We start from the raw sequence: 57,671 nt of genomic DNA, 5'->3' as shown, positions 1-57,671 counted from the left end.
GTTTTTGTTCCCGTCATTCATCACACAAACGTGAACCTCGCGCTCGTCTCCTGGCTGGCCTATCTCGTCACCGGCGGCCTCCTGTTTGCCCAGTCGCTCGTGGACGTTCTCGCTCGTCGTCGGTTCCGATACAGCGTGGCGATGCTCATCGGCAGTACCGGCCTGCTGATCAGTCTGAGTGTGCGCGCGCTGAATGCTGGTGGCATTCCGAGTGGTGAACCGCCGATGGCGGCCGCCGTGCTCGCCGTCGCCGGGTTCGTGGCGGTGGCGATCGGAACGACGTGGCGGTTCGTCGGTCAGACTCGTTCGTAGTTCCCGAGTCGGGTCCCGTCGAGCAGGTACGCCTCGCCTTCCGCGAGCCCGTCCGGCAGAAACGGCGCGAGAAACTCCTGGCCACGCACGTTCACCCACGTCCCGCCCGAGAGGTCGTTGAACGCCGGACACACCACCAACTCTCCGTCGATCGCGAGCCCCTCACCGTGGTGGTCGACGAACGGCTCCGGTGCGAGCCGGCCGCGGAGCCACGCGCGCTCGGCCCGGCTCCCGCCCACGTCGTCCTCCAGGCGCACGGTCGGATGTTCGTGGCCGACACAGACCACCTCACACTCCAGTACCTCCCGGCTCGGCCACGTGTGGCCGTGTGCGAGTCCCACGTTACCGAACGTGGTGCCGTCGGTCGGTGTCACGTTGATCTCGATTCCCACCTCGTCGGCCAGCGAGTCGATTGCGCCGTCGTGATTGCCTTTCACGACCGTCACCGACGCCCGGCCGTCGAGTGCGGCGAACAGCGTTTCGAGCTCGTCGCGCTCGGCTCCCCGTGCGCCGCCGATGGCGTGGGCGAGATCGCCGAGGAAGACGACCCGCTCCGCGCTCGTCTCGTCGCACAGCGAAAGCAGGTGTTCGCGGCGTTCGCGTGACTGGCTCGGGAGTTCGACACCCTGGCGACCCAGCCCGGCTTCGAGTCCGGCGTGGTAGTCGGCCACACAGAGAGCGCGCTCGTCCTCGCTCTCGATCACGGCGGCGGGTTCGCCGGGCACGGGCTCGACGCGTGCCGATTCGGCCCGCGCCATCAGATGGATTTGAGTGTGTCGTCGTCGGGTTCGTAACACTCACCGCTCATCAGCGCGTCCTGGATGCCGTCGTCGGCTTCCTCGGGGGTAAGGCCGTGCTCGTCGACCACACGCTCGACGACCGCCTCGCGATCCGCGCCGTCGCCGCCGTCGAGGTCCTGCATCGCCGCGACGACCGCCTCCTCGGGATCGGTGTCGCCGTCGGCGTCGGCGTCGGCGTCGTCGCTTCCCTCGGTCTCGTCGGTATCGGTCGCTCCGGACGCCTCGGCTTCGGCGCTATCGGCGGGATCGACGGTTTCTGTCGATTTGGCGTCGTCGGCCGCAGCCGCGTCAGCGGTTGCAGTCTCGTCGGAGCTGTCGGTCTCTTCGTCGTTCTCCTCCGGAGCGTCGGGCGTCTCGATACCGGCTTCGCCCGGGCCGTCGACCTCCGCGGCGCTCTCGAAAGCGGTCCCGTACTCGTCCTCGACCTGCTCTCGCACCTCGTCGTCGAGTTCGAACGACTCGGGATCGTCGAGGTCGACGTCGGCTGCGGCCTCCTCGTCCGCCTCGCTGTCGGCGTCTTCGGCGCTCGCTTCTGTTTCGTCCGTTTCGCCGGTCGGTTCGCGGTCCTCGATGGATGGTTCGATTGGCGACCCTTCGGCGTCGGCCTCGTCCTCTCCCGTTGCTCGATCCGTGTCGGCCGCGCGGTCGGGCTCCGACGCCTGGCCTGGCTCGGCCGTCGCTTCCACGGTGGCCGGCTCGTCGGTTTCGGCGGTGGACTCGCCTTCGTCATCCGATACGCTTCTCGTGTCGGTCTCCGAATCGGCCGCGGATTCGGCGGAATCGTCCGCCGTCGGCGTCGACTCTGCCCCGACAGCAGCGTCGTCCGACGTCTCGGCGGCCGGTTCGCCACGATCGGTCTCCTCGGGTTCGGGCGCGTCGCCCTCGTCGGGAGCGACATCGAGCGGTTCGACTTCCTCGCGCTCGCCCGCGACAACCCGTGCCGCGTCGAGCGCCGTCCCCCGCACCGCGTCGAGGTACGTCGGCGTCGTCCCGTAGTGTTCGATCGCGCGTGGGATACCGGCCGCGAGGCCAGCCTCGACGTCATCCGCTTCGAGCGCCTCACTGAGCGCGTCATCCCGCTCGTCGCGGTCGAACGCGCCGCGCATCGTCGCCACCCGCTCGACGGTCCGTTCGGCGGTGGCGACCGTCCAGCGATCACGCGTCGCGGCGTCGACCGCGGCGAGCGACTCGGGACGGATCGAGGTGAACACCCGATCGGAGTCCTCGGGCTGGAAGGTCCGGGCCTTCCCGGTGACCGCGACGAACGCGGGGGGATCGATACGTTCGAGGAACGAAAGCGCCTCGGGCTGGTACTGGCCGGCGTAGACCACGAACGCGCCGGTGGGATCGACCACTCGCGCGCGGAGCTGCTCCTCGTTCACCGACTCGATCTCGGTCAGGACGCCCACCGCAAAGAGGCGGTTGACCCGCGCGCCGGTCGGCGTCACGACGTAGTTCGGCGCGCGCTCCTCGTCGCTCTCGGCGTACGAGTGGGTGGTGTCGTCGAACTCCGCGGCGAACACCCGGTAGGCGGTCTCGCGCTGCGGACGGGTACTCATTCGTCCACCCGCCCACGTTCGCCTGCTCCGTCGGCCGCCACCGCGTCAGCCGAATCGAGCAGCTCGTGGGCCCGGTCGGCAGGATCGTCGTCGCACGCTTCGAACTCGGTCGCTTCGAGGTTCGCGCCGTAGTCGTCGACCGACAGCGTGCCCCGAACGCGAAACTCCCGACCCACGACCGTCTCGCGGATGTCGTCGGCAACCACCTCCTGATCCATCGCGTCACGGGCGGCCTCGCGCGCCGCCTCGATCCCGCCGCCGTACACCGCGGCGGTGAGGTCGGTTCCAAGTACTGCGGTCAGCGAGTCAGTGCCGTCGTCGACGATCGCCTTCACCCGGAGGTCGTCCTCGCCGTCGACGTCGCCGTGCGACCGACATTGACCTTTCTGGACGACACGGCCACATTCGGGACACCGCTGGATCAGCCCCGATCCGTCACGGACCGCGAGCACGTTGCCCGTGACTTCGACGTCGAACAGCCCCTCGGTGACGACCGCCTCGCGGACGGACATCCGTGGTGCGCCGTCGCCAGTCTCGACGGCGCGATCGAGCGCATTTACTGTGGAGAACTCCGAGACGTTCACCGACGGCACCCCACGAAACTCCCGGACGTAAGCGTTCTCGATCCCGACCGACGCCCCGTCCTCGATCTCGTCGTGTGGATCCCAGTCGGTGAACGGCAATCGCCCCGTCTCGTCGGCGAACACACCGCTCAAGATCTCAGTCTCCCCGTCACGGCCGTCGATGGTCTTCCGTTCGACCTCCGCGACCGCGACTTCGAGGGCGACACCACGATCGCCGGGCGCGAGTTTGGAGAGGTGGGTGTCGCCACCGATGTCGTACGACACGTCGAGAGGCTCGTCGTCGATTTTAACTGTGGTCTCGGAGCCGAGGTTGAGCTCCGGACTCCCCTCCCACTCGCGGACGCCAGCGCCGACGATCTCGATCGTGTCGCCGGACGAGAGGTCGAACTCCTCCCACGCGGTGTAGGAGATTTTTCCGGACTCGTCGGCGATCTCGCCCTCCCGGATCACGAGGTCGTCGCCCTGATACCGGATCGAGCGCTTGCCGACGGTGAGCACCACCCCGCGAACGGCGACCGCGGAATCGGCGGTCGAGACGTCCGCGATCGAGAGCGCCGACGGCTCGCCGCCCCCGCCGCCGTCGCCGTACTTCCGCCGGAGGCTGTCTTTGGCCTCGTCGATCGGGACGCTGTAGTTCACCAGCTTTTCGAGATCCGCTCTGACCTCCGCTTTGTCAACGCCGAGGGTGGAGGCGAGCTCCTCGGCATGATCGTCGAGCTCCATCATATCCGTTTCGAGCGGGGTCGACTAAAAGCGTTCGCGCCCGTTCACGACACGATCGAGGCCCCGGACGGGCTGTGCGGTGGGCTTGCCACTGGCTGTACGCTGCGCGCACGCGACGGCGGGTCGGCGCAGAAATCTACGGCCGGCCCGTCCCCGGAGGATCTTTCGGGTCGTGCGGATCGCCCGTCACGACCGCCTCGTGCAGTCGGGGCAGTACGTCAGTCACGTCTGCCCGGAAGTCGTACTCGGCACGATCCGATAGCGGCGTGCGTTCCAGGTTGACGAGCACCATCGTCGCACCGCGATCGGCCGCCGTTCGGGGGAGCGACGCCGCGGGTTCGACCGTGAGCGACGAGCCGGCGACGAGGAAGACATCCGCGCGCTCGGCGAGCGCGTGGGCTTCGGACAGCGCGTGCTCGGGGAGGGGCTCACCGAATAGCACGACGCCAGGCTTCAGAACTCCACCACACTCCTCACACCGTGGCGGGAGTTCGCCATCGCGGGCGCGCTCGCGGACGGGCTCGGCCGGAACGCGCCGACCGCAGTCCCGACAGACCGCGCGCTCGCCCGAACCGTGGATCGTGACGACACCCTCAGAGCCCGCCGCGGCGTGGAGTCCGTCGATGTTCTGGGTCACGACCCGATCGAGGTGGTTCGTGGATTCGAGAGCAGCGAGTGCCTCGTGGGCTGCGTTCGGTTCGATGTCGTCGCCGTAGACTGCGTCGTGGAGTGTGAGTCGGTCGCGCCAGAACCCCCCAGGATCGCGGTCGAGTCGCGAGACGTGGAAATCGTCGGGATCGTGTCGCTCCCAGAGGCCGTCCTCGCCACGGAAGTCGGGGATTCCCGAGGCGGTGCTCACGCCCGCGCCGGTCATCGCCACCGTGGTGTCGGCCTCGTGGATGGCCTGGGCCGCGAACTGGAGGTCCTCGACGTCGACGGTCATGAGAACTGATGGCGGTGAGCGAGCAAAAGTTCGCTGTCTGTCTCCAACGCGAGCGCGAACGACTGTGGTATCCGTTGCAGGGAAGACGTGTTCGAGGTGATTACTGGACCGGTACTCTCAGGTCACGTCGGGGACATCCTCCGACGAAACGCCGAGGGAAGCCGCGAGAAACGTCCATCGATCGAGTTCTTCGTCGACTTTCATATCGATCGATTTACCGAGGCCATGACCGGTGTCGGTCTCCGTGCGAAGACAGAACGGACCGCCGGCCGCCTCGTTCTGTAGCCGTGCAGTCATTTTCCGGGCGTGACTCGAATGCACGCGTGAATCCCCCATCGCGGTCGTGCAGAGCACCGGTGGATACGCGCGATCCCCGATCCGTTGATAGGGTGAGTATTCGCGGATCCATTCGTACTCCGCTTCGGTGTCCGGATGGCCGTACTCGGGCGTCCACGATTCGCCGAGGAGGAAGCGATGGAAGCGAAGCATATCGAGCAGCGGGACCGCACAGACCGCCGCGCCCCACCGGTCCGGGTCGCGTGTAAGCACCGCGCCCGCCGTGAGTCCGCCGTTGCTTCCGCCGATCGTACCGATGCGGTCGTGTGTCGTCACACCCGATTCGGCGAGGTGATCGGCGGCAGCCTCGACGTCCTCGAACGTCCGTTGTTTCTCGGCGCGCATCCCGGCTTCGTGCCACGGCTCGCCGAACTCACTGCCCCCACGAGCACAGACCTGTGCGTAGACGCCACCCGCGGCGAGAAACGGCAGACGAAACCGCGAGAACATCGGCGTGAGATTGATTCGAAAGCCGCCGTAGGCGTACAGCACCGTCGGCGCGTCGCTCGGATCGCGGTCAGCACGATGGGCGACGAACATCGGGACATCGGTTCCGTCCGTCGACGTGATGGTTCGACGCTCGACCTCGAGGTCCACCGCAACGTCGAGGGCGGGCTCGCGGACGGTTCGGGTCGTCTCGGTTTCGAGGTCGGCGTGGACGACCGACGCGGGTCGCTCGATCGACTGCACGACGTAGAAGCAGTCATCGGCGTCCGGATCGCCGGCGACGCTGTGGACGGTCGAGAGGGCGGGGAGTTCGACGTCGAAGGCGTGCGTGCCGTCGTGATCGTACGCAGCGAGATGACTCGCGGCCTCGCGGTGGGCGTGAACGACGAGGTAGTTCGGCGTCGTTGTGATCTCCCTGATGACGCCTTCTCCTTCAGCGATGACCGTCTCGGGGGCCTCCTCACCGGCGAGAAAGGTCGCTGCGTCCGCTGTGAGCACTCGCCCACGCGCTGCGTCGGCGTCGGTTCGGAGGAAGACCGTCTCGTCAGTGAGTTCGACCTCGACGCTCGCCTCACCGCCATCGAAGAGCGGTTCGAAGGTCTCCTCGTCCTCCCGCCACGCCGTGACGCGTGTCCCGCCGGACATCTCGCCGAACGAGGCGAGCAGCGTCCCCGTGGGCTCGTGATACGCGAGCCGCGGCCAGACGTGCTGGTCGTCGTGGGTGGCGAGCACGATCTCTTCGCCGTCGGCGTAGTGCCGGAACTCCTTGTCCATCTGTGCGCCCGCACTCGGATCACCCGTTGCGACGTAGTAGAAGCCTTCACCTGCCCACGCGAACATGAGCGAGCTCGTGCGGCCGACCGTCCCGCGGTCGACGAGCACCTCGCCGGTCTTCGTGTCGGCGATGTGGAGATCGTACTGCTCGTCGCCGCCCCGTGCGACACCGTAGGCGACCCGCTCGCCGCTCGGATCGACGTCGAACCAGTCGATGGACGCTTCGCCCTCGAAGTCGTCGGGCGTGGCGAGGACGCGCGCCTCCCCTCCGGGGGTATCTCGGATATGGAGCGAGGGACGATCAGCGTCAGTATCGCGGTCGAGAGCAACGTATCGGTTGCCACGGGGCGTCACGGCACCGTAATCGGGAATCTCGGTGAGTGCCTCGAACGCCGGGGTGAACGCCGCCCGAAGGTCCTCGTCGAGAACAGTGTTGGTGTACTCGCTCTGTCTCTCTGTCCAATCGGCGACCGCGGGATCGTCGGCGTCGGCTTCCAGCCAGCGATACGGATCGACGTGCTCATGGCCATGTAGTACCTCCGTTACCGGTTCCGTGCGGGTGTCGGGCGGCGTCGACATACGCACACTGCGGGCCGACCGATCAAAAGATTTCTCCACGGAATCGTACACTGATAGATAGCCGAATCGTGTCTGCACCCCGGTACTGGTCTGGAGAGCACAGAAAACCCACGACGACGATCGTCACTCACAGACTGCCGAAGTCGATGTCTATCGCGTACCAGTCGAGAACGAGCACCAGCACTCCCCCCACGAGCGCCACTGCGCCGAACTCGCTGACCGTCGTCACCGTCCAAACGACCCCCTCTATGTTGGAGAGCTCCGCAACCGGTGCTCGAAGGGCTCCGAAGACAAGGGCAACGAGAAACGCCAGCGTTGCGTCCCGGTTCCTGTCGAGCAGGTGGCTGATGAGGCGTGCAACGGTGAACAGACCGACCAGACCGCCGAAAAGAAACGTGAAAACCTCACGCCCAGGACCCACGACCGCTTCGAACCCACCACCAGTAACCATCCCGCCGATCCCGTCGACGAACCCATTGAGCGAGTCGTACATCGGGAGATACTGCCCGAGGATGATCAACAGAAGCGAACCCGAGATTCCCGGAAGGATCATCGCACTCACCGCGATCGCACCGGCAACGAAGACGACCGCAAGACCGCCACTATCGAGCACCTTCACACCACCAGAGAGTGCGAACGCGAGCGAGAATCCCAGGACTACTGCCAGCCACTGGCCGATCGAATCGACCGTGAGCGCTCGCCAGAGGATCACTGCGGAGGCGGCGATGAGACCGAAAAACAACCCGAACAGGAGAACGGGAGCGCTGGCCGCGGCATACTCAACGATTCGCCCCACGATCAGAACGGCCGTCACGACTCCGGTGAGCAAGGTGGCCACGAACACCGCATCGAACTCCTCGAGGATCGCACCGGCGCGGTGTCTCGAACTCCCGGAACCCCACCGGTAGTATCGCTCGAAGGAGATCGAGGACACGTGGCGGGGTGATCGCTGTGATAGCCGCGATCAGGCGTCCGTAGATGCCTGCGATAAGCGCGACTGTTCCGCCGGAGATGCCGGGAACGGCGTCGGCACTCCCCATCAGGATTCCGACGACGAAGACCTTCGCAGACGCCCGAAACGTGGATAAGGACTCCGTAGCGATCCTCAATCCCGAAGACGTGTCTCCGTTTGGTGTCGGCACTGCGTTCTCGTCGACCGGATCGTGTAAACTATTTCTGTTTTCATGCTAGTGAGATGAGTCCGTTGCACCGCCGGGAAAGCCATCCTTCACGCAACCGTACGGCGAGACACGAATCCGGACCATCGACTGCGATCGTGTGTGTTTCAGTCCTCCGACGAACCGTTCCCGATGGTCGATCATTCCTCGTTCGGGTCAGGTTGAGACGGCGCGTCGTCAGCCGCCTCTTCGTCGGGGCCGAACCAGTGGAACGGACAGAAGTACTCGTTGTGTACCAGTTCCTCTTCGACGATTTCGAGACCGAGCGAGGCGAGGTCCCGTCCGATGCGGCTGAGGTCGTCACCGTCGCGCCCGACAGCGACGACGTGGATGTTTTCCTCACCGGTCATCAGCTCCCGGGCCGAGACCACACCGGGGATCTCCAGCGTGTCGCGAGCGAGCTGTTCGCGCTTCGGGATCGGAGCGGTGCAGAAGATGATGGTGAACAGCTGATAGCCGACGCGTTCGTAGTCGACGTCGATATGACTCCCCTGAATGACGTCGTCATCTCTGAGACGAATGATGCGGTTGCGGACCGTACTCGGCGAGACACCGTAATCCGCGGCGATCTCGGCGGCCGAGGTCTCCCAGGCGTTCTCCTGAAGCCGGTAGATCACGTACCGATCCAGCTCGTCCAAATCGCGCTGTGGCATGGACTGAGTACGCGGTCCCTCCCGGGAAAGCGTTTACCGTTCGCTACAACAGCCAGCGCTCGAGCACCCGACCGAGCCATCCGGGGTTCGTCGCCTCGCGCGGGCGGACGACGAGCGCCGGACAGTCGGCATCGGCCGCGAGTCGCTGTTCGTCGGTGCTGACGACGAGGACATCGGCCGCCCGACTTTCGAGCGGCGTGGTCCCACCGTCGGCGACGACGCCGGTCCTGACGGGTGCCGAGCAGAGCTGTGCGACCTCCTCGTGGTAGTCGGTGATCGTCCGCTGCTGTTCCTCGGATACGAACTCCTCGACCGCGTACTCGAGTGTCACCTCGGCATCGTGAGCCGTCGCGATCGCGTCCGCGATGGCGATCTTCGCCGGATCGTACGGCCCCTCGTCGGTGATGACGGCAACGGTATCGACCGTGCCGAACCCCTCGCCGTCGTCGTCCACCAGCACCACGTCGCAGTCGGTGTGTTCGAGCACCCAGTCGGCGTCGGAGCCGAACAGTCGGTCGCGGAGGCCGCCTGCTTCCCGCTCCATCACCAGCGTGTCGACACCGGTCTCGGTCACGTGATTGGCTAGCGCGTGGCGGGTATCGTGGCTCACGACCTCGCTCACGTGAACGGGGACGTTCACATCGGTCGCGAGCGTGTCCGTCCGTTCCTCGAACTCGATGTCGGCGGGCGATTGCTCGGCAGCCGCTTCCAGGGGTACCTGGTCGGCCACCTCGTCGAATCTGACGACCGAGACTCGTCCGTGCTGCGGGGCTGCGAGATCCACAGCGACGTCCACGAGCGCCGCCTCGTGTGAGGGGTCCACGTCCTCGGGGACCGCCACGAGCGCTTCGTAGCTCTCGCCGGTCGGGCTGACGGCTGCACGGGTGCGCTCGACAGCCTGCTTGCCGAGTTCACGCCGGACGGCGTCGACGGCGGCACCCTCGCGCTCGACGCGGTCGCGGGCGTACCAGAAGTACCACGCGACGCTTCCGGCCGTGATGAGAACGGCTCCGAGGAGCGGGATGGTCCCCATCTGCGTGAGCAAGAGCAGTCCACCGACGACGCCGAAGCCCTGCATCCAGGGGTACAGCGGAGCCTCGAACGTGGGCTCGTACTCCATCGACCCGCGGCGAAACGCAACGACGGCGAAGTTGACGAGGACGAACACGAGGATCTGGAACGCGCTCGCCAGCTTGGCGATGCTTTCGAGCGGGACGAACGCGATGAGCAGTAGCAGGACGACGCCGGTGAGGGTGATCGACGCGCTCGGTGTGTTGAAGCGGTCGCTGATCTGCCCGAGCGACGGGGGAACGAGGTTGTCCCGACTCATCGCAAACGGGTATCGAGAGGACGACAGGATACCGGCGTTGGCGGTGCTCACCAGCGCGAGCAGCGCCGCGACCACGACGGCGGCGACGCCTGCGGGGCCGAGTGCAGCCTCCGCGGCGACCGCCATCGGTGCGTCCGAGGCGGCGATAGCCGACGTGTCGGTAACGCCGAGCATGACGACCACGATCAGCGCGTACAGCGCCGTCGTGAACGCGAGCGAGCCGAGGATCCCGAGCGGGATGTTCCGTTCGGGGTTTTCGATCTCCTCGGCGACGCTCGCCACCTTCGTCACGCCCGCGTACGAGACGAACACGAGTCCGGTGGCCGTGAGGATCCCCCCGACACCGCTGTCGAAAAAGCCCGCGTAGTTCGTCGGCTGTACCGACGGCGTCCCACCGACCGCGAACCAGCCGAGCGCGACGAGCATCACGGCGACGATGACGACCTGTATGCGACCTGTCTCTTATACACATCTCTGAGCGGGCTGGCAAGNCCATCAGAGATGTGTATAAGAGACAGAACAGATAGAGGAGATACGGAACCCCACCGACCAACGCCAGTCCGCCCTTGAACGACAGCGAAAACCACGTCCCGATACCGGCAACCGTCCCCAGGAGCGGCCCCATGCCGCGCTCGATGAAGATGTACGTACCGCCCGATTCGGGCATCGCCGTCGCCATCTCGGATTTCGAGAGCGCTGCCGGAAGCACGACGATGCCGGCGAGAACGTACGCGAGCACGACCGCCGGGCCCGCGTATCCGACCGCGACTGCTGGCAGGATGAAGATGCCGCTCCCGATCATCGCCCCGATGCTGATGGCGAGCACCGAAATCAGTCCGAGGTCGCGTTCGAGACTCTTCGGCACTACGCGTCGCCTCCTGCTCCACCCGATCGTAGTCGTTCACGTTCCGGTTCGTCCGTCGATTCCCCGTGTTCCGTGTGTCGATCCGGATTCGTCCGATTCGACGAGCGCTCGGTCTCGACTGTCTCGACGCCGCGGCGCTGCCGATCGAGCGCGGTCGAAAGCGCCGTCGAGGCACAGACGGTCTCGATACCGGCCTCGGTGAACGCTTCGAGGTTCGCGGGATCGTTCACGAGTGCGATAACGCGCCCGGACCCCTGGAGACGGAGAAACTGTGCGAGCAACAGGTTCTGGCTGTCCAGACGTGAGGTCACGATGGCGATGTCCGCCTCGTCGATGTCCTCACGATCGAGCGTGGCCGTCGAGCTCGGATCGGTCACACGGGCGTCAGCACCCGCTCCAGCGGCGCGTTCGGCCGCATGGGCGTCGCCAGCGAGAAGCGTCACTGCTGACGAACCGTTGGCGAGCTGCACCGCGAGTGTCTCCCCAACCGCTCCCTCACCGCCAAGTATCACTGCACGGGCTTCGTTCATAACGAAACGTTTCCTGTACCCATATTATATCCCGAAACGTGATAAGGTAGTCGATGGGCTAACGATTCGTGAACAAACGTTCGTTACTTTCAACGACCGACCGCCTTCGCAGCCCCGGAGTCGAGCGCGTAGCTCCGGAGTGTTTTCGGCGGGCGACACTCTCGATTCTCGGTGGGCACGACTCCTGGGCTCTGATTGGTCCCCCACCACCGAGCCACGGTCCCGATCGGGAACGAGGGCCGAGGGCCGAGGGCCGGGGCAGACAGGAGAAAAGTCAGTCGGCCGGGTCCCCGAACTGCGGGATCGCCGTGATCTCCGCCGGGTCGACGTCCTCGAAGGCCGCGCGTGCGATAGTGCGCTTGTGGACTTCGTCCGCACCGTCGATGATCCGGAACGCCCGCACCGCCTCGTAGAAGTCCGCGAGCGGCAGATCCCGACCGATTCCCGCTCCGCCACAGCACTGGACCGCGAGATCGATCGTCTCCTGGGCGACGCGCGCGGCGAACACCTTGCTCATCGAGACCTCGACGCGGGCCTCCTCGCCCGCGGCGATCTTCCCCGCCGCGTCGCGGACCATCGTCCGGGCGGCGTGGAGTTCGGTTTCGGCCTCCGCGATCGAAAAACGCTGGGCCTGTTTGTCCGCGAGCGACGACCCGAACGCCTCGCGCTCGTCCATGTAGGCTTTCGCCACGTCGAGCGCGCGCTCGGCCATCCCCGAAAACCGCATACAGTGGGTCAGTCGGGCGGGCCCCAGTCGCTGCTGGGCGATGTCGAACCCGGCGTTCTCAGTACCAAGGAGGTTCTCCTCGGGCACCCGCACGCCGTCGAACGTGATCTCGGCGTGGCTCTCCGGCACGAGGCTCTGGCCGAGGTGGGGGATGTCGCGGACGATCTCCACACCCTCGACATCGGTCGGCACGAGGATGATCGAACAGCCGGCGTAGGGATGGGCGTCGGGATCGGTGCGCGCCATCACGAGGAGGACGTCGGCCGCGCCGCCCTGCGTGGTCCACCACTTGTGGCCGTCGATGACCCACTCGTCGCCGTCCTTTTCGGCGGTCGTCCGGAGCATCTTCGGATCCGATCCACCACCGGGGGCGGGCTCGGTCATCGCGAAGCCCGATCGGATCTCGCCCGCGACCAGCGGCCGGAGCCAGTTCTCCTTCTGGTCGTCGGTCCCAACGAGTTCGAGGGTGTGCATGTTGCCCTCATCGGGCGCATCGACACGCATCGCGGGCGCGCCGAGCAGGCTCCGGCCCGCCTGCTCGAACACCGGCAGCACGTCCCGGAACGCCATCCCCATCCCACCGTGCTCCTCGGGAATCTGGGGCGCGTAGATGTCGTACTCGCGGGCCTGCTCGCGCAGGTCGGCGATGGTCTCGCGCGAGACCGACTCGCCGCCGGCGTGGGAGCGCTCCGCGGGCAGGACGACCTCCTCCATGAACGCGCGGGCGCGGTCGGTCGCCTCGCGTGCGGCCGCCGAGTCGTCGTACTCCATGCAGATACATCATCACACACCATTGTAAAACGATCGGGCCGCACAGTCGAGAACGACCCCCGCGAACCCCCATTTATTCATACGATGTCCACAAACGGACCTACCAATGGTAACCGAACGACTGCGGCGGCCGTGGTGGGACGCATGAACGGCGGTGACGGGACCGAGGAAGCCGAGGGGGCGTACTTCGCCCGGATCGTCGACGAGGAGTCGTTGGCGAGCTACTTCGAGCGGGAGCTGGGCTCCGTCGAGGAGTATCACATCGAACACCATCAAGAAGGTCACTCGAACGAGACGCTGTTCGTGGAGTGGGGCGAGCGTGACCTCGTGGTTCGCCGGCCGCCGCCCGGCGAGACCGCCGACACCGCCCACGATGTCCTCCGAGAGCACCGGGTGATGGACCACCTCCAGGACACACCGGTACGAGTCCCGCCGACGGTGCTCGCGTGCGAGGACGAGTCGATTCTCGACTGTGAGTTCTACGTGATGGAGCGCGTCGGGGGGAGCGTGCTCCGCGAGGCCGAACCCGAGCGCTTCGCCACACCGGCCCACCGCCAGCGGATCGGCGAAGAGCTGATCGACGGCCTCTGTGAGATCCACGCCGTCGACCCTGGAACTGTGGGACTGGGCGAGTTCGGCCATCCGGAGGGGTTCACCGAACGCCAGGTGAAGCGGTGGTCCGAGCAGTTGACATGGGCGTTCGATGTCACGAGCGACGAGCGCGAGGTGCCCGCACTCTACGACGTGATGGAGTGGCTGACCGCGAACGTGCCCGACGCGCCGACCCATACTCTAGTTCAGGGCGACTACAAGCTCGATAACGTGATGTTCGCGCCTGGCACACCGCCGGAGCTCGTCGCGGTGTTCGACTGGGAACTGAGCACGCTCGGAAACCCGCTCGTGGACCTTGGGTGGCTCCTCTCGTACTGGTGGGATGCGGGCGACCCGGACCCGCCCGCGGCGACCGACTCGCTCAACGCGACGTTCATGACCCGCGAGGGCTACCCCACCCGGAAGGAACTCGTCGAGCGCTACGAGACCAAGACAGGAATCGAGTACGAACACGACCGGTTCTACCGCGCGCTCGCGGTCTACAAACTCGCGGGCCTCGGCGAGATGTTCTTCCGACGGTACTTGGAGGGCAACGCCGACGACCCGCTGTACCCGAAGATGGAGACCGGCGTTCCCGAACTCGCCGACCGCGCGCTCCGGATCATCGCAGGCGAGGAGCCGCTGTGAGCTACTTCGAATCGGTCGCGGTCGGCGACACCGCTCGGACTGCGGGACGGACGGTGACGAGCGCGGACGTGACGAACTTCGCGGGCGTGAGCGGCGATTTCAACCACCACCACACCGACGCCGAGCGGATGGCCGACACCGAGTACGGCGGCCGGATCGCCCACGGCGCGTTCGTCTTTTCGGCGATGACCGGCCTGCTCTGGCAGTCGCGCACGCCCGAACAGCGCGAGGACGTGATCGCGTTCTACGGGGTGGACGGACTCCGCTTCACCGCGCCGACGTACGTCGGCGACACCATCCACGTCGAGATCGAGGTCGTAGCGAAAGAAGAGCGCGAGCATCCGCGTGCCAGCGGGACCGTGCGGTACGACGCTGCGGTGAAAAACCAGGACGACGAGACCGTGCTCCGGTGTGAACTCCTCTCGCTGGTGCGCTGAACAACGCCTTGGGACCAGGGCAGTACACGGGTTTGCCAGTCACTCTCGACAGTCATTCTACCGCCGACGCCGCACCGCAGTCGAAACAGACGTTGACGAGATATTCGGTGTCCTCGGCTAGCCTGACACGCATATTGCTCCGGTCACACTCCGGACACGCCACTGCCGACTCGATACCACACTCGGGACAAACGAGGACCTCTTCGCCATTCACTATCACTGGCTGTCTGTCCTCGTGACCGCACTCGGGACACGGCAGCGGAACCCGCACGTCCTCGCTGTCGCGGGGAGCGCCCACCGCGAACGCCACCACCGGCTCGTCGGCAGCGTTCTTGCCGGACTGGAACTCGCCAGGCGCGAACCGGATCGCCTCGTTCTCGTCGACAGTGATCTCGCCGACCGAACAGTTCGATTCTGCACGGCTTCGCGGTGTGTACGTTTCGAACGTCGCCTCTCCTTCGACGATGAGAAACACCTCTTCTTGGTCCATATGTGCGTGGATCGAGCCGCTGAACCGCTCGTCGGGGTCGAGGACGTACCGGTTGATCGCGATATCGGCGGTGTTCAGCGGGCCAGATAGTTTTCGTCGGTCAATATTGTTCTCGGACGGAGCGGGATCGAGGTCGTCGATCGAGGCAGTCTCCATGTCCACAGTCCGAACTGCGGTACACAAAAACGTGCATCCGCTCAGCCAGAAGCGACGGCGCGCGACTCGTCGATCAGTCGTCGTTCAAGCTTTCGAGGAGTTCGGGGTCGGTTCCGAACTTGAGGACGTTCGTCACGACGGAGTTGCGGATGTTCGCCACGACCTTCCCGTGCTGTTTGTAGAACTCGTGGATCCACCGGGACTCGGCCTCGCGGGCGGGGAACATCATCACGGTCTTCCACTGGTACTCGCCGTCGGAGAGGAAATAGAAGAGGGTGTTCGGCGAGTCGCGGATGTACTCCATCGCCGCGCGCCACTCCTCAGCGAAATGCTCGGGGTCGAACTTGAACTCGAACAGCCCGAAGATGAAGTACTCCTCGTTCGGGATGATCGCCTCGCGGAAGACCCCCTCCTCGCGCATTCGGCGGATCGACTCGCTGATCGTGACGTGCGAGACGTCGATGTCGTACTCCTCGGCGAGGATGTCGGTGAGTTCGCGCGAGGACACCTGGGGATCGCGCGCGAGCTCGCGCAGGATCACCACGTCGCGGTGCGAGAACTCCCATTCGGGCGCGTCGTCGGTCATCGAATCGCTCTTACAGGGATCATCCCGCACCCGGCGTAAGAAACTCACGGAGTTCCGCGACGTACGCGTCGGGCCGATCCGCCATCACCCAGTGGTAAGCCTCGTCGAGTCCCACCACCTCGCCGTCGAGATCGTCAGCGAGGCGCTCGCCGTATTCGATCGGCTGGAAGTCGTCGCCAGCACCCCACAAGCCGAGGAAGTCGGCGGTGATCGCGTCGTAGTCGATCTCGGTCGTGTGATTCGTGTTGGTCGCCACCGCACACCGCGCGAGCGAGGTACGACCTTCCTCCGAGAGCCACGGCGCGGTCAGTCCCTCGACGAACGCCGGATCGGGGTCGCCGTACGCGCCGAGCGTGAACGCCGAACTCACCTGCTCTTCGAGGTCGTCGAGCGGCGTTTCGGTGGTTTCGGGGAGTTCGAAGTCGGTGATGAACTCCACCGGCCACGAGTCATAACACACCGCGTTCGAGCAGACCAGCTGGGCGACCGCGTCCGGATGGTGGGCGGCGTAGCGCAGCGCGACCCCGCCGCCGATGTCGTGAGAGACGATCGAAACCGTCTCGATTCCCAACTCCTCCAGCAACGCTGCGAGCATCGCCTCCTGGGCGCGGATCGACCGATCGAACCCGTCGGCCATCGCGGAGTTGCCGTACCCAAGGAGGTCGGGCACGATGACGCGCCGATCCTCGGCGATCGCCGGGACGACATCACGCCAGAGAAACGACCACGTCGGAATGCCATGGAGGAAGACGACGGGCGGGTCGTCCGTCCCGCTCGTGCCGTCGCCACTCTCGTCGCCTTCGCTGTCGAGACCCCCGCTGCCGTCGTGGCTGCCGGGGCCGTCGTCGCGGTACGCCACCGAGAGGTCGTGGCCGTCGACCGTCACGGTGGTCGTTGCCTGGCCGACAGCCCACTCGTCGTGGTTCATAACAACTGGTCGGCGATGATGTTCTTCTGGATCTCGCTGGTGCCCTCGTAGATCTTGGTGATCCTCGCGTCGCGGTAGTACCGCTCGGCGGGGTGATCGGTGACGTAGCCCGCCCCGCCGAACACTTGAATCGCCTCGTCGGCCACGTCGACCGCGTGCTCGCTCGCAAAGAGCTTCGCCATGCTCGCAAAGCGCACCGCGTCGTCGTCGCCCGCCTCGACGTGGGTGGCCGCCCGGTAGGTCAGCGAGCGCGCGGCGTCGACGTTCGTCGCCATCTCCGCGAGCTTGTGCCGGATCGCCTGGAACTCCGCGATGGGTTGATCGAACTGCTCGCGCTCGCCCGCGTACTCTCGCGCGGCGTCGAGCGCACCCTGTGCGGCTCCGACGGCCTGGGCGGCCACACTGGTCCGACCCGACGCAAAGAAGTCCATGAGCTGGTAGAACCCCTTGTTCACCTCGCCGATAACGTTCTCTTCGGGCACGCGCACGTCGTCGAGCATCACCTCGGCGAGATCCGAGGCCCTGATCCCGAGCTTGTTGTCGATCTTCTCGGTCGAGAACCCCTCGGAATCGGTCGGAACGAGGAAGGCGGTGATCCCCTGGTGACCCGCGCCGGGATCGGTTTTCGTCATCACGACCGCGATGTCGGCGACCGTCCCGTTCGTGATCCACATCTTGTTGCCATTGAGAACGTACTCGTCGCCGTCCTTCTCGGCGCGAGTTTCGATCCCCGCCACGTTCGAGCCGTGGGCGGGCTCGGAGATCGCGCTCGCGGAGGCCGACTCGCCCGCCGCGATCGGCGGGAGCCACTCCTCTTTCATCCACTCGTCGCCGTACTTGACGATCATGTTGCTTCCGAACCCAGCCGATCCGACCGCGCTCCCGATCCCCGGGTCGGCGCGCCAGAGTTCCTCGGTCACGAGCGCCGACGACAGCGTGTCCATCCCCGCGCCGCCGTACTCCGTCGGGATGTTCGGGGCCACGAAGTCGTACTCGGCAGCCTCCTTCCGGAGCTCTTCAGGGTACTCGCCCGACTCGTCGTGTTCGCGCGCGACGGGTACGATCTCCTCCTCGGCGAACTCCCGGACCGCACTCCGGATCGCCTCCTGCTCGCCCGATAGCTGAAACGACATACTCGTTACTGTGCTTCCATCGAAAAGTATCTTCGCCCCAGTGTTGAACATCGGTAACTTCGACGCCGGTTTCGGGGGAACGACTATGCCGGTGCCGCTCGTCGGCCACGGTATGCGCGCAGCAGTCCTCCGCGAGTACGGCGAACCGCTCGACGTGACAGAGGTCGACGCGCCCGATCCCGCCGCCGACGGCGCGGTGATCGAGCTGGAGGCGTGTGGCATCTGCCGAAGCGACTGGCACGGCTGGCAGGGCGAGTGGGACTGGCTCGGGCTCAAGCCACCCGAAGGCCAGATCCTCGGCCACGAGCCCGCGGGCAAAGTGATCGACGTCGGGAGCGAGGTCGAGAACGTAAGTGAGGGCGATCAAGTCACGGTCCCGTTCAACCTCGGCGACGGCACCTGCCACCAGTGTCGGACCGGCCACTCGAACACCTGCGAGAACATCGTGCCGCTCGGGCTGAACGAAGCGGCTCCGGGCGCGTTCGCCGAAGAGATGCACGTTCCCGTTGCTGACCACAACGCCGTCCAACTCCCCGACGGCGTCTCGGCAGTCGACATGGCAGGACTGGGCTGTCGGTTCATGACCGCTTTTCACGCGCTCGCTCACCAGGCGGATGTCGACGCCGGCGACTGGGTCGCGGTCCACGGCTGCGGCGGCGTCGGACTCTCAGCCGTACACATCGCCGACGCACTCGGTGGGAACGTCGTCGCGATTGATCTCCAATCGGAGAAGCTCGAGCTGGCCGAGGACCTCGGCGCGAGCGAGACGGTCAACGCGAGCGAAACCGAGAACGTACCCCAAGAGGTGAAAGCCATCACCGACGGCGGCGCAGCGGTCTCGGTCGATGCGCTCGGGATCGCGACCACCTGCCGCAACTCGATCATGAGCCTCGGGACCCGCGGCCAGCACGTCCAGGTCGGACTCAGCACCGACGACGAGCAGGGATCCGTCGAACTCCCGACCGACATGATGGTGATGCAGGAGATCGAGTTCGTCGGCTCGCTCGGGATGCCACCGACTCGATACGACGAGATCTTCCGGATGGTCGCTGACGGCAAACTCGATCCGAGTGTGGTGGTTTCGGAGACGGTCGGTCTCGACGATGTCTCCGCAAAGCTCGCCGCGATGAGCGATTTCGAGACGATGGGGATTCCGGTAATCGACGAGTTCTAAAACCCACTTTTTACACGGGGTCCTCCCTCGCTCCCTGCGGTCGCTCAGTCGAACCCCGTCCAAAAACCTGGACTAAAAACACCCGCGAACGCCGTCGGCGTTCGCGGCGAACCGCGCTCGCTTCGCTTACGCGGACGGTCTCCGTCTACATCCGCACCGCGTTCCACGACCGCACCGCCCGAGCCCTCAGTCACTCCGTTCCCTCGCCCTCGATCCACCGAGGAACCCCACCGCCGAAGCCCTCGACCGTTCGCTTCGCTCACGGGCTCGCCCTTCATCCGCCAGGAGAGCTTCGCTCTCCTGAGCCTCGACTCGCTGCGCTCGTCGAGACGCCAGGCCCGCACTGCCACCGCAACCGCCAACAACCGGCAGACGGCAAGAATACCACACAGCGACGAACCACAACGTTGTTAGTGCGATCCACGAAGGAACTGACGTGCAGACCGAGCACGTGACCGCGGTCGGCGACGCCCGCGACCTGGCGCTCGCCGACGATTCGATCGATCTCGTGGTCACGTCGCCGCCGTACCCGATGATCGAACTTTGGGACGATCTCTTCGCCGATCTCGATCCGGCGATCGGCGATCACCTCGATCGGGGTGCCGGCGACGCGGCCTTCGAGGCGATGCACGCGGCGCTCGCCCCCGCGTGGGACGAACTCGCGCGCGTGCTCAAACCGGGCGGGATCGCCTGCATCAACGTCGGCGACGCCACCCGCTCGATCGACGACGAGTTCCAGCAGTACCCGAACCACGCGGCCGTCGTCGAGGCGATGCGCGAGCGCGGGTTCCGATCACTGCCCGACGTCCTCTGGCGAAAGCCCGTCAATCGCCTCACCAAGTTCATGGGCTCGGGGATGGTGCCGACGAACGCCTACACCACCCTCGAACACGAGTACATCCTCGTCTTCCGGAACGGCTCGACGCGCGAGTTCCCGCCGGGCGAGCGCCGCCGCTACGAGAGCGCGTACTTCTGGGAGGAGCGCAACGACTGGTTCTCCGATCTCTGGACGCTCACGGGCACCGACCAGGCCCTCGACGGTGAGGGCCGCGACCGCTCGGGCGCGTTCCCGCTCCAGCTCCCGCTCCGGCTCGTCAACATGTACTCGGTCTACGGTGATCGCGTGCTCGACCCCTTTTGGGGAACCGGAACAACGACGCTCGCGGCGATGCTCGCCGGTCGCAACTCGGTCGGGTTCGACCGCGACCGCGCGCTCCTCGCGGGGTTCGACGACCGGATCGCGGGCCTCGAAGCACGGTCACGATCGTACGTCGAACGGCGACTCGACAACCACCGCGAGTTCGTCGCCGAACGCGAAGCGGCGGACGAAGAACTCGGTTACGACGTCGAACACTACGATTTCCCCGTCGTCACGAAGCAAGAACGACGAATCCGGCTCTACGCCGTCGAGGACGTCCGCCCGACCGCCGGTGGATACGCCGTCGAGCACGCGCCGTTCGAGCCATAGCGGGACTTTTGTTCGCCCGGCCGGACTCAAGGACATGAACTTCGAGTCGCTCGTTCTCGCGGCCGCCACGGCCGACCTCGCCGAAGAGCCGGCTGCGCGCGAACACGCCGACGCCGTCGAGTTCCGGCTGGACCTCGCGTCCGATCCACTCGTGGCGCTCGACGCCTACGACGGCGAGCTTCCGCTACTGGCGACCAACCGGACGGAAGTCGAGGGCGGTGGGGCCGCCGAGGGGCCGAAACGACTCGACGTGCTCCGCCAGGCCGCCGAGCATCCAGGCGTCGAAGCCATCGACATCGAACTCGCAGCAGTCACGGAGAACGAGCATGCAGGGGAAGACGGCGGTGCGGATGTCGTTGCCCACGCCCGCGAGCACGATGCGAGCGTCGTGGTCTCGGCTCACGACTTCTCGGGAACGCCACCGCAGTCGGAGCTTCGGGAGACGCTTTCGCGGGCCTGCGAACACGGCGATATCGGAAAGTTTGCGACCACCGCCACGTCGATCGACGACGTGCTCGCGCTCCTCTCGGTCACGCGCGATCTCGACGCCGACGGACATCGGGTGGCGACGATGGCAATGGGAGCGACGGGACGGCACTCCCGCGCGATCGCACCGCTGTACGGCTCGCGGATCGCGTACGCGCCCGTCGACCCGGATGCGGCGACCGCACCGGGCCAGTACGACCTCGCGACGCTCGCCGACCTACTCGACGCGCTACGGTGACTCGGCGGGCTCTTCGACCGTGAGCCACTCGCCGAGTCGGGCGGCCACGCCGACGCCGAGCAGGCTGATGCAGACACCGACGACCACGAACGCCACCAGTCGGATGTCGCCGGCGATCTCGAATCCCCGGATGGAGACGATCCCGAGCGCCATCGGCGGAACAGTCAAGGGGTCGATCACGCCGGCGCGTTCGAGGAAGTACGCCGCGAACCCGCGGACCACGAACGCGACCGCGATCACCACGAACGGCAGGTTGAGCGCGGCGTTTCCTATCTGGGTGTTTCGGAGCCACTCGTCGAGCGCACGGCCGATGCTCGCGGTCAGCGCGGCGATCGCCAGCCACGGCACGCTGTCGAACAGAAACGCCATCGCGGTCGTCAGCACGCTCGCCTCGGCCGCGAGCGGCGTGGCACTGATGACGCCCGCGACGATCCCGACGAGAGCGAGCCCCGCCGCGACCACGCTCGTCACCACCGAAACCCGACCGGTGTAGAGCCCGTCGCGAACCCCGCTCGCGAGCACCGCGAGCGCGTCGTCGACCCCGAGGCCCTTGTAGAGCAAGAACAGGCCGGCGACGCTGGCGACCGCCGCGAGCGCGGCCGTCACGTTCTGCACGGCGACGAGGATGGGCACCGCGAGCAAGAAGAGGCCGATCGGAACGAGTACAGTGGCCCGGAGCTGTTCGTCGGCGAGAAACTGCTTCAGGAGGTAGTAGGTGGATTCGAGATCGCGCGCCTGCCGCACCACGACCCGCGAGACCCCATCCACGCGAACCCGGCTCTCGATCACGTGGACCAGCCGCTCGTCGGCCGCGTTGTCGGTCACGACCACCGCCGACTCCACAGGATGATCGGCGAGGAGGTCGTCGATCTGCTGGGCGATCGCCCGGTCGCTATCGACTGACTCGTCGGGAGCCGACACCACCGCCAGCACCGGCTCCTCGCCCTCGTCGCGGCGCTCGCGAGTGATCCGGAGGCCTTCGAGCAGGCAGTTCACCCGACTGTCCTCGGGATCGTCGAGCCCGACCTCGGTGACGAGCGAGCGCACCGCCCGCTCGCCGACCACCGGCGTCTCACCAGCGGCGTCGGCGATGACCGCGCCGCGATCGATGCAGACGACCAGGCTGCTCACGCCCGGTTCGATGGCGTCGTCGAATAAAAACGTGCGTCATGACCCGGCCGTGTTTCGGAACACGGTTCGCAGCTGATCTACAGCCGGAGTCGAAACTCCTCGTCGACGCCGACCGCGCCCGCGACGCCCGCGCCGAAGGCATACGCCACGCCCTGGGACTCCGCCCGGAGCCGTTCGAGGAAGTTCTGTTGGGGTTCGAACTCCTCGACGGTGACCTCGCGGGTGTCGAGCCGGTCGGCGAGTTCGTCCTCGATGTCCTCGCGGGTGCCGAGCTCGTCGACGAGCCCGTTCTCGTTGGCGTCGGTGCCCAGATAGACCCGTGCTTCGGTGTCGCGGACCGTCTCCTCGTCGAGCCCGCGCCCCTCTGCGACTCGCTTGACGAACGTCTCGTAGTAGTCGTCGACGATCCCCTGAAGGTACTCTTGATCCTCTTCCTCGGGCTCTTTCAACGGGAAGCCGGCGTCCTTGTACTCGCCGGCGTTGAGTGGCTGGTATTCGAGGCCGAGCTTGTCGCCCAGCCCCTTGGCGTTCACGTTCGAGCCACGGACGCCGATCGAGCCGACGATGCTGGCCTCGCGCGCCCAGAGCTCGTCACAGCCGCTCGCGATCCAGTATCCACCGCTCGCGCAGGTGTCGGTCGCGTACGCGATCGTCGGGCCTGAGAACCGCTCGACAGCGAGTCGGATGTCCTCGCTCGGGAGCACCTCGCCGCCGGGCGTGTTGAGCTTCACGATCAGCGCCCGGACGTTGGGGTCCTCGTCGGCGCGTTCGATCTCCGCGACCACCTTGTCCGCGGGAGTCGAACTCTGTCCGCTGCTCGGAAGGCGACTCCCCTCGCGCGTGATCGGCCCCTCGACCGCGACCTCGGCGACGTCGTAGCCGTCGCTGACCTGCGAACGGAACCGCTTGATCGTCCCCCACACGCCGGCACCCGCGGTCGCGCCCGCAACGATACCGCCGAGCGCTCGCTGTCGGGATCGGTGATCCGTCATACCGCCGTTCGGAGGGCGGGAGGGATTAAGGGTTCGCTCGTCGTGTAGCGGTCGCTGCGGCGGCTACGATCACAAAACGTCGCGTCGAATCGGTTTAGAGCTTGCCCGCTTTCTGCAGCTTCATCAGGTCCTCGGTGTCGAGGGTCTCGCCCTGCTTGAACTGCTCGTAGATCTCCTCGGCCTCGGCTTCGGCCTCCTCGCGCTTCTTGTCGCGCTCGGATTTGCGCTCCTCTTCTTCCTCTTTGTCCATCTCGCGCAAGCGCTTCTGGACCTCGACGAAGTCCTCGTGGTGGCGGTCGGCGGCCTCCTGGGCCTCGACGAACTTCTCGTGCCACTCGTCGGCCTCGTCGCGGACGTCGTCGGCCTCGCGGTAGGCCTCGATCATCTGGTTGTGGTGCTCCTGGGCCTCGTCGGCGAGCTCGGTGACCTTCTCGTGGTGTTCGGAGGCCTCCGCACGGACCTCCTCGGCCTCGGCCTTGATCTCTTCGAGCCCGTCGGTGTCGTCGAGGGCCTCCTGTCGCTGTCGGTACTCCTCGCGTTTGTTCTCGATCTTCTCGATCAGCTCGCGCTCGTCCTCGCTGGAGAGCACTTCGGTCTGCTGTTTGAACTCGAGGTCCTCGATCTCGGATTCGAGCTCGTCGAGGTCCTTGCCCTCGTCGAGTTCGAGGTCGGACTTCATGTCGTCGACCTCGTCGAACAGCTCGTTGGCCTCGGCGTTGAGCTCGTTGCGTTTGGACTTGTGCTCCTGTACCTGATCGTTGAGCTCGTCGCGCTGCTCGCGGTGCTCTTGGGCGGCGTCGACCTTCTCGCGGGTCTTGGCGTTGAGGTCGTCGCGCTTGGAGGCGCGCTCGGAGGCCATCTGATTGAGGTCGTTGCGCCGGTCGCGGAGCTTGCCGGCGAGTTTGATCAGTTTGCCTTTCGAGTCGCTGTCGAGGTCGTCGTCGGTGAGTTCAACGTTCGCTGATTGTTCGATTGTGCTTGGCATGGTTCGTTACGATTCCAGTCGCGCTGGCGTCCGTGGTCGCCGCTCCCGGTCGGTCGCTGTCGGCTGGTGAGGAGAAGCCCGTATCATTTCGGTGTGCGTGCGATCCCACAGAAACGCCAGCGGCGTTCTGGTATCTGCACGTACTGCCAGAACGGGTTTAAACGTTGCGGTCACGACAGTCTGTAAACAAGTACCATGGGTGGTGCGTCGCCGACTTCCCCACACCGCCGATCCGCCGCTACCGATCGACTGTTGTGGTCACCACGTGATCGTCGATCGACAGGGACAGTTCGACACGGTGTGCCTCGATCGGCACGTCGATCTCGCCGACCGTGTCCCGCGAGAGCGGGCCGATTTCGACCGACAGCGCCCCATCGGCGTCGCCGGCCGTCCACGCGAGGTCACCCGTTGCCGGTTCGGGAGTGTCGTTCACCACGACGGCGCGGGTTTCACCCGGCGTGGACTCGTCGAGAAACGCTTTCACCGGCGCGAAGGCGGTCTCGATCGGATCGGTGTCGTTATCGTCCGTCGCTGGCGGGAGCGCCGTGACGATCGGACGGCCCGACTCCCGGAGTCGTTCGAGTGCGTGTCCGGCGCGTTCGGCACGTTCGTCCGCGTCCGCCCCGGGAACGACGTAGCGGGTGTGTGTGCCGGCATCCAGCGGATCGTCAGCACCGGCGTAGCCGTCGAGCAGCCACGCAGTCGGGCTCGACACCTCTTCGGGGCCAGCATCGAAGCCGGGAAAGACGAAGGCGGGAACGTCGTTCGGCAACGCTTCCGCAGCCGCCGTCGCGGTCGCTGCAGGATCACCACCACTGGTTGCACGCAGGACGTAGCGATCACCCTCGTCGTCGATCGATTCGAAGCGTGCGGCGTCGTCGCGGACGCCGAACCCTGCGAGGCTCGGGTGGTGGCCGTACGCGCCGCCGAGAGTGCGGGCGACTCGTCGCGGCCGCTCGACGTCGAGTCCGCCGGGATCGAGCGGGACGTCCTGGCAGATGAGCAGCCCCGCCTCGTCGGCAGCGTCGTAGAACGCGGGCGGCGGAACCGCACCCACGGGACGGACGAGAGTCGCGTTCGCTGCGAGCGCGCGCTCGACCGTTTCGGGGGTGGGCGATCGCACACACAGTCCCCGGATCGGAACCCGGGTGCCGTTGACGACGATTCCGTCGGAGCGACTCTCGACCGTTTGAAATCCAGTCGTGGCGGTCCGCTCGCTCTCGTCGAGCGCGGCGTGGACGGTGTAGCGGTTCTGCGCGCCGAACCCGCGTGGCCACCACCGGTCGGGGTCGCGGACGGTGAGCTGGCCGCGGACGGTCACGCGATCGCCCGCGTCGGCAGTAACGCCCACATGGCTCAGCGCACTCATTCCATCCGTGTCTGCCGATCGAAGCGAAAGCTCGATTCGATCGCGGAGATCGGTGCCCGCATCGACGGTGACGATCGCGTTGACGCCCGAGCCGTCGTCGGTGTCGTAGTGACGAATCGTGAGGTCGGTGATGACGTTCTCGGGGGTGGGTTCGACGCTCGCTCGTCGGACGCCGGGGATCGTTGGCTCGTTCGCCGGCGACGTTTCCCCGGCATCGTCCAGTCGGTTTTCGGGAGTTCGACACTCGACGAGGAGTTCGTTCCTGTCGGCGGGCTCGAACACCGATCGGAACGGCGTGAAGGGGGTGTCGTGCGTGCCATAGAAGTCGCCGTTCAGCCAGACCCGTCCGCGAGGGGAGAGTCCGTGGAGTTCGAGCAGCGCTCGACCCGCCCCATCGCGTGGATCCGCGAACGACGTCCGGTAGGCGACGGCGTGCTCGCCAGCGAAGCGTGACGGACGCAGCGAATCGACCGCGACCCACTCGTCGGTGGTCGGTGGCCCTTCCCCCGGATCGACGGCCGCAGCCTCCCACTCCCCGAGTTTCATGGTTCGAGCCGGGCACGCCGCGATCATAGCCTTTGCGTTGAACCTTTTTGCAAGGGGGGGGGGAGTGCGCCCCCTCACTCCACTCGGTCACTCGCGTTGCTCGTTTGGTCGCGGCAGGACTCCTGGCGCTCGCCGCAACCGCCTCGCCTCCGTAACCGCCCCGCCTCTGCACAACACCACCGAAGCCCTCGGCGCGCGCTCACTCCGTTCGCTCACGGGTCGTTCCTCCCCGTTCGTGCGTTCGGCGGTGCTCACTTCGTTCGCACCGCCCGTCGCTCGCCCTTCATCCGCTGTCAGAGAAACCTCCGACAAGCCTCGTGCTCGTTTCACTCACACGAGACGCCAGGAGAGCGGAGCCCTCCTGAGCTTCGACTTGCTGCGTTCTCGTGAGCCGAAGGTGAACGAGGGTTCGGAGTCGTTCGAAAGGCGTTTCGCGCCTTTCGTGATGACGAGGGAGCTTCGCTCCCTCGAACCACGCGCGAAGCGTGCTCCGGCGCTCGTCGAGACGCCAAGTCCGCCCCGCAACCGCCACCGCGTAACCGCTACCGCTTCGCAACCGCCACCGCCCTGCCGCCGCAGCCGCTTCCGCGGCGCGACGATATTTATGTCAGGCAATCCTGCGAGTGGTATGTACACGGTTAGCGTGAGGGATGACTTCATCGCCCAGCACTACCTCACGGTTCCTGACCCCGGGCCTGAGGGCGAGGTCCACTCCCATCACTACGAGGCCGAACTCACGCTCGCGGGCCCCGAACTCGACGAGGACGACTACCTCGTCGACATCGAGGCGGTCGAAGCGGTGCTCGCCGAGATCCGAGCACGCTATGAGGACGCGCTGCTCAACGACCAGCCGATGTTCGAGAGCCACAACCCGAGCGTCGAGCACTTCGCCCGCGTCGTCTGGAAGCTCGCGGCCGACGAACTCGACACCGACCACCTCTCGACGCTCACGGTCACGATCCACGAGGACGACGACGCGTGGGCCGCCTACGAGGAGTCGGTGTGAGCGCCGACACGGGATCATGAACGTCGGCCTGGTGTGCTACGGCGACCTCGACACCAACACCGGCGGGTTCCGGTACGACCGCAAGCTCGTCGAGGGCCTTCGCGATCGGGGCGATCGTGTCGAGATCGTCGAACTCCCGTGGCGCGACTACGCACGTGGGCTGCTCGACGGCCTCTCGACACGGCTGCTCGACTGGATCGACGCTCCCGTCGATGTCCTGCTTCAGGACGAGCTCGCTCACCCTTCGCTCGTCGGGCTCAACGCCCGGTTGCGCGCCAGGCGCGACATCCCGATCGTGACTATCGTCCACCACCTCCGCAGCAGCGAGACCCATCCACGCCCCGCGAAGCGGCTGTACCGCGCGGTCGAGCGCCGCTACCTCGCCAGCGTCGACGGCGCGATCTGCAACAGCGAAGCGACGCGCGAAACGGTTGAAGACCTCACCACGGCCGAAACGATGGTCGCGCCGCCGGCGGGCGACCGGTTCGATCCCGCCATCGACCCGGCTGCGATCGAAGCCCCTGCCCGGGAATCGGGGCCGCTCCGCGTGGTCTTCCTCGGCAGTCTCGTTCCCCGCAAGGGGCTTCACACCCTGATCGAAGGGCTTTCACGACTTCCCAGCGAACGTTGGCGACTTCAGGTCGTCGGGAGCCCGGATGCGAACCCGAGATACGCCTCGTCGATCCGCCGGCTGGTCGCCGGGCTCGGCGTCGACGACCGCGTGACGTTCGCGGGCGAACTCCCGGACGGCGCGCTGCGGGACGTTCTCCACGAGAGTCACGTGCTCGCGATGCCCTCGACCCACGAGGGGTTCGGGATCGCGTACCTCGAAGGGATGAGTTTCGGGCTGCCGGCGCTCGCCACGACCGCCGGCGGCGCACGATCGGTCGTCACCCACGGCGAGACCGGATTCTTGCTCCGCCCCGGTGATCCCGGTGCGGTAGCGCACGCCGTCCGAACGCTCGAAACCGACCGCGAACGCCTGGCTGAGATGGGCAAAGCGGCCCACGATCGATACGAGACGTGGCCGATGTGGGCCGAGACCACCGACCGTGTTCGAGCGTTTCTCGACGGGTTCGTTGCGGGCGACACCGAATCGATGGGAGGATCACAGTGCCGGAACCAGGCTGGGACGGTGGATCGTGTCGAACACTGACGGGAAGTTCCAGCGGTACCTCGCCGCGAAGCGGACGGTCGACGATCGTGCACTCGACCGCCAGGTGCTCGATCGGCTAGCCACGGAAGTGGAGAGAATCGACGAAAAGCGGGGCGAGCGACCGCTCCGCGTGCTCGACGTCGGTGCGGGGATCGGCGCAACGCTCAAACGCCTCGTCGAACGCGACGTGCTCCCCGCTGCCGTCGAGTACACCCTGGTCGACCGCGAGGCGACGAACATCGACGCCGCCCGCGAACGCCTGCCGCAGTGGGTCACCGACGCGGGTTACGAAGCCGCCGAAATCGACGACGGGCTTCGCATCGAGGGCGACGAGCAGTGGGTCGATCTCGAGTTCGCGGTTGCGGACGCCTTCGAGTACGTCGAGACCAGCACGTGGGACCTGCTGGTCGGCCAGGCGTTCCTCGACCTGTTCGACGCTCGGCGCGCGTTCGACGCCCTCCGCGCCGGGCTCCGTCCCGGCGGCTGCTGGTACTTCCCGATCACCTTCGACGGCGGAACGATCCTCTCCCCACCTGTGGATCCCGACCTCGACACGAGGATCGAGCGGGCCTTTCACGCCCACATCGACGACGGCGGCGACAGCCACGCCGGCCGCCACCTCCTCGCCCGTGCAAGCAAGACTGACACGGTACTCGCCGCTGGCGGCTCCGACTGGGTGGTCCACCCCCGATCGGGAGAATACCCCGACGACGAGACGTTCTTCCTCCGGTACATCGTGGACACGATCGCCGGCGCGCTCGACGAAACGGGGCGGTTCGACCCGACGACGCTCGCTGGCTGGACCGCCGCGCGTCACCGGCAGATCGACCGTGGCGAACTGACCTATGTCGCCCACCAGCTCGACGTGCTCGGTCGGATTCCGGCGGAGCGTTGAAGCCCGACGAAGGCCAATACCGGGTCGTGGTTTCCGACAGCGCGTCGTGGACGGGTGAGCAGGTCCCGGAGCGCGTAGTCATCGACTACTGGCTCGCCGCTGAAACGCGAAAACGAACGGTCGCCGTGCCAGGGACCGGTGCAGTCGACGACCACGAAGACCACGACGACCATGGCGACCAGTCGGAGAGCGCGTTCGACGACCGGCCGGAGAACACACTCGACGATCGAGGGGTCGGGGCGCTCGACGACGACGAGGCGCTCGACGCGCTGCTCCAGCGAAAACCCGGGGCCGCTGCCTTCCTCTGGCGAGCGCAGCCAGTCGAGTGGGCGCGCATCACGCTCCGTCGGGCGGAGTTCGAGCGGCTTCAGTTCGTGGACGGTCCCGACCGTCTCGGCTGGCGTGCGCTTGCGCCGAGCGGCGACCTCGTCGATGGGGCGCGACGCATCGCTGCGGGCGATCGGGCGGCGCTCGAAGCCGAGACGGGAGTGGACGTCGAGCGGGTGTGTTCGATGGCCGAAACGCTCGCCGACGGCGACCGCCTCGGCCCGCTCGTCCTCACGAAGCGTCGCGGCAGCGGACCGCCATCGATCGCCGACGGCAACCACCGCGCGACCGCGATCGCACTCCACCTCGTTCGGACCGGTGAGTACCGTCCGCAGCGCGCGTATCTCGGTATCGGGGCGAACCCGGTTCTGGAACCGCTGTGGCAGCGGGTGCGCGGTGCGCTCACCGGGCTTCGGTCGGACGGCACACGGTGGTAGATCGACGGACCGTTTCCCATAACCAAAGTAAAATACGGGTTCGGCCCGAGAAACTCGGTATCCGTGACGAACACGCAGATAACGCTGATCCAACTCGACAACTACGGACCGTGGACGGTCACGCCCGAGCCGCGCCGCGAGGTCGATCTCCAGACGATGCAGTCCCGGCTGTACGCCGATCTTTCCCAACTGTTCGGCAACCGCGACGGCTACGTCTTCTTCTCGCGGTTCGACAACATGATCGCGGTCACCAACGGGCTCGACACCGACGATCACGCCCTGATCCAGGAGTCGGTCGGCAACCGATACCCGGTGACGATCAGCCTGAGTATCGCGGCCGATCCCGACCCGATCGCGGCGCTCGGGACCGCGACCGACCAGCTTCAGGACGCCGGCAGCGCCCAGGACAAAGACCGTCGATCCGTGCTCCGTGGCGATCCGCTCGCCGAGTCCGCTCGGGCGGACGACGATCTCCACATCGCGCACTTCGACGTCAACGACGCCACCGGTCAGTACACCGACGAGCTCAACGAGTTCGACACGTTCATCAACATCGAACAGGGGTACGCCGAGCTGATGCGGTACATGCGGCGCGCTCACGACTCGCTCTCCTTTTTCGTCGGCGGCGACAACGTCATCGCGGTCTGTACGCCCCTTTCGGCCGAAGAGTACCGTGATGCAGTCACCCACGTCCGCGAGGCGGTCGACGTCGAACTCAAAGTCGGGGTCGGACACGGAGCCACCGCCCAGGACGCGGGGATGGACGCGAAACACGCCCTCGAAGCGTGTCGCCACGACGGTCGTGACGTCGTGATCGACGAGTAAACTACCCCTCCCTGCTCGCTCGCGGCAGACGCCGCTCACTTCCGGAGGGAGGGGCTTTCATGTGGACTCCCGACAATCAGTCTCCGGCAACAGGCCGGGGACCGTCGTCGGTCATCGTTCCACGATTTATACGCACGTCTACTGGTGCATCTCCGCTCGAAGACATTTGCGACGAGCGGAGTCGGTGATAATCGTTGCGGGCGTACCGCAACCCGATGTTTTTGGCTGCGTTGTAGTCGGCGTTGAGTTCGTACCCGCACGAGAGACAGTCGAAATCGGTGCCGTCGCGGTTGTCCTTGTGGGTGAACCCACACTTCGAACACCGCTGGCTGGTGTGGTTCGGTTCGACCGTTTCGACCGCGACACCGCGTTCCGGTGCCTTGTACGCGACGTACTCGTGGAGCCGCCGAAACGCCCAAATGTGGTGCCACTCCGCGAACGGCAACCGTTCGCGGATGTCGTCGAGTTCTTCGAACACGATGGTTGAACAACTGTTCTCGACGGCCTCCGTGACGAGTTCGTTGGCGAGCGTGTGAAGGTACTGTTTGTGCCACGCCCGTTCGCTGACGACCGACGACTGAAAACTGACGGCCGAGAACTGAGGTTCGCGTCGGTCTTAACCGTATCGCAGATAGTTTTTACCCTGCGCGGTCGGAACTCCTTGCTATGAGTAGTGATGTCACAGTTCGCGAGGTGATGACCCGGGAGTTCGTCGGGGTGAACGAGGGCGATAGGGTGGTCGAAACGGTCGAACTCCTCCTCGACGAGGGTGCGGAGTGTGCGATCGTCCTTCGGGGCCGCGATCCGGTCGGCATGCTGAGCGAACGCGATGCCCTCTCGCTGGTGACGAGCGACACCGATCCGGCGACGGCGACGGTTGCGGACGTCATGTCCGACGGCGTGATCCAGATCCCCTCCGACGAACCACTCACGGCGGCCGCGGGAACGATGGGTCGTGAGGGCGTCCGGTGGCTCCTCGCGGTCGAAGACGAGGACCCGGTCGGTGTGGTGACCGCCCACGACGTCGTGGTCGCCTCGACGATGGTCCCCGATGCCGATACCGGCACCGGACCGCGGTCGTCCACGAGCGATCCCGCGGCGGAGTACGACACGCAAGGCATCTGTGAGGCCTGTGGCGCGCTCGCGAACGATCTCGTGAACGCGAACGGACAGCTCGTCTGCACGAACTGCCGCGAGGCGTGACGAACCCGCCGACCACCCGAGTATCGACGGCTGAAACAGGGCAAGATTTATGCCTTGTTCAACCAACAGCATCGGTAGTATGGGACACAGACCCAAGCGGCGTGAGTTCCTGGCTGCTGTCGGAACGGCTGGTATCGTCGGCGTAGCCGGGTGTTCCGGTGGTGGCGGTGACAACAACACTAGCGGTGGTGGCGGCGACACGACCGGAGCCGGTGGTGGCGGGGCCGAGGACACCGAGACCGGGGCCAGTGGCGAGGGTGAGGGCGGCGAGACCACTGGCGAGGAAACCGAAGACGGTGAGACCACCGGCGAAGGGACCGACGGTGGAAACGAAACTGACGGTGGAAACGAAACCGGCGGCGGGAACGAGACCGGCGGTGGCAGCGCCGAGGGCCGGGAGATCATGGTCGGCGTCCTCCAGCCGACGACGGGCGACCTCGCGTCGGTCGGTGAGCCGATCCAGCAGGCCGCGTTGCTGCCGGCGGTCCAGCTCGAAGGTTCGGACATGGCCTTCACCATCAACACCCAGGCCGAGGACACCCAGACCGATCCTCAGGCCGGTATCAGCGCCGCTCAGGCGCTGGTCGACGCGGGCTATCCTTCCATCACGGGAGCGGCGTCATCCGAAACCACGATCCAGGTGGCCCAGAACGTCGCCACTCCGAACGAGGTCGTCATGTGCTCGCCCGCGAGCACCTCACCGGCGATCACGGATCTCCAGGACAACGGCTACGTCTACCGGACGCCGCCGAGCGACGCGCTCCAGAGCGAGGTGCTCGCACAGGTCGCGAGCGAGCGCGTCGAGGCCTCGTCGGTGTCGGTGATGTTCGTCAACAACTCCTACGGGCAGGCGCTCGCCGAGGCGTTCGCGTCGGCGTTCGGGGGTGAGGTGCCCGCACAGGTGTCCTTCGAGAAGGCCCAGTCCTCCTACACCTCGAAGCTCCAGGAGGCGATGTCCTCCAGTCCGGGCGCACTGCTGGTGATCGGCTATCCCGAGAGCGGCAACCAGCTGTTCCGGGACTACTACTCGAACTACAGTCGTGACACCCAGATCCTCGTCACCGACGGGCTGCGCGACTCCGCGCTGCCGGGCAACGTCGGCCAGCCGCTGACGAACGTCCTCGGCACGGCCCCGCTCGCGGCGGGTCCGGCCCGAGAGTTCTTCACGCAGTCCTTCCAGGACGAGTACGGCGGCGAGCCGGGCGTGTTCACCTCGCAGGCGTACGACGCCACCGCGATCCAGATCCTTGCGAACGCCGCCGGCGGCGAGAACAGCGGGTCGGCAGTCCAGGAGAACATGGATTCGGTTGCCAACCCACCCGGGACGGAAGTCGGTCCGGAGAACCTCGCCGAGGCGATCGGGATGGCCGCGAGTGGTGAGGAGATCAACTATCAGGGCGCGTCGAGCAACATCACGTTCGACGACAACGGCGACATCGCCGCCGCGACCTACGAGGTGTTCACGTACACCGAAGACGGCAGCATCGAACAGGCGGACACGGTCCAGTTCGGTGGTAGCGGTGGCGGTGGTGGCGGTGGCACTGGCAACAACAGTAGCGCCAGCGGGAACAACAGCAGCGGATAGCAGCCTCCGTTCGGCTCGAAAACGATACGATTCCGTTTTTTTCAGCCGCCGAGGAACTCCCGGCGGACCTGCTCGTCGTTGAGCAGCGCGTCACCGGTGTCGGTGTAGCGATTCCCGCCCTGGACGAGGACGTACCCACGATCGCAGCGTCTGAGCGCTTCCTTCGCGTTCTGTTCGACCACGAGCACCGCGGTTCCGGCGTCGTTGATCGCGTCGACCCGATCGAACATCTCGTCGACGAGATCCGGCGCGAGCCCCGCCGACGGTTCGTCGAGCAGCAGGAGGTCGGGATCGAGCATCAGCGCCCGCCCCATCGCCAGCATCTGCTGTTGGCCGCCCGACAGCGTGCCCGCACGCTGGGACTGGCGCTCTTCGAGGATCGGGAACCGCTCGAACACGTCGTCGAGCGCCTCGTCGGGCACCGAATCGAGGATGTACGCCCCCATTTCGAGGTTCTCGCGGACCGAGAGCCCCGCGAACACGTTGTCGTTCTGGGGGACGTAGCTCAAGCCGCGCCGGATGATCCTCTCGGGGGCGTTACCGCTGATGTCCTCGCCGTCGAATGCAACCGTCCCGTCCATGTACGTCGTCAGCCCGAAGACGGTCTTCATCACCGTCGACTTTCCCGCACCGTTCGGCCCGACGATGGTGACGTACTCGCCGTCGCCGACATCGAGGTCGACCCCGTCAAGGATCTGGAGTTCGCCGTAGCCCGCATCGAGGTTCGACACCGCGAGCAAGCCGTCGGGGTGGCTGTCGGCCGCGTGCGCCTCGGCGGTAGTCGCGTCCATCGTTGCGCCGTCGGTGTCGTCGGTCGTCGCGTCTTCGCTCACGCTCTCGTCGGCTCCCGTTCCGTTCGTCGTGGCGTCGTCGGATGGCTGTTCGTTGACCGTCGTTTCGTCGGTCGCGGGTTCGTTGGCGGTCGTCTCGTCGGTCGCGGTGTCGTCGGCTGCGGTCTCGTTGGATCCGTCGCTCATACGTTGGCTCCGAGGTAGGCGTCGATGACCTGTTCGTTCTCCCTGATCGCCGCGGGCGCGTCGTCGGCGAGCACGCGCCCGCGATGCATCACGATGACGCGCTCGCAGTTCTCCATGATGACGTCCATGTCGTGTTCGACCAGCAGGAAGGTGTACCCCTCCTCGCGGAGGTCGTGGATGCGATCGAGGAGTTTCTCCTCCAGGGTGGGATTCACCCCCGCGAGCGGTTCGTCGAGCAGGACGACTTCGGGATCGGTGAGCAGCGCCCGCGCCATTTCGAGGAGTTTTCGCTGGCCACCCGAGAGGTTGCCCGCGTACTCCTCGGCGAGGTGATCGATTTCGAAGAACTCCAGGGTCTCCCACGCCCGCTCGCGGAGTTCGCGCTCCTGGTCGCGAACGCCTCCCCGTGTGCCGGGCAGCACCGACCGCCAGAGCGACTCGCCGCGCTGGGCCCGCGGTGCGAGCATCATGTTCTCGAGGACGGTCATCTCTTCCAGCTCGCGCGCGATCTGGAAGGTCCGGACCAGCCCGCGGTCGGCGATCTGGTAGGGCTGGAGGCCGGTGATCTCCTCGTCGTGGAGGTGGACCGAGCCGCTGGTCGGGTGGTGGACGCCGGTGATGCAGTCGAACGTGGTCGACTTCCCCGCGCCGTTCGGGCCGATCAGCCCGGTGAGCGACCCTGCCTCGACATCGAAGCTCGCGTCGTCGACCGCGGTCAGTCCACCGAACTCCTTGCGGAGATTGTTGACCCGGAGCGGACGGCCAGGCGGCGTCTCGCGCGCCGCGCGCTCGACGTCGGACTCGTCGTCGGGATCGATCTCCTCGATGTTCTCTGGCCCGTCCTCACCCTCGATCGCGTTCCGGGTGTCGGTTTGAGTCGTGGAATCGGCCGTGTCGCTCATTCGTCCTCACCTCCTTCATCGCTGGCTGCGTCGGTCGCATCCGACACCCCACCGTCGGCCCGGGCGGCTCCAGCGGAGTCGTCCCCCGACACGCTGCGTCGGGAGAGATCGACGGCGGCCGCCGGCTCCTTCCGATGGCCGAGCAGTCCTTCGGGGCGGCGCTGCATCAGGACGACCAGCACGACGCCGAGGAGCACGAACCGGAGCACGCTGATGTTGTCGAGCGCATAGGCGATCAGCGGCGTGATGTCGAACGAGCCGAGCGCCGCGACCGCGGCGGTGAACGTGTTCGGGGCACCGCCGAGACTGAACGAACTGTCGACGATCCGTCCCACGAACGTCGGGCCGAGAAAGAGTAATCCCGCAAAGAGCGCACCGCCGATGACGCTCCCGGTGTTCGAGCCCGACCCGCCGATCATCAGCGCGATGAACACGTAGAAGGTGACGATCGGGAGGAACAGGGCGGGCGTGATCAGCGCCTGGCTGCCCTGCCAGAGGATCCCGGCGAGCCCCATCAGCGCACACCCGAGCATGAACACCTTGATCTTGAACCACCGGGTGTTCTTCCCGAGCGAACTCGCCACGATCTCGTCCTCGCGGATCGCCTTCAGTACCCGGCCGAACGGCGAGTTGCCGACCCGGGTCAAGAGGAGATAGAACAGTCCGACGAACACCACGAGCACGAGGGTGTACGTCCAGTCGACCACGGTCGGGCCGTTGAGCCCGAAGCCGCCGAAGAAGCCGAACATCGCCTCGCCGAACGCGGTCGGTGGCGACGCCGAACTGGCTGGGTCGGTGTAGTAGAGATCGCGAACGGGGTTGATCGGACCGGGGATGCCGCTCGCGCCGCCGGTTCCCAGCTCCCTTCCGGCGACCGAGAAGGACTGGAACGTCGTCGAGTTGTAGATCAGCCGGATGATCTCCGAGAGCGCGAGCGTGACGATCGCGAGATAGTCCGCCCGGAGTCGGAGCGCAGGCAGCGCCGTGATCCCGCCGACCAGCGCGGCGGCGGCCATTCCGCCAATGATCCCGGCCCACAGCGGGAGACCGAGCCCCGGAATCCCGCCGACCTGGGGATCGACCGGCGCGGTCAACATCGCCATCGTGTACGCCCCGACCGCCATGAACCCCGCGACGCCGATGTTGAACAGTCCTGCGTACCCCCACTGGAGATTCAGCGCGAGCGCGAGCAGTGCGTACACCGCCGCGAGAAAGGTCAGCCGTTGGAGGGTGCTCGCGATCCCGCCGACGTCGAGACCGAGTATCAGGCCGAAGACGATGAACAGCACGTAGAGCCCGGCCATGACCCCGAGGATCAGCCCGGCGTCGGAGCCACCGAGCCGCTCGGACAGTCGGTCGGCGGTGCTCATCGGTTACACTCCCGTCGCGTTCGATGCGATGACTGCGCCGTTCGAACACAGGGCGATGGCTGCGCCGTTCGAGTACAATGGCAAATCATGCGGTCGTCACCCCACCGAACAGCCCCGCCGGTCGCAGGACGAGGATCAGGATCATCACCGCGAAGGCGGCCGCGGTGGTGAACTCCGAGGGGAGCCAGACCAGCGAGACGGTGCTCGCGATCCCGATCGTGAGCCCGCCGAACATCGCCCCATACACTGAGCCGATCCCGCCGAGGATGACTGCGGCGAAGATCAGCAGGAGGAGGATCCAGCCGAAGTCGAACGCGATCGTGCCCGTTTCGAGTGTGACGAGATAGCCCGCCGCGCCGGTCAGCCCGCCGCCGATGATCCACGTCGCGCGCACGACCCGCTCGGTCGGAATCCCGGTGACGCGTGCGAGATCGCGGTTGTCCGCCATCGCGCGCATCGCGGTCCCGAGTTTGGTGTACTGGAGCAGCACGTGAACGCCGACCATCAGCGCGATGGCCCCGATCGCGAGCGTGGCCTCGTGAGCGTTCAGCCGGATGGCGATCGGGATCGGTGAAATACCGAGGATTTCGATGTCGGAGAGAGTGATTCCCGGAATGTCCCCGCCGGTGACGCCCGGTCGGCTGGTTCCGAAAACGAACGCGAGCAGGTATCTGAGCGCGAGCGCGACCCCGATGCTCGCGATGAGTAGCGTGATCCCTTCCTCGCTCCGCATCGGTTTGTAGACGAGCCGATCGACGAGGAGCGCGAGTCCGGCAGTAAAGGCGATCGCGACGACGAGACCGACGAGCACCGCGATCGGCGTCGAGACGATGCTCACACCGACGGTGCCCGCGTTGGCCTCGCCGCTGACGCCGACCAGGAAGAGATCGGCGATGGGGAGCGCGCCGAGCCCCCCGATCACGTACGTCGTTGCCCAGCCCGCGAAGGCTCCCGCCGTGATGTAATCGCCGTGGGCGAAGTTCGCAAAGCCCAGCAACGAGTACGTCATCGAGAGCCCGACGCCCGCGAGCGCGATCACCAGGCCCTGTATCAGCCCGTCCTTCAGGAAGAGCGAGAGGCTGAGCACCGACAGCGAACCGTTCATCAGCTTGGTGGCGAGATCGACGATCAACAGTACACCGACGACGCCAGCGATGACCTCGAACGGTTGCTCGACGACGAAACTCCGGCCACGGTTGTAGGTCTCAGAAATGCCCATGATAGCGTTCCACATGAAGTGGGCGGTGGGGGGAGGGTAATAACCTTTGCTCCGAATCACCACTTCTGCGGCAGGTCGTGACGACGATACGAGGAAAACGGGTCTTCGCCGAGCGCCATGTGAGCATCCACCGATCACCACCGGGACAGAAAGGGATTTGCCGGGGCGCAGAAATAGAACGAACGATGATACGAACCCTCGACGACCTCGATGCTGAGGGCGTCGCCGTCGGGGTCCGCATCGATATCAACAGCCCGGTCTCGGGGGGCGAACTCGCCGACGACGCCCGACTCCGTGCGCACGTCGACACGCTCGCGGAGCTGCTCGACTGCGGCGCGCGGGTGGCGATCCTCGCCCACCAGGGCCGGCCCGGTGGCGACGATTTCGCGAGGCTCGCCGCCCACGCCGACCGACTCGACGAGCTGCTCGATCACCCTGTCGACTACTGTGACGCCACCTTTTCGTCGGCGGCGCGCGATCGGGTCGCGGCGCTCGATGTCGGGGAAGCCGTCGTGCTCGAAAACACCCGGTTCTACGCCGAGGAGTACATGGAGTTCGAGCCCGAACGCGCGGCCGACACCCATCTCGTCCGCGGACTCGCGCCCGCACTCGACGTCTACCTCAACGACGCGTTCGCGGCCGCCCACCGCTCACAGCCCTCGCTCGTCGGCTTTCCCACACGCCTGCCGAGCTACGCCGGCCGGGTGATGGAACGCGAACTCGATGTGTTGGGAGCGATCGAGGAGACCCCCACACCCCGGGTGTACGTGCTCGGCGGCGCGAAAGTCGGCGACTCGATCGGGGTGGCCCGGAGCGTGCTCGAACGCGATCTCGCCGACACCGTCCTCACGGCGGGCGTGATCGGCAACGTCTGCCTGCTCGCCGGCGGAGCCGAACTCGGTGACGCGACTGCGGAGTTCGTCTACGATGCGGGCTACTGGGACGAGATCGACCGCGCGGGCGATCTGCTCGACGCGCACGACGAGATCGCCGTCCCCGAGGACGTCGCAGTCGAGCGCGACGGCGATCGCCACGAAGTTGCGGTCGCGGACCTCCCGGCCGAAATCGACGCCCCTGCGATGGACGTCGGGAGCCGAACGATCGCGACCTACGGCGAGATCATCGAGAACGCGGGCACGGTGATCCTGAACGGACCGGCGGGCGTCTTCGAGGAGGAACCGTTCGCCGAGGGAACACGGGGCCTCTACGAGGCCGCGACGCGGGCCGAGCAGAGCATCGTCGGCGGTGGCGACACCGCGGCGGCGGTCCGACAGTTGGGTCTCGACGGGTTCGATCACATCAGCACCGGCGGCGGCGCGGCGCTCACGCTCCTGACCGGCGACGCGCTTCCCGCTGTCGAGGCGCTCCGGTAGTGCGGATCGAATCGCCCGACACCGACGACGCCGAGGCGATCGCCGATCAGTGGGTCGCGCTGGCGCGCGAGCAACGTGCGTTCGGCTCACATCTCCTCGCCGAGGCCAACCGGGCGACGATCCGCGACGCGATCGTCCGTCACATCGTCGCCGGCGAGTTGCTGGTCGCCCGTGTCGACGGTGACGAGACGAACGCGGATGCGGCGAACACGGCTGTAGCGAACACGGATGATTCGAACGCGGAAACAACAGACACGAACGAGATCGTGGGGTTCGTGATGTTCGGCCCAGAGGGTGATCGCTATCGACAGGACGTCTCGCGTGGGATCGTCCGGAACGTCGTCGTGACTCCAGACCGGCGCAACGAGGGGATCGGGGCGGCGTTGCTCGCGGCAGCCGAATCGGCGCTCCACGAATCCGGGTTCGAGGCCGTTGGGCTCTCGGTGCTCGCGGACAACGACGCGGCCCGCCGGTTCTACCGCCGTGCCGGATACACGCCCCATCGGATCGACCTCGAAAAGCGGCTCGAAAGCGACACCGACAAACCCGAGGAGGGGTAAGGGGCGAGCGCGCCAGGGGAGCTTGGGCGGTGCAAGCACTCGATTTGTAATCGAGAATTCGTGGGTTCAAATCCCACCCCTGGCTCTTCTTCGCGCGAACGGCAATCGAACGGACGACACTCGCGAGATACGGACGTGAGCGCGTGAAAGCACTCGATTTCGCCGACGCTCGTACGTTCCAATACAACAAAACAGGTACCCATCGACGAATCAAACCACTTCGGCGCTGCGCCCGCATGGTCGGGAAAGTCGGCGGCCTCTCCGGCGTCAGTGTTGAGTCGCTGACCGAGAGTTACTGATGGAGCTCGTATCGGAAACGAGACGTTTCAGAGGCCGCGTTCGCAGTATGTCGAGAGCCTTCCCGTATGACTTATTGAGTCCCACGGCGAGAGTCGATCATGGATCTCGGTGCGCTGGTGAGACGGACGAGTCTCGGTGACGTGATGGGTGAGTTGTCTCTCGGGGCACTCCGGGAAGCGGACCGTAAGCGGCTTCATCGCTCCGTTCGAGAGATCGGGGTCCGTGGCGGAGTGAAAAGTGTCTACTATTCGCTTCGACATACAGGACGGCCGATCGCGTTCGTCTTCGACAAACGGACGAGTGTCGCGATCGCTCGCGATGCGACGATCGACATCCCGGCGTTGTTCCTGCTCGGACCGTCGGCTCCCAGAGTCGTCCATCGGACACTCGGTGGCTCCCGACTGTTCGTCACTGCCGAGGGAACGATTCGGACGACGACCGACAGCGCCGCACGCATCGGTCCCGGATCGTTGTTGAACATTCAAGGCGAACTCTCGATCGGGCAGTCTCATCTGAGCGGCCAAGCACGACTCTACTGCCGGGACGCGATCACGATCGGCGACGGCTGTGGTATCGGCTGGGCAGTCGAGATCCTCGACAACAACGGGATGCAAGACGTCTGGATCGACGGCGAGAAGCGACCGAAGACCGGGCCGGTCGAGATCGGCGACGACGTGTGGATCGGCCACCATACGACGGTCTCGCGGGGAGTGACTATCGGCGACGGCGCGGTGGTCGCAAGCAACAGTGCCGTACTCGACGATGTCCCATCGAAAACGCTCGTCGCCGGCAACCCTGCGGAAGTCGTCCGAGAAGACGTCCACTGGGAGCGCTGAGACGTCGCCAGTCAGAAATCCGAAACCTCGTGGGTTGGTACTGGCCACTGTTCGTGGCGCTCGACGAGACCGACTTCACGAGGGTCGCCGAGTGCTTTCACCACAGTACACTGGGCGTGGCGGGCCTGGGTCATGAGGACGGTGTTCACCACATTGCGGGCACGCGATCGCGGGTGAGCGACCGACGACTGCCATCTACGCACCCCCTCTCGACCGCCTTGAGCAGGGCTGGATCTCCATCGTTCCTCTACTCTCTCCCCGACTTAGCGCCTGAGGCTCAAAGCCTCGAAGATCGTTCTCCGTGCGAATGTGCGTGGAAACAGCGCGAGCCACGCGGAAATCGAAATATCGAACGACGATTATTTTCGTGGCGTCGCGGACTCCGAGCGGATCGACGGCTCCGCCTCGGTCGTCATCGAATCGAGGGCATCGGTGAGAAGCTTCGACTCGGCCTTGCGGAGGTGTTCGAGAAGCGTGGCGCGACTGATGTCGAGTTCGGCAGCGAGTTCGTCGCTCGTGACCTCGCGTGGCCACTCGAAATAGCCCGCGGCGAGTGCGTGCTCGATGACCTCGTGCTGTCGGTCGGTGAGCCGAACGCCGCCGTCCTCGAACGGCGCGAGCTTCCCGAGGGTCACGGTACCGATCTTCCGGAACGCCTCGATCATGGCGCGCAGGTCCTCGCGGCGAAAGAAGAGCACGGTGTACACCCGGCGGTTGGCGTCGACGACGTTGGGCCGGCGGAGGATGCCGTGGTTCCGCTCGATGGCCGAGTACGCGCCACAGGAGGTCTTGGTGACGAGGAAGTTGCCGTCACCGAGCCCCTCGGCGTGGTGTACCTGGTCGGAGTCGGTCAGCCGGTCCAGCACGCCCGTCAGCCGCTCGTCGAGTTCGATGACGAACGTCACCAGCTCGTCGTGGAGCTCCTCGATCGCGATCTCGATCGCCGTGTCGAACTCCGCCGCGAGCTGGGAGACGACGCAGGGCTTGTGTTGCTGGAGATGGATTTCTGCCTCGAACATGTGCTCCCTGGTCCGTGACATCACATTACAGGAACGACGGATAAGGTTTCGTGCGCGATCCGATCCCGGCCACGCTACGAACCGAACTCCCGCTCGGCGAGTGCAAGCGCCGCGTCGAGATCGAGCGGGCCCGCCGCAGCCAGCGTATCGAGGTACGCAGCCACGGTTTCGCCGTCGGGATCGATACCCGCCCGTTCGAGGAGCCGGCGTGCGCCGCCCTCGCCGGTCGGCTTCCCGAACACGAGGCGTCGCTCCCCGCCGAATCGTTCGGGGTCGAACGGTTCGAGCGTCGCGGGATCGGACAGCATCGCCGCGGTGTGGATACCGGACTCGTGTCCGGCGATCGCCGTACCCAGAATCGCCTTGCGATCGCCGTAGGGCTCCCCGAGCGTGTCGAGGACGCCGCGACAGGTCGGGACGAGCGTGTCGGCCGCGAGGCCGAGATCGTCGTCGTGGTCCACGGCGCAGGCGACCGCGAACTCTTCGAGCGCGGTGTTGCCCGCGCGCTCGCCGAGGCCCCCGACGCTGACGTCCGTCTTCCCGATGCCCGCGCGGTAGGCCGCGAGCGCGTTGGCCGTCGCACACCCCATGTCGTCGTGGAAGTGGACGCCGAGCCGATCGAACGCAACGTGACCGTCGAGTCCGTCGAGACACTCCTCGACGGTCCCGGGCGTTCGCGCGCCGACGGTGTCGGCCAGCGACACGAACGCCACGTCCGGCACCGTGTCGACGATCTCGACGAGTTGGTCACGATCGGTCCGGAAGGCGTCGGCGAGCGTGATGTGGGCCGTGACGCCGTGATCGTGGATGTAGTCGACGGCCTCGCCGAGCATCGACAGCATCTTCGCTCTCGATACGCCGAGCAGGTGTTCGAGGTGACGGTCGGAGGCCGAGACGAACGTCTCGATCACGTCGGCGTCGGTTTCCAGGGCGGCGTCGATGTCGCTTTCGAGGGCGCGCGCGAGCGCGACGACGTCGGCGTCGGTCGTCCCGGCAAGCTCACTGATGACTTCTTGGTCCTTCTCGCCGGTCGCGGGGAAGCCAGGCTGGACGAACGGCACCCCGAGGTCGTCGAGCGCCCGGGCGCACTCGATCTTCGCTTCGGCAGTGAACTCCCGGCCGGGCATCTGGTCGCCCTCGCGGAGCGTGACGTCGGTCAACTGCATTCAGATGATCCCCTCGTCCCGGAGCTCGGCCAGCTCCGTCTCCGAGAGACCGAGCTCGCCGTGGTAGACCTCGCGGTTGTGCTCGCCGTGGCGTGGGCCGAGGAACTCCACCGCGCCGGGCGTGCGCGAGAACTTCGGGACGAGGCCGAACGTCTTGATCGCGCCGACGTCGGGATCGTCGACCTCGATGATGTCGTCGCGAGCCTCGAACTGCTCGTCTTCGAAGATGTCGTGCATATCGTAGACCGGCCCGACGATGGCGTCGTTGGCTTCGAGCGTCTCGATGGCCTCGTCGGTGGTTCTTTCTCTCGTCCATTCCTTGATTTCGGCGTTGAGCGGTTCGCTGTTCGCGACGCGGGTGGCGTTGTCCGCGAAGCGCTCGTCGTCGATCAGCCACTCCTTGTCGATCGTCTCGGCGACCCGCTCGAAGATCTTCTGGTTCGAGGCCGACATCGTCAGGTAGCCGTCCGCGGTCTCGTAGATGTTCCGCGGGGCGGTGTTCGGGTGCTGGTTCCCGGTACGCTCGCGGACGTGGCCCATCCGGTCGTACGCCTCGACCTCGCCGAAGAAGATCCGCCACAGCGGCTCGGTCAGCGAGACGTCGATGACCTGGCCCTCGCCGCTGCCGCCGCGCCCGAGGTCGCGCTCGAAGATCGCCATCAGCGTCGCCTGGAGCGCGAACTGAGCGGCCTGGATGTCCGCGAGGCTGACCGGTGGGAGCAGCGGCTCGCGGTCGGGGAACCCGTTGGCGTGCGCCCAGCCCGAAACGCCCTCGGCGATGGTGCCGAAGCCCGGTTTCTGGGATTTCGGGCCGGTCTGGCCGTAGCCCGAGAGCCGGACCATGATCGCCCGCTCGTTGACCGCGTGCACGTCGTCGGGGCCGAGTCCCCACCGCTCCATCGTCCCAGGACGGAAGTTCTCGTAGACGGCGTCGGCGTCCTCGATGAGGTCGAGCGCGATCTCGCGGCCGCGCTCGGAGCCGAGATCGAGCGTGATACACCGCTTGTTCCGGCCAAGCGATTTCCACGACAGCGAGACTCCGTCTTCGGTCTTTTGTGGCCACTCCCGGATGGGGTCGCCAGTCTCGGGGTGCTCGATCATCACCACGTCGGCACCGAAATCGCCCAGCATCGTCGTCGCGAAGGCACCGCTGATCATCCCCGACATGTCGATGACCCGCAGGCCGTCGAGCGGTCCCTGGCGTTCGCGTGCAGTCATGGTGTGCTCCGATGGTCGTCGTCGATCGACTCCAGTACCGACTCGGTCGTGACGACGTCGCCGTACTTCGCGTCGATGTCGAAGAGGTTGGCTTCATGCGGGCCCTCGGCGCGGTCCCCGACGGCGTCGGCGGGGACGATGGTGCGGTAGCCGTGCTGGAGGCTGTCGACGGCGGTCGCGCGAACGCACCCGCTGGTCGTCACGCCCGCGAGCACCAGCGTGTCGACGCGGTGGGTGGTGAGTTCGGTTTCGAGATCGGTCCCGAAGAACGCGCTCGCGTACTTCTTGAGAATGACCCGTTCGTCGCCGACCGGGGCGATCCGGTCGTCGACCGCGACCGCGTCGGTCCCACGTTCGAGTTCGCGGAGCGCGGGCACCTTCTCGATGAACTGCCCGGCGTCGCCGTACGACTCCTCGTAGGCGACGGTGGTGAAGTACCGCGGAAGGTCGTGCTCGCGGAACGTGTCTAGCAACTGCTCGGTCCGGGCAAGCACCGACTCGACGTCCGAGCCGAGATCGGTGTCGGGATCGGTGAAGGCGTTGATGAGATCGATGACGAGCAGCGCGGGCTGTTCGCCGATACCGACCGTGCCGCCGAAGTCGCGGTCGGCGTACAGCTGTTCGGTGTCCTCGATCCAGTTCGTCTCTGTCATCGTGTCTGTGTGGAATGTAGCGACATTCGTGCCGATGGCTCAGTCGTCGCGCTGGTCGAACTCGCGGCGTTCCTCGGCGATCCGTGCTTCGAGTTCGTCGTCGTCCGGCAGCGGTCCGTAGTCGAACGCTTCGAGCTCGTCGCGGTTCTCACGAACGTCCTCGCGCTGACTCTCGGTGGCCGTTCGATCGACGGTGCCGTCGTCGAGAACCACGCCGTACTCCTCGCGGGCGGCCTCCGCGGTGACGAGGCCACGGCGGACCTCTCGGACCACGAGTTCGGGATCGCGCTCCAGGGGGTCGCCGAGGCCGCCACCGCCGGCGGTGCTGAAGACGAGCTTGTCGCCAGGCTCGACGGGCACGTTCTCGGCCTTCGAGGGGAGCTCCAGCTCGGTGCCGTCGGTGCGGACGAGTGTCTTCTCGCTCGTCCCGCCGTACGTCCCGCCGTCGACGCCCCACGGGTAGGTATGAGCGCGGTCGTCCTGGAACGTGATCGCGCCGTCCTCCTCGAAGGTGTACACCTTCGAGATGCCGTGGCCGCCGCGGTGGCGACCCGCGCCGCCGGTGTCCGCGCGGGTGCTGTACTCGTCGATGGTCAGTGGGTAGTACGCCTCCTGGTACTCGGCGGGCACCGTTCGGAACAGCGGCCACCACGAGTGGCCGTCGAGCCCGTCGCCGCCCGGCCGCGCTGGAATCCCGCCGTAGAGGATTTCGAGCATCTGGAACTGGTTGCCCTCGGCGTCGACGCCGGCGTAGACGAAGTTGGGCGAGGTGCCGTAGCTGCCGGCGACCGAGAACCCGTCGATGAGCTTCGAGAAGGTGGCCTGGAGCACGTCGAACTGCCGCGCCATCAGTGGCAGCCGGTTGCCGAGCGCCGCCGGGAACTCCGGCTGGACGACCGACCCCTCGGGAAGGTTGACCTCGAAGAGGTCGTAGTACCCGTCGTTGAACGTCAGGAGCGGGTCGAACGCCATGATGAGGAACACCCCGGTGAACATCTTGAACATCTTCTCGTTCAGGAGGAAGTTCACGGTCCCCGGAACCTGGTCGTCGGTGCCCTCCCAGTCGAGATACACGGTGTCGCCCTCGCGGTAGATTTCGAGGTGGAGCTTGATCGGGCCGTTGCCCATCCCGTCGTCGTCGACGCGGTCCTCGAAGGTGTAGCGCTCGCCCTCGGGGACGAACTCCCGGATGAGGTCGATCATCCCGTCGCGGGTCCGATCGAGCACCGCGTCACATCCCTCCAGATACGTTTCGGGTCCGAAGCGCTCGCAGAGCTCCTGGACGCGCTCCTCGGCGGCCGCAGTCCCCGCCGCGAGCGCCTTGATGTCGGCCTCGGCGTGGTCCGGCAGGCGGGTGTTGTGGGCGAACGTTTCGAGGAGTCCTTCGTCGAGTTCGCCCTCCTTGTAGAGTTTGACCGGTGGGAGCCGCATCCCCTCCTCGAAGATGGTGGTCGCCTCGACGGGCATGCTGCCGGGGGTCTTGCCGCCGACATCCATCAGGTTGCCCCACTGGCTGGCGAAGCCGACGCGCTCGTCCTCGTAGAAGATCGGGCGCAGGAGGAGCATGTCGGGGGTGTGTGACATCGCCCCTGCACACATGTAGGGGTCGTTGGTGGCGACGACGTCGCCGTCCTCCAGGTCCTCCCACCCGAAGCTGGCGTTCGCGATGATGGTCTCGATGGCGGAGCCGAACTGCCCCATCACCATCCGACCCTCCGGGTCGGCGATGAGCGGGAACTGGTCTGACTGCTCGCGGATGACGGGGCTGATCGCCGTCGTCTCCAGCACGCGATCCATCTCGTGGCGCGTGTTTTCGAGCGTGCTCTCGACGATGTCGAGCGTCGTCGCGTCGATGTCGTGCTCACCGACGAATTCAGGAGTTCCGGTGCTCATGCGCCACCACCTCGGTTGATCTCGACGTTGGCGTAGCGATCGACCGTCGCGACGTGATCGGGCTGTACCACGATGGTCGCGTCGTCCGCGACCACGATCGCCGGGCCGTTGAGTTCATTGCCAGGCAACAGCTCCGCGCGGTCGTAGATCCCGGTCTCGTGGTACTCGCCGTCGAAGTAGACCTCGTCGGTGTCGACCTTCGCCGCACTCGGGACCTCCTCGGTCAGGTCGTGTTCCTCGATGGTGACACCCTCGACAGTACCTTTCCCGATGACGCGGAGGTTGGCGATTTCGAGGGGTGCGTCGAGCGAGAAGCCGAACCGCCTGTCGTGACGCTCCTCGAAATCGGCCTTGATTTCGGCGAGGCCCGTCTCGCTCCGGAGGTTGTCGAGATCGATGGGGATCGACATCTGGATGTCCTGGCGGAAGTACCGGCAGTCGGCGTAGTACTCGAAGACGTGGTCGGCCTCGTCGACGCCCTCCGAGTCGAGCCAGTCGGTCGCCTCCTCGCGGAGCGCCAGCAGTTCGGCGTGGACATCGTCGCCGTCGACGTCGCGGTCGGTTTCGAGATAGGTCTCGGAGAACTCGTTCTGGACGTCGCTCGTGAGGAAGCCGAAGGCACTCATCACGCCCGGTCCCGGCGGGACGACCAGTGGATAGGCACCCATCACGTCGGCGAGCGCGTTGGCGTGCATCGGGCCGGCACCGCCGAAAGCGACGAGGCCGAACTCGCGCGGGTCGTAGCCGCGCTCGACCGAGACGACCCGGAGCGCGCTGTGCATGTTCTCGTTCACGATGTCGAGAATGGCCTGTGCGGCCTCCTCGACCGAACTCCCGCGCTCGTCGGCGATGTCCTCGATGACCTCGTGGGCAGCCTCGCGGTCGAGCTCCATCGTCCCGCCGAGCTGTACCATCGGTGGGATGCGCCCGAGAACGACGTTGGCGTCGGTCACCGTCGGCTCCTCGCCGCCCTGGCCGTAGCAGGCCGGACCGGGGTCCGCACCGGAGCTCTCCGGGCCGACCTGGAGCGAGCCGCTGAGCTGGACGCGGGCGATCGAGCCGCCGCCGGCCCCGACGGTGTTCACGTCGACGGCCCGGGACTTGAACTCGCGGTAGCCGACCTTCGTCTGGCGGGTCGTCTCGGCCGTGTAGTCCTCGACGAGCGAGACGTCAGTCGAGGTGCCGCCCATATCGAGGGTCAGCACGTCCGGCACACCCTTCTTCTCCGCGATGGTCGCCGCACCGACTACGCCACCGCTCGGGCCCGAGAGCGCGAGCTCGACGGGATGATTTTTCGCCGCCCCGGAGCTCATCAGCCCGCCGTCCGAGCGGACGACGTTCATCGTCGCCGTCGATCCAGCACTTTCGAGCGCGGCGTCGAGTTCGTCGAGATAGTCGATGACGTGCGGGCGCGCGTAGTCGTTGATGACCGTCGTGAGCGTCCGCTCATACTCGCCGTACTCGGGGACGATCTCCGCCGAGATCGACACCGGCAGCTCCGGCGCTTCCTCAGCGACGATCTCCCGGACGCGCTCCTCGTGTGTCGGGTTGAGATACGAGTTGAGCAGCGCGACGGTCAGCGATTCGACGCCCCTGTCGGCGAGGTCGCGCACCGTCTCGCGGACCGCGGCCTCGTCAAGCGGCTCGGTCACTTTTCCCTCGGGTGAGCTGATCGTGCCCGAGACCCCACGCGTGTCCACGAGGTCGGCGAGCGGATCGGGCTTCTCCATGTCCATCCAGCCGTACAGCGGGCCAGGCGTCCACGCCCGCGCGAGGTGAAGGATGTCTTCGTGGCCCGCTGAGGTGATGAGGCCGACGCGCGAGCCGGTCTCTTCGAGCAGCATGTTTGTCACGACCGTCGTTCCGTGGAAGAGCAGCTCCAGATCGGCCACCGACGCGCCGGCCTTCCCGGTCGCCTCCTCCACGCCGGCGAGCACGCCCTCCGATGGATTCGCCGGCGTTGACAGCACTTTGTCGATCGTGAGTTCGTGAGTGTCTTCGTCGAACACGATGACGTCGGTGAAGGTGCCACCGACGTCGACGCCGAGATTGGATGCCATGTGAAATCGTATCACAGACAGTCGTCGTTGCTGCCTAAACGTTCCCCCAACCCCTGTTGGGGGTATTTATATCAATGCTGCGGTCCGTTCGGTGATGAGCGACACGAACGACCGTACGGTACCACGTCCGCGGGCCGTCAGTACAAGGCCGTCCGCCACGACGATCCGTCCATGAACGTCCGACAGGTCGTCCCGAAGGACGCGATCCCCAGCATCGACGATCCGGCGTTCGATACCGACTACTTCGGCGATCCCGACGACCTGGTGATCGTCGTCGAGTCCGATGCCGCGTCCGTTCCGCCGCGGGCGTACCCGATCCGGGTGTTGCACTACCACGAGATCGTGAACGACGCGACCGGTGATCGACCGATCGCGGTCACGTGGTGTCCGCTCTGTGCCAGCGCGATCGTCTACGATGCCGCTGTCGACAAGCGGGTGCTAACCTTCGGCGTCTCGGGCAAGCTCGCCGACGACGACCTCGTGATGTACGACCGCGAGACCGACGCCGAGTGGAAGCAGTCGACCGGCGAGTGTCTCGCGGGCGCGTTCGAGGGCCGATCGCTCTCGGTGCTCCCGGCCGGAACCTACTCCTATGAGGGGTTCGCCGCGGAGTATCCCGATGGCGTGGTGCTCCAGCCACCCGGCGGGGAGAGCGAGGCGGCGAGCGACGACGATGCGCCGGCGACGATCCGGTACGACGTCGAACCGTACGACTCGTACTTCACAGGCGAGGGGTTCGGCCTCGACGCCCACCGCGACAGCGACGGCGGGGCGACGCGGACGTGGGATCGGACGGATCTCGCGCCGAAAGCGGTGGTGCTGGGCGTTGAGCGCGACGGCGAGGCGTGCGGATTCCCGCTGGAGCGCGTCCGCGAGGCGGGCGGCGTGGTCGAGACGACCGTCGGCGAGACCGACGTCGTGGTGTTCGCGACTGCCGACACCATCCACGCCTTCAAGCAGCCAGGCCATGCGTTCGAATCCACCGACGACTCCCAGACCGTCCGGGCCGACGGCACCGAATGGGACGTCGAGACGGGCCGTGGGGCCGACGGGAGACAGCTCGAACGCTTGCCGACCCGACGCCTGTTCGCATTCGCGTGGCAGGACGACCACGGTCCCGAGGCCTTCTTCGACGGCTGATCTCGTGTGGCCGTCCGCGACCGGGCGCTCGACACCGGATCGATCGCGCGACCATCGGCGACAGCAGGGTAGCTGGCGGGTTACGCGAGCGTCGGGTCGATCCGTCGTCCGACGAGTACCACGCTGAGCGCCAGCAGTCCCACCGCGATCGGGAGGAGCAACTGGAACCCGGCGATCACCGCCCCCGTCGCCTGCACGCCGATCGCGATCAGGACGACCGGACCACAGCAGGCCGCCCCCGAAAACAGGGCGGGAACCGCCGCCAGCAGCCCGACCGAGGATTCCATCCCGCAGGCACGCGGCTGCACCAGCCCCAGATACGTCAGCGCGACGTTGATGCCGACGAGGGCTGCGAGCACGAGTGCGAGGCCGGCGTCGATCGGCGAGAAGAGGTACGTGAGCGGGCCGGCTTCGACCGCGGCGATCGGTTCGAACGAGAGATAGCCGGTCGACTGGAACGCCCGATCGAGCGGTGCGTCGACGACGAGTAGCGAGATACCGCCACGGCCGGTGAGCGCGAGATCGCCGACCGCGAACGAGTAACCGATCAGGTACGCGAGCCCGGTGAGGGTGAGGATCGCCCGCGCGTCCCAGCGGCTGGCGACGATGCGGAGAGTTCGAAGCGTTCGACGGATCGACTCAGCCATAGACGCTCGTTGCCGGATAGAACCCGTGCCACGCGAACCACATGGCATCGAACGCGTGGACTCGTTCCAGCGGGAGTTCGTCCGGCGGATGGACGGTGTCCGCGACCCGGACACCGTCGGGCGTGGTCGTGACCGACGCCCCGTCGGCGTTGCGGTAGACGTACGCTGTATCGAGGCGGTCGTCGTGGACGCCGACGTGTGGCGTCCCGTCAAGCGAGCCTGTGATAACTCCCTCGCGCCGGAGCGAGCGCTTGTGGAAGGCGATCGCGCCGTCGGTCGTTCGCGCTCCCACGACGACCGCCTTCGTCGGGTATCGGTCGTCGGTGTCGAGCGGCGGGAACAGCGGCTCGCTTTCGGGTTCGTAGTAGCCGCTCGGTGGGCTGTACGAACCGTACGGGTCCTGTCCGTAATCCCGAATGTACCCGGTGTCCTCGGTGAGCACGCGGGTGTCCGGGAACTGGTCTCGCCACCGTTGCCACGTCGTCCAGACGACGCGGAACTCCCGGAGCGACCGCCCGATCGTGGCGTTCGGCGTCCCGTCTCTGGATGTGTTCGATGTCGCACTTCCGGATGTGTTCGACTGCACGCTCCCGGCTCCGTTCGTCCTTCCGCCGTCGGTGCCGCTCGCGTCGCCGTCCGCGTTCCAGCCGGGGATCGCCGTCGCGAGGACCTGCGGCCACCAGTGCTCGGTGGCTCGATCGTACATGATGAGGTTGTCGTTGACGAGCCGCCCCGACACCCCGAACGTCGTCTCGCCGCGCTCGAACCCGACTGCGGTCCCTGTCAGCGGACAGTACGTGACGCCGATCGGGGTGCCATCGAGAGTGTCGTTGCACACCTCGTGGTGGACGAGGATCGACTGCGGGTACGCCTTGGCGACGCCGTTCCGTGCAATCCCGAAAACCACATCTCCCGGAGCAAGACGGCCGCCCACCTGACCGGCAGCCTCGAACCGCGGCTGGTCGATCGCAGGGATGCCGTCCTTCGACACTCCCCCGGACACTGCCGCCTCGCGGAGTTGCGGCGGCTCCATCGGCAGCACGAGCGAACGATCCGCGAGGGGTGGCAACGACCCCTCTCCGCTCGCCGTCGACGTGGTCGCTGCCGACGTGGCGGAATCGTCCATAGCCGTCGAGCGATCCGACGATCGATCGCCAGTGACGCCGCTACAGCCCGCGATGGCGATCGCACCGACGGTCGCGACGAACCCACGTCTGGTAACGCGGTCGTTCATACCGATCGTACTGGCTGGCCGGGCTTACCGTTGTAGCGTCTGTGTGTGGTTGCCACCCATGCGAAATGGGTTACCCCCGTGGTCGATCGTCGACCGGATGATGGACGCTGCCGACTCGTCCGCTGTGAGTGGAGTCGGGGAGTCATCGAGGCTTCCGTGGGATAACGAGTCGTGGATAGTGATACCAACCCGGATATGCTTCCAAAAAGCACAGCCGCGAAAGGATGACCCGTCGGCGGGTCGTTGGTAGCATCGTGAGCCTCGACGAATCGCAAGCGCCCGATTTCACGCTCGATAGCACCGCCGGTGAGGAAGTCACGCTCTCCGAAACACTCGACGACGGGCCGACGATCGTGCTCGTCAACCGCGGCCACTGGTGTAGCTTCTGTGCCGAACAGCTCCAGACGTTCAGCGAGGTCGCCTACGACCTCTGGTTCCACGACAACGTCGATATCCTCCCGGTCGTCACCGATCGGGTCGGCAAGCTGACCGAGATGCGCGACCGGTACGATCTCGACGTTCAGCTGCTCGCCGATCCCGACGGGTCGGTCGCGGACCGCTACAGCGGCACCGAACAGACCAGTCACGGCCTCACGGGCATCGCCGCGACGTACGTGATCGACACCGACGGCACCGTGCGCTACGAACAGATCGCCGACCACCCCGGGGATCGGACACAGGGGAACTTCGTGCGCTACTTCATCCGCAACGATTTCGCGAACCCGTTCGGCGACGGGTAACCGCCCGGCGGCGTAGTGACCGGACCGCGGAGGCGGCCGGGACGTCGAGACACTGACGCAGCGTTTTCGGCACGTTCACCGCAGCCATTGCCGGATCGAGCGAAGTAGCTGTGAGGGCAGGTCGACGTTTCGTTTCGCCACGAGCACCGTGTCGTCCGCCTCACGCGCGACTTCCTCGGGGATCGCTCCGAACACGAACTGTTGGAGGACACCCTCTCGGGTTGAACCGACCAGGGTCAAGTCGTGCTCGGCCGAACGCTCGACGATCCGTTCGACGACATCGCCGTCGGCGACCGTGGTTTCGACATCGATGCCCACCTCACGGAGGCGCTCCGCGGTCTCCGTGACTCGCTCCCGTGCCTCGGACTCGTCCGCGCCACTCCCGTCCGCGACGCTCAGCACTTCGGCTCGCGCATCCGTCGCCAGACAGACCGCACGGCAGATCTCCGCAGCGAGTTCGGTGTGCGGGCCGCCGGCCGTCGGCAGGAGCACCGAGTCGACGGTGCCGGTCGCGTCCGGGCCGAGCCGTTCGACCAGCACGTCACAGTCGGCCTCGGTGGCGATCGTATCGACCACGCTGCCGAAGACGATCTCGCGGCGGCGCGACCCGCGCGCACCCCACCCCATCAGCACGGCGTCCGCGTCGTACTGCTCGATCGTGTTGAGGATGGCCGTGTCGACGCGATGGCTGATGCGGATCGTCGCGCTGATCGGCACCTCGATGTCGTGAACGTCGAGCGTGCCGTGGACGTTCTCGGTGTCGGTCCCCACGTTGTCCTCAGTGTCGATCTCCACCGCCGGATCCGCCTCCGGCGTGCCGCCGTCGGCTCTGGCCGAGACGACGCGGCGGAGGATCTCGCGCTCGTCGTCGATGTACTCCTCGCCGCGCGAGAGCGGTGTCTGGCTCGGGATCGTGACGACGCTTATCGCGAGCACCTCCGCGCCCCGATCGGCGGCGATGTCGGCGGCCGTCCGGAGGAGCTGATCGACGTTGTCGGGGTTCGCGATCGGCACGACGATCCGCTCGTCGCGATCGGTCGGAGTCCGCTGGGAGATCACCGTCGGGGTCTCGCGTTCGATCTCGTCGGTCGAGGGGGCGCGGCCTTTCCACGCGAACCAGAAGGCGATCCCGATCGCCTCCGCGACGAGTCCGAGGACGACGGTCCGGAGGCCGAGACTCGCGATCAGGAGGACGTTCAAGACCACCGCGAGTGCCGGCACGTAGGGGACGAGGGGGACCTGGAATCCCCGATCGAGATCGGGAAACTTGCGGCGTGACGCGATGAGGGCGACGTTGACGACGGCAAACCCACCCAACAGCAGGACGTTGGCGACGCCGGTGACGCTTTCGAGACCGAGATGGACGCCGAAGAGGGGGAGCCCGAGCAGGCTGTGGACGAAGCTCGACTCGGCACTGCCGGGAATCTCCCCGAAGAGCACGGTGAATATCAGGATGAACGTGAGGATGAAGCCGCCGGTGAGCAACACCGCGTTGTACGGCGTTCCGTGCTCGGGATGGAGCTCCTCGAACCGTTCGGGGAGATGGTTGCGACGCGCCAGCGCGAGCTTGACCCGCGAACCCGCTAACACTGTGGCGTTCGCCGCGCTGAGCATCGAGAACAGCGCGCCCACGATGATGACGTAGAAGCCGACGTTGCCGAGGTAGTACTGGGCGGCGTACGCCATCGAGACCTCGCCGTTTGCGGCGACGTACTGCGTCGGGGAGAGATCACCGAGATTCACGTTCCCCGTGAGGAAGGAGAGGAACTGCTGGTCGTTGATCCCGATCACGATCACCAACACCACGAGCGCGTAGAGGAACGTCACGAACCCCATCGAGATGTAGATGGCCTTCGGGATGGTGTTGCCGGGGTCTTTGATCTCGTCGGCGTTGGTGGCGATCGCCGAGAACCCGATGAAGGTGATGAACACCAACGCACCCGTCGAGGCGATCTCGACGAAGCTCCCGATGTTCTCGTAGAAGGAGTCCACAACCACGTCCGCGCTGAACGCCTGCAGCCCGCCGTAGAGAAACAGGATCAGGAGCGCGATCTTCGCCGCGGTGACGGCGATCTGGAACTGGCTCGACTCCTCGCTGCCCTGGCTGTTGATGTAGACCAGCAGGCCGAGCACCCCGATCCCCGGAAGCCAGAAGGGCACCGACTGTGGGATCCCGATCAGCGGGTAGATGAACCGGTAGAACCAATCCGAGAAACTCGCGAGATAGAAGGCCGCACTCGCGGGATAGCCCACGATCATCGTCCAGCCCATGATGTACGTCCAGTCGGCGTCGAACGTTTCACTGACGTACATGTATCCGCCACCGCTCTCGAAGTAGATCGAGGAGAACTCGGCGTACGCCGCGGCGGTGAGGGCGGCGATCAGCGCCGCGATCACGAACGAGACGATTGCGACCGTGCCGACGTTCGAGACCGCGAGCCCCGAGAGCACGAAGATACCCGCGGCGATCATCGTCCCGATCCCGATCGCGAGCGCGCCGAGGAGCCCGATGCTCCGATCGAGTTCGGTCGAGACCTCGCTGGCGTCGTCGGCAGCCGCGTCGCTCATTGTGGTTCCGACGTATCGCTATCTTGTTCAGCCATCGCCCTGCGAAAGCAAGCCCCAGTCCTCCGCCGTCCCGTGGGACGACGGGCGAAGAGCATCCGTGGCCGTCGGGCATTCTCGACGATCCACGCCGGTCGCTATCACCCGGACCTGTATCCGTCGTGATGGGACTTCGCGACTCGGTCCGTGCGCTCGTACTCACAGAGCGGGCACGTGTCGGTGATCGATCGATCGAACAGCAACCCATGCACCCGACACCGCCGAATCTCGTCCGGGTCGATCCCCGCCACGGAACGTCCGTCCTCGCTCATGTCACGTACTCGTACATCATCCCGTGGCAAAACAGCATAAACGTTTTGTACAAATGTTTCGATAGCGGGTAGACGATCGCGGCCGATCGTCGTCCACCGGACCGTCTCGATCCACGTCCAGGCCGGTCAGGCCGACTCCGGGAGCGGGAGATCGTTCGCCTTGTCGCGTGCGCGCTCGATCACGGCGGGGCGGGCCTCGAATGCAATGGTGGCTTGATCGCCGTAGGAGACGTCCTCGACCCGGGCGTGGTCGTGGATCCACGAGACGAGGCTCATCGTCTCGTCGGTCATCGGGAGCACGAGGCGCTCGCGCTCGTAATCGGGGAGTTCGCCCTCGATGCGTTCGAGGAGAGACTCGATCCCGTCGGCCTCGGCGGCGCTCACAGTGATGGGGTTCGGCGCGAGCGACGAGAGCGCCTCGCGTTTTTCGACGAGTTCGTCGGGATGCACGAGATCCGTCTTGTTCAACACCGTGACGATCGGGGCCTCGTTGCGCTCGTAGAGCGTGTCGTGGGCGGTGACGAGCTTCTCGCGCATCTCCTCGACGGGCTCGCTCGCATCCACCACCAGCAGGACGAGGTCTGCACGATACACCGAATCCAGCGTGGATTTGAACGACTCGACCAGCCAGTGTGGCAGATCCGCGATGAATCCCACCGTGTCGGTCATCAAAACGGGTCTGTCCATCGCCGCCCGGCGTGTCGTGGTTCCGAGCGTCGTGAACAGTCGGTTCTCGGATTCGGCGGTGGGTTCGAGATCCGGATGGAGCTCCTCGTTCTCGTCGACGTCGACGTCGGTGGCGACCTGCCGGAGGAGCGTCGATTTCCCGGCGTTGGTGTAGCCCGCGAGCGCCACGAGATCGAACCCCGACTCTCGGCGCTGCTCTCGTCGGTGCTGTTCGGTCTCCTCGATGCCGTCGAGCTCCTCGCGGATCGCGCTGATCTGGGCCTTGATGTCCTGTTCGCGCGACTCCTCGTACTCGCCGAGTCCCATGAACCCCGGGCGCTCGTCACGTTGGGCGAGGCTGGTCTTCGTCTCAGCCCGCGGGAGTTCGTATCGGAGCTCCGCGAGCTCGACCTGGAGCTGGGCTTTCCGGGTGCGCGCGCGCTGGCCGAAGATCTCGAGGATCAGCCGAAAGCGATCGATCACCGTGGTGTCGTCGGGGAGTCGCCCGCCGAGATTGTAGGTTTGATAGGGTCCGAGCCGGTTGTCGAAGATCACGGTCTCCGCGCCGGTTTCGGCGACGAGCGCCGCGAGCTCGTCGACCTTCCCTTCACCGAAGTGGAGCCCAGCGTCCTCGGTCCTCGTCTGGGTGATCGTCCCGACGACCTCGTGGTCGGCCGCTCGCGCGAGATCGGTGATCTCCCCCGTGTCGGCGGTGCCCGCATCGACCCGTTTTGCGATGATGGCCTTCATGTGGTGGCTCGACGCGCTATCGCGTCGATCGTCCTGCAGTACGCCGCCGACCGTCTTCAATCCCGGCCTCCGTTTCGAGGCAACGCTCCGCGTTCCACGATCGGATGCGGTCGCCGTCGTGGATGAGCCGTCGACAGTTATATGTCGATTCTCGACCAATTATCGAGCA

At 66.2% G+C, this 57,671-nt stretch carries 50 protein-coding genes, 1 tRNA gene and 3 pseudogenes; 19 read left to right on the top strand and 35 right to left on the bottom strand.

All coding sequences use genetic code 11. The features are described from left to right. Window positions 1–30 precede the first annotated feature (30 nt). Window positions 31–312 (top strand): hypothetical protein, encoded by a 282-nt coding sequence (locus C450_RS08395; protein WP_005042594.1) that lies wholly within the window; start codon window positions 31–33, stop codon window positions 310–312. Here the strand turns inward: C450_RS08395 and C450_RS08390 are convergent. From C450_RS08390 to C450_RS08345, 10 genes and pseudogenes are all read right to left on the bottom strand, one after another. After that, window positions 297–1,070 carry a metallophosphoesterase gene (locus tag C450_RS08390; protein WP_005042592.1) on the bottom strand — a complete coding sequence of 258 codons (774 nt, stop codon included), beginning with the start codon at window positions 1,068–1,070 and terminating at the stop codon, window positions 297–299. The genes C450_RS08395 and C450_RS08390 overlap by 16 nt on opposite strands. Then, window positions 1,070–2,671, bottom strand: coding sequence for a hypothetical protein (locus C450_RS08385; RefSeq protein ID WP_005042590.1), 1,602 nt, complete (start codon window positions 2,669–2,671; stop codon window positions 1,070–1,072). Before C450_RS08385 ends, C450_RS08390 begins: the two co-directional genes overlap by 1 nt. Beyond that, a complete protein-coding gene (locus tag C450_RS08380; protein WP_005042587.1) occupies window positions 2,668–3,978 on the bottom strand; it encodes a Single-stranded DNA binding protein in 1,311 nt (436 codons plus the stop codon). The genes C450_RS08385 and C450_RS08380 overlap by 4 nt, the downstream gene beginning before the upstream one ends. Before the next feature lie 136 nt (window positions 3,979–4,114). Further along, the gene (locus C450_RS08375; protein ID WP_005042585.1) at window positions 4,115–4,921 is read right to left on the bottom strand and encodes an SIR2 family NAD-dependent protein deacylase; all 807 of its coding nucleotides are present in this window, start codon (window positions 4,919–4,921) and stop codon (window positions 4,115–4,117) included. A 117-nt stretch (window positions 4,922–5,038) separates the two neighbouring features. After that, a complete protein-coding gene (locus C450_RS08370) occupies window positions 5,039–7,057 on the bottom strand; it encodes a prolyl oligopeptidase family serine peptidase (RefSeq protein WP_005042583.1) in 2,019 nt (672 codons plus the stop codon). Window positions 7,058–7,184: 127 nt separating this feature from the next. After that, window positions 7,185–8,097, bottom strand: a pseudogene (locus C450_RS08365) (DUF368 domain-containing protein). 278 nt (window positions 8,098–8,375) lie between these two features. After that, on the bottom strand, window positions 8,376–8,888 hold the full coding sequence (locus C450_RS08360) for an Lrp/AsnC family transcriptional regulator (RefSeq protein WP_005042579.1): 513 nt from the start codon (window positions 8,886–8,888) through the stop codon (window positions 8,376–8,378). Between the two features lie 43 nt (window positions 8,889–8,931). Then, window positions 8,932–11,083: pseudogene (locus tag C450_RS08355) on the bottom strand (amino acid permease). Beyond that, window positions 11,083–11,613 carry an NAD-binding protein gene (locus C450_RS08350; RefSeq protein WP_005042577.1) on the bottom strand — a complete coding sequence of 177 codons (531 nt, stop codon included), beginning with the start codon at window positions 11,611–11,613 and terminating at the stop codon, window positions 11,083–11,085. The pseudogene C450_RS08355 and the gene C450_RS08350 overlap by 1 nt, the downstream one beginning before the upstream one ends. A 274-nt stretch (window positions 11,614–11,887) precedes the next feature. Further along, window positions 11,888–13,111, bottom strand: coding sequence for an acyl-CoA dehydrogenase family protein (locus C450_RS08345; protein ID WP_005042575.1), 1,224 nt, complete (start codon window positions 13,109–13,111; stop codon window positions 11,888–11,890). Window positions 13,112–13,255: 144 nt separating this feature from the next. On the opposite strand from C450_RS08345, the gene C450_RS08340 reads away from it, so the two are divergent. Both C450_RS08340 and C450_RS08335 read left to right on the top strand, forming a co-directional pair. Then, window positions 13,256–14,350, top strand: coding sequence for a phosphotransferase family protein (locus C450_RS08340; RefSeq protein WP_005042573.1), 1,095 nt, complete (start codon window positions 13,256–13,258; stop codon window positions 14,348–14,350). Further along, window positions 14,347–14,787, top strand: coding sequence for a MaoC/PaaZ C-terminal domain-containing protein (locus C450_RS08335; RefSeq protein ID WP_005042571.1), 441 nt, complete (start codon window positions 14,347–14,349; stop codon window positions 14,785–14,787). The genes C450_RS08340 and C450_RS08335 overlap by 4 nt, the downstream gene beginning before the upstream one ends. A 52-nt stretch (window positions 14,788–14,839) precedes the next feature. Here C450_RS08335 and C450_RS08330 read toward each other — a convergent pair whose 3' ends face one another. The 4 genes from C450_RS08330 to C450_RS08315 all read right to left on the bottom strand — a co-directional run bounded on the left by C450_RS08330 (window position 14,840) and on the right by C450_RS08315 (window position 18,080). Continuing rightward, on the bottom strand, window positions 14,840–15,433 hold the full coding sequence (locus C450_RS08330; protein WP_005042569.1) for a cupin domain-containing protein: 594 nt from the start codon (window positions 15,431–15,433) through the stop codon (window positions 14,840–14,842). A 73-nt stretch (window positions 15,434–15,506) separates the two neighbouring features. Then, window positions 15,507–16,019, bottom strand: a complete 513-nt coding sequence (locus tag C450_RS08325; protein ID WP_005042566.1) for a hypothetical protein — start codon at window positions 16,017–16,019, stop codon at window positions 15,507–15,509. A 19-nt stretch (window positions 16,020–16,038) separates the two neighbouring features. Next, the gene (locus tag C450_RS08320; RefSeq protein WP_005042563.1) at window positions 16,039–16,947 is read right to left on the bottom strand and encodes an alpha/beta fold hydrolase; all 909 of its coding nucleotides are present in this window, start codon (window positions 16,945–16,947) and stop codon (window positions 16,039–16,041) included. After that, window positions 16,944–18,080, bottom strand: coding sequence for an acyl-CoA dehydrogenase family protein (locus C450_RS08315; RefSeq protein WP_005042561.1), 1,137 nt, complete (start codon window positions 18,078–18,080; stop codon window positions 16,944–16,946). Before C450_RS08315 ends, C450_RS08320 begins: the two co-directional genes overlap by 4 nt. A gap of 112 nt (window positions 18,081–18,192) precedes the next feature. Here C450_RS08315 and C450_RS08310 point away from each other — a divergent pair, with 112 nt between their 5' ends. The 3 genes from C450_RS08310 (at window position 18,193) to C450_RS08300 (ending at window position 21,446) form a co-directional block, all read left to right on the top strand. Then, window positions 18,193–19,254: a zinc-dependent alcohol dehydrogenase family protein gene (locus C450_RS08310; protein WP_193790509.1), complete on the top strand. Its 1,062-nt coding sequence runs from the start codon at window positions 18,193–18,195 to the stop codon at window positions 19,252–19,254. Between the two features lie 436 nt (window positions 19,255–19,690). Continuing rightward, entirely contained in the window at window positions 19,691–20,722 is a 1,032-nt protein-coding gene (locus C450_RS08305; RefSeq protein ID WP_005042556.1) for a DNA-methyltransferase, read from the top strand. 34 nt (window positions 20,723–20,756) lie between these two features. Further along, on the top strand, window positions 20,757–21,446 hold the full coding sequence (locus tag C450_RS08300) for a type I 3-dehydroquinate dehydratase (RefSeq protein WP_005042554.1): 690 nt from the start codon (window positions 20,757–20,759) through the stop codon (window positions 21,444–21,446). Here C450_RS08300 and C450_RS08295 read toward each other — a convergent pair. The 4 genes from C450_RS08295 to C450_RS08280 form a co-directional block, all read right to left on the bottom strand. After that, entirely contained in the window at window positions 21,438–22,577 is a 1,140-nt protein-coding gene (locus C450_RS08295; protein WP_005042552.1) for a DUF373 family protein, read from the bottom strand. The two genes, C450_RS08300 and C450_RS08295, sit on opposite strands and share 9 nt — an antisense overlap. 77 nt (window positions 22,578–22,654) lie before the next feature. After that, window positions 22,655–23,569, bottom strand: a complete 915-nt coding sequence (gene sppA, locus C450_RS08290; RefSeq protein WP_005042549.1) for a signal peptide peptidase SppA — start codon at window positions 23,567–23,569, stop codon at window positions 22,655–22,657. 94 nt (window positions 23,570–23,663) lie between these two features. Next, window positions 23,664–24,554 carry a coiled-coil protein gene (locus C450_RS08285; protein WP_005042547.1) on the bottom strand — a complete coding sequence of 297 codons (891 nt, stop codon included), beginning with the start codon at window positions 24,552–24,554 and terminating at the stop codon, window positions 23,664–23,666. Between the two features lie 238 nt (window positions 24,555–24,792). Then, window positions 24,793–26,469 carry a glycoside hydrolase family 2 gene (locus tag C450_RS08280; RefSeq protein WP_005042545.1) on the bottom strand — a complete coding sequence of 559 codons (1,677 nt, stop codon included), beginning with the start codon at window positions 26,467–26,469 and terminating at the stop codon, window positions 24,793–24,795. A gap of 628 nt (window positions 26,470–27,097) precedes the next feature. Between C450_RS08280 and C450_RS08275 the strand changes: the two genes are divergently transcribed. The 5 genes from C450_RS08275 (at window position 27,098) to C450_RS08255 (ending at window position 31,115) form a co-directional block, all read left to right on the top strand. After that, window positions 27,098–27,475, top strand: coding sequence for a 6-pyruvoyl trahydropterin synthase family protein (locus C450_RS08275; RefSeq protein ID WP_005042543.1), 378 nt, complete (start codon window positions 27,098–27,100; stop codon window positions 27,473–27,475). A gap of 16 nt (window positions 27,476–27,491) precedes the next feature. Next, window positions 27,492–28,631 (top strand): glycosyltransferase family 4 protein, encoded by a 1,140-nt coding sequence (locus C450_RS08270; protein WP_005042541.1) that lies wholly within the window; start codon window positions 27,492–27,494, stop codon window positions 28,629–28,631. After that, the gene (locus C450_RS08265; protein ID WP_005042539.1) at window positions 28,618–29,526 is read left to right on the top strand and encodes a class I SAM-dependent methyltransferase; all 909 of its coding nucleotides are present in this window, start codon (window positions 28,618–28,620) and stop codon (window positions 29,524–29,526) included. Before C450_RS08270 ends, C450_RS08265 begins: the two co-directional genes overlap by 14 nt. Window positions 29,527–29,552: 26 nt before the next feature. Then, window positions 29,553–30,290 carry a hypothetical protein gene (locus C450_RS08260; protein ID WP_049909954.1) on the top strand — a complete coding sequence of 246 codons (738 nt, stop codon included), beginning with the start codon at window positions 29,553–29,555 and terminating at the stop codon, window positions 30,288–30,290. Window positions 30,291–30,353: 63 nt separating this feature from the next. Next, window positions 30,354–31,115: a GTP cyclohydrolase III gene (locus C450_RS08255; RefSeq protein ID WP_005042535.1), complete on the top strand. Its 762-nt coding sequence runs from the start codon at window positions 30,354–30,356 to the stop codon at window positions 31,113–31,115. Window positions 31,116–31,191: 76 nt separating this feature from the next. Here the strand turns inward: C450_RS08255 and C450_RS08250 are convergent. Next, window positions 31,192–31,677 (bottom strand): annotated as a pseudogene (locus C450_RS08250) (RNA-guided endonuclease InsQ/TnpB family protein); the annotation flags it as partial. Between the two features lie 104 nt (window positions 31,678–31,781). On the opposite strand from C450_RS08250, the gene C450_RS08245 reads away from it, so the two are divergent. Then, window positions 31,782–32,318 (top strand): CBS domain-containing protein, encoded by a 537-nt coding sequence (locus C450_RS08245; protein WP_005042531.1) that lies wholly within the window; start codon window positions 31,782–31,784, stop codon window positions 32,316–32,318. Between the two features lie 79 nt (window positions 32,319–32,397). After that, window positions 32,398–33,903 (top strand): ABC transporter substrate-binding protein, encoded by a 1,506-nt coding sequence (locus tag C450_RS08240; RefSeq protein WP_005042529.1) that lies wholly within the window; start codon window positions 32,398–32,400, stop codon window positions 33,901–33,903. Window positions 33,904–33,944: 41 nt separating this feature from the next. Here the strand turns inward: C450_RS08240 and C450_RS08235 are convergent, their stop codons facing one another. The 4 genes from C450_RS08235 to C450_RS08220 form a co-directional block, all read right to left on the bottom strand. Then, on the bottom strand, window positions 33,945–34,880 hold the full coding sequence (locus C450_RS08235; protein WP_005042526.1) for an ABC transporter ATP-binding protein: 936 nt from the start codon (window positions 34,878–34,880) through the stop codon (window positions 33,945–33,947). Further along, complete coding sequence (locus C450_RS08230) at window positions 34,877–35,782, bottom strand: ABC transporter ATP-binding protein (RefSeq protein WP_005042524.1); 906 nt, start codon at window positions 35,780–35,782, stop codon at window positions 34,877–34,879. The genes C450_RS08235 and C450_RS08230 overlap by 4 nt, the downstream gene beginning before the upstream one ends. Beyond that, on the bottom strand, window positions 35,779–37,152 hold the full coding sequence (locus tag C450_RS08225; RefSeq protein WP_005042521.1) for a branched-chain amino acid ABC transporter permease: 1,374 nt from the start codon (window positions 37,150–37,152) through the stop codon (window positions 35,779–35,781). Before C450_RS08225 ends, C450_RS08230 begins: the two co-directional genes overlap by 4 nt. 85 nt (window positions 37,153–37,237) lie before the next feature. Then, on the bottom strand, window positions 37,238–38,371 hold the full coding sequence (locus tag C450_RS08220) for a branched-chain amino acid ABC transporter permease (RefSeq protein ID WP_005042518.1): 1,134 nt from the start codon (window positions 38,369–38,371) through the stop codon (window positions 37,238–37,240). A gap of 185 nt (window positions 38,372–38,556) precedes the next feature. Between C450_RS08220 and C450_RS08215 the strand changes: the two genes are divergently transcribed. From C450_RS08215 to C450_RS08200, 4 genes are all read left to right on the top strand, one after another. Continuing rightward, window positions 38,557–39,744, top strand: a complete 1,188-nt coding sequence (locus tag C450_RS08215; RefSeq protein ID WP_005042515.1) for a phosphoglycerate kinase — start codon at window positions 38,557–38,559, stop codon at window positions 39,742–39,744. Next, window positions 39,744–40,304 (top strand): GNAT family N-acetyltransferase, encoded by a 561-nt coding sequence (locus C450_RS08210; RefSeq protein WP_005042512.1) that lies wholly within the window; start codon window positions 39,744–39,746, stop codon window positions 40,302–40,304. The genes C450_RS08215 and C450_RS08210 overlap by 1 nt, the downstream gene beginning before the upstream one ends. A gap of 11 nt (window positions 40,305–40,315) precedes the next feature. After that, window positions 40,316–40,389, top strand: a tRNA-Thr gene (locus C450_RS08205). A 313-nt stretch (window positions 40,390–40,702) separates the two neighbouring features. Then, on the top strand, window positions 40,703–41,440 hold the full coding sequence (locus tag C450_RS08200; protein ID WP_005042510.1) for an acyltransferase: 738 nt from the start codon (window positions 40,703–40,705) through the stop codon (window positions 41,438–41,440). An 11-nt stretch (window positions 41,441–41,451) separates the two neighbouring features. On the opposite strand, the gene C450_RS22065 is transcribed toward C450_RS08200, so the two are convergent. The 7 genes from C450_RS22065 to C450_RS08170 all read right to left on the bottom strand — a co-directional run bounded on the left by C450_RS22065 (window position 41,452) and on the right by C450_RS08170 (window position 49,449). Continuing rightward, window positions 41,452–41,589, bottom strand: a complete 138-nt coding sequence (locus C450_RS22065; RefSeq protein ID WP_206536844.1) for a hypothetical protein — start codon at window positions 41,587–41,589, stop codon at window positions 41,452–41,454. Window positions 41,590–41,799: 210 nt separating this feature from the next. Further along, a complete protein-coding gene (locus tag C450_RS08195) occupies window positions 41,800–42,459 on the bottom strand; it encodes a helix-turn-helix domain-containing protein (protein WP_005042506.1) in 660 nt (219 codons plus the stop codon). Between the two features lie 74 nt (window positions 42,460–42,533). Then, window positions 42,534–43,625, bottom strand: coding sequence for a LeuA family protein (locus tag C450_RS08190; protein ID WP_005042503.1), 1,092 nt, complete (start codon window positions 43,623–43,625; stop codon window positions 42,534–42,536). Next, on the bottom strand, window positions 43,626–44,843 hold the full coding sequence (locus C450_RS08185) for a CaiB/BaiF CoA transferase family protein (RefSeq protein WP_005042501.1): 1,218 nt from the start codon (window positions 44,841–44,843) through the stop codon (window positions 43,626–43,628). Beyond that, a complete protein-coding gene (locus C450_RS08180) occupies window positions 44,840–45,496 on the bottom strand; it encodes an isochorismatase family protein (protein WP_005042499.1) in 657 nt (218 codons plus the stop codon). The genes C450_RS08185 and C450_RS08180 overlap by 4 nt, the downstream gene beginning before the upstream one ends. 39 nt (window positions 45,497–45,535) lie before the next feature. Then, window positions 45,536–47,389 (bottom strand): hydantoinase B/oxoprolinase family protein, encoded by a 1,854-nt coding sequence (locus tag C450_RS08175; RefSeq protein WP_005042497.1) that lies wholly within the window; start codon window positions 47,387–47,389, stop codon window positions 45,536–45,538. Next, complete coding sequence (locus C450_RS08170) at window positions 47,386–49,449, bottom strand: hydantoinase/oxoprolinase family protein (RefSeq protein ID WP_005042494.1); 2,064 nt, start codon at window positions 49,447–49,449, stop codon at window positions 47,386–47,388. The genes C450_RS08175 and C450_RS08170 overlap by 4 nt, the downstream gene beginning before the upstream one ends. 171 nt (window positions 49,450–49,620) lie before the next feature. On the opposite strand from C450_RS08170, the gene C450_RS08165 reads away from it, so the two are divergent. Next, complete coding sequence (locus C450_RS08165) at window positions 49,621–50,589, top strand: DUF3179 domain-containing protein (protein ID WP_005042492.1); 969 nt, start codon at window positions 49,621–49,623, stop codon at window positions 50,587–50,589. Window positions 50,590–50,669: 80 nt separating this feature from the next. Here the strand turns inward: C450_RS08165 and C450_RS08160 are convergent, their stop codons facing one another. Further along, a complete protein-coding gene (locus tag C450_RS08160) occupies window positions 50,670–51,236 on the bottom strand; it encodes a hypothetical protein (RefSeq protein ID WP_005042491.1) in 567 nt (188 codons plus the stop codon). Then, window positions 51,229–52,470 (bottom strand): DUF3179 domain-containing protein, encoded by a 1,242-nt coding sequence (locus tag C450_RS22060; RefSeq protein WP_005042489.1) that lies wholly within the window; start codon window positions 52,468–52,470, stop codon window positions 51,229–51,231. Before C450_RS22060 ends, C450_RS08160 begins: the two co-directional genes overlap by 8 nt. 224 nt (window positions 52,471–52,694) lie before the next feature. Here C450_RS22060 and C450_RS08150 point away from each other — a divergent pair, with 224 nt between their 5' ends. Beyond that, window positions 52,695–53,210 carry a peroxiredoxin family protein gene (locus C450_RS08150; protein WP_005042488.1) on the top strand — a complete coding sequence of 172 codons (516 nt, stop codon included), beginning with the start codon at window positions 52,695–52,697 and terminating at the stop codon, window positions 53,208–53,210. A gap of 75 nt (window positions 53,211–53,285) precedes the next feature. On the opposite strand, the gene C450_RS08145 is transcribed toward C450_RS08150, so the two are convergent. The 3 genes from C450_RS08145 to hflX form a co-directional block, all read right to left on the bottom strand. Then, window positions 53,286–55,778, bottom strand: a complete 2,493-nt coding sequence (locus C450_RS08145) for an amino acid permease (RefSeq protein WP_005042486.1) — start codon at window positions 55,776–55,778, stop codon at window positions 53,286–53,288. 137 nt (window positions 55,779–55,915) lie between these two features. Then, entirely contained in the window at window positions 55,916–56,086 is a 171-nt protein-coding gene (locus C450_RS22055) for a hypothetical protein (RefSeq protein ID WP_161606946.1), read from the bottom strand. Window positions 56,087–56,212: 126 nt separating this feature from the next. Then, window positions 56,213–57,502 (bottom strand): GTPase HflX, encoded by a 1,290-nt coding sequence (gene hflX / locus C450_RS08140; protein ID WP_049910012.1) that lies wholly within the window; start codon window positions 57,500–57,502, stop codon window positions 56,213–56,215. Window positions 57,503–57,671: the final 169 nt, after the last annotated feature.

Origin of the sequence: Halococcus salifodinae DSM 8989 (assembly GCF_000336935.1) — an archaeon.
GTDB lineage: Archaea > Halobacteriota > Halobacteria > Halobacteriales > Halococcaceae > Halococcus > Halococcus salifodinae.
Note: the sequence above shows the minus strand (reverse complement) of the source record. Positions and strands in the feature narration are given on the sequence as shown.

Excerpts from the sequence above, each read along its gene's own strand:
- C450_RS08390 (WP_005042592.1), bottom strand. The coding sequence starts at position 1,070 with ATGGCGCGGGCCGAATCGGCACGCGTCGAGCCCGTGCCCGGCGAACCC.
- C450_RS08385 (WP_005042590.1), bottom strand. The coding sequence starts at position 2,671 with ATGAGTACCCGTCCGCAGCGCGAGACCGCCTACCGGGTGTTCGCCGCG.
- C450_RS08380 (WP_005042587.1), bottom strand. The coding sequence starts at position 3,978 with ATGGAGCTCGACGATCATGCCGAGGAGCTCGCCTCCACCCTCGGCGTT.
- C450_RS08375 (WP_005042585.1), bottom strand. The coding sequence starts at position 4,921 with ATGACCGTCGACGTCGAGGACCTCCAGTTCGCGGCCCAGGCCATCCAC.
- C450_RS08370 (WP_005042583.1), bottom strand. The coding sequence starts at position 7,057 with ATGTCGACGCCGCCCGACACCCGCACGGAACCGGTAACGGAGGTACTA.
- C450_RS08360 (WP_005042579.1), bottom strand. The coding sequence starts at position 8,888 with ATGCCACAGCGCGATTTGGACGAGCTGGATCGGTACGTGATCTACCGG.
- C450_RS08350 (WP_005042577.1), bottom strand. The coding sequence starts at position 11,613 with ATGAACGAAGCCCGTGCAGTGATACTTGGCGGTGAGGGAGCGGTTGGG.
- C450_RS08345 (WP_005042575.1), bottom strand. The coding sequence starts at position 13,111 with ATGGAGTACGACGACTCGGCGGCCGCACGCGAGGCGACCGACCGCGCC.
- C450_RS08340 (WP_005042573.1), top strand. The coding sequence starts at position 13,256 with ATGAACGGCGGTGACGGGACCGAGGAAGCCGAGGGGGCGTACTTCGCC.
- C450_RS08330 (WP_005042569.1), bottom strand. The coding sequence starts at position 15,433 with ATGGAGACTGCCTCGATCGACGACCTCGATCCCGCTCCGTCCGAGAAC.
- C450_RS08325 (WP_005042566.1), bottom strand. The coding sequence starts at position 16,019 with ATGACCGACGACGCGCCCGAATGGGAGTTCTCGCACCGCGACGTGGTG.
- C450_RS08320 (WP_005042563.1), bottom strand. The coding sequence starts at position 16,947 with ATGAACCACGACGAGTGGGCTGTCGGCCAGGCAACGACCACCGTGACG.
- C450_RS08315 (WP_005042561.1), bottom strand. The coding sequence starts at position 18,080 with ATGTCGTTTCAGCTATCGGGCGAGCAGGAGGCGATCCGGAGTGCGGTC.
- C450_RS08310 (WP_193790509.1), top strand. The coding sequence starts at position 18,193 with ATGCGCGCAGCAGTCCTCCGCGAGTACGGCGAACCGCTCGACGTGACA.
- C450_RS08300 (WP_005042554.1), top strand. The coding sequence starts at position 20,757 with ATGAACTTCGAGTCGCTCGTTCTCGCGGCCGCCACGGCCGACCTCGCC.
- sppA (WP_005042549.1), bottom strand. The coding sequence starts at position 23,569 with ATGACGGATCACCGATCCCGACAGCGAGCGCTCGGCGGTATCGTTGCG.
- C450_RS08285 (WP_005042547.1), bottom strand. The coding sequence starts at position 24,554 with ATGCCAAGCACAATCGAACAATCAGCGAACGTTGAACTCACCGACGAC.
- C450_RS08280 (WP_005042545.1), bottom strand. The coding sequence starts at position 26,469 with ATGAAACTCGGGGAGTGGGAGGCTGCGGCCGTCGATCCGGGGGAAGGG.
- C450_RS08275 (WP_005042543.1), top strand. The coding sequence starts at position 27,098 with ATGTACACGGTTAGCGTGAGGGATGACTTCATCGCCCAGCACTACCTC.
- C450_RS08270 (WP_005042541.1), top strand. The coding sequence starts at position 27,492 with ATGAACGTCGGCCTGGTGTGCTACGGCGACCTCGACACCAACACCGGC.
- C450_RS08245 (WP_005042531.1), top strand. The coding sequence starts at position 31,782 with ATGAGTAGTGATGTCACAGTTCGCGAGGTGATGACCCGGGAGTTCGTC.
- C450_RS08240 (WP_005042529.1), top strand. The coding sequence starts at position 32,398 with ATGGGACACAGACCCAAGCGGCGTGAGTTCCTGGCTGCTGTCGGAACG.
- C450_RS08235 (WP_005042526.1), bottom strand. The coding sequence starts at position 34,880 with ATGAGCGACGGATCCAACGAGACCGCAGCCGACGACACCGCGACCGAC.
- C450_RS08230 (WP_005042524.1), bottom strand. The coding sequence starts at position 35,782 with ATGAGCGACACGGCCGATTCCACGACTCAAACCGACACCCGGAACGCG.
- C450_RS08225 (WP_005042521.1), bottom strand. The coding sequence starts at position 37,152 with ATGAGCACCGCCGACCGACTGTCCGAGCGGCTCGGTGGCTCCGACGCC.
- C450_RS08220 (WP_005042518.1), bottom strand. The coding sequence starts at position 38,371 with ATGGGCATTTCTGAGACCTACAACCGTGGCCGGAGTTTCGTCGTCGAG.
- C450_RS08215 (WP_005042515.1), top strand. The coding sequence starts at position 38,557 with ATGATACGAACCCTCGACGACCTCGATGCTGAGGGCGTCGCCGTCGGG.
- C450_RS08200 (WP_005042510.1), top strand. The coding sequence starts at position 40,703 with ATGGATCTCGGTGCGCTGGTGAGACGGACGAGTCTCGGTGACGTGATG.
- C450_RS08195 (WP_005042506.1), bottom strand. The coding sequence starts at position 42,459 with ATGTTCGAGGCAGAAATCCATCTCCAGCAACACAAGCCCTGCGTCGTC.
- C450_RS08190 (WP_005042503.1), bottom strand. The coding sequence starts at position 43,625 with ATGCAGTTGACCGACGTCACGCTCCGCGAGGGCGACCAGATGCCCGGC.
- C450_RS08185 (WP_005042501.1), bottom strand. The coding sequence starts at position 44,843 with ATGACTGCACGCGAACGCCAGGGACCGCTCGACGGCCTGCGGGTCATC.
- C450_RS08180 (WP_005042499.1), bottom strand. The coding sequence starts at position 45,496 with ATGACAGAGACGAACTGGATCGAGGACACCGAACAGCTGTACGCCGAC.
- C450_RS08175 (WP_005042497.1), bottom strand. The coding sequence starts at position 47,389 with ATGAGCACCGGAACTCCTGAATTCGTCGGTGAGCACGACATCGACGCG.
- C450_RS08170 (WP_005042494.1), bottom strand. The coding sequence starts at position 49,449 with ATGGCATCCAATCTCGGCGTCGACGTCGGTGGCACCTTCACCGACGTC.
- C450_RS08165 (WP_005042492.1), top strand. The coding sequence starts at position 49,621 with ATGAACGTCCGACAGGTCGTCCCGAAGGACGCGATCCCCAGCATCGAC.
- C450_RS08160 (WP_005042491.1), bottom strand. The coding sequence starts at position 51,236 with ATGGCTGAGTCGATCCGTCGAACGCTTCGAACTCTCCGCATCGTCGCC.
- C450_RS22060 (WP_005042489.1), bottom strand. The coding sequence starts at position 52,470 with ATGAACGACCGCGTTACCAGACGTGGGTTCGTCGCGACCGTCGGTGCG.
- C450_RS08150 (WP_005042488.1), top strand. The coding sequence starts at position 52,695 with ATGACCCGTCGGCGGGTCGTTGGTAGCATCGTGAGCCTCGACGAATCG.
- C450_RS08145 (WP_005042486.1), bottom strand. The coding sequence starts at position 55,778 with ATGAGCGACGCGGCTGCCGACGACGCCAGCGAGGTCTCGACCGAACTC.
- C450_RS22055 (WP_161606946.1), bottom strand. The coding sequence starts at position 56,086 with ATGAGCGAGGACGGACGTTCCGTGGCGGGGATCGACCCGGACGAGATT.
- hflX (WP_049910012.1), bottom strand. The coding sequence starts at position 57,502 with ATGAAGGCCATCATCGCAAAACGGGTCGATGCGGGCACCGCCGACACG.